The sequence below is a fragment of the Nocardia sp. NPDC058176 genome, assembly GCF_042883805.1.
Lineage (GTDB): Bacteria > Actinomycetota > Actinomycetes > Mycobacteriales > Mycobacteriaceae > Nocardia.
On record NZ_JBHVVA010000005.1, the window covers coordinates 112,730 to 170,156 of the forward strand.

Genomic DNA, 57,427 nt, shown 5'->3' on the forward strand with positions numbered 1-57,427 from the left:
GCGGCCCGCCGACAGGCGTACTTCGCGGGCCGGGCCGAGTGCTGAGCTGATTCCCATGGGGTCCTCCCCTGTTCGGATGTGGGCACCTTCACTGTTACATACATGCCGTATGTATGTCTATAGCCGAGAAAATCCACCCAGGGTATGTGGACGAGTGACCAGCTCCGCGTTACCGTCGAGCCAACCACCTGCAGAGACGGAGCTCACATGTCCGTGCCCGACCGCGTCGCGCCGACCTCCCCGGCCGACCTCGGCCTCACCGAACTGTCCACCGCGATCGCCGACGGCACCATCACCTCGGTCGCGGCGGTCACCGACGCGCTCGACCGGATCGAGGCTTCCCAGCCGACGCTCAACGCGTTCCGGGTCATCCGCCGCGAGGCCGCGCTCCGGGAAGCCGCCGACGCCGACGCGCGACGGGCCGCCGGCACGCGACTCCCGCTGCTCGGCGTGCCGATCGCGGTCAAGGACGACACCGACATCGCCGGGGAGATCACCGCTTTCGGCTGTGGCGGGGAATTCACGCCCAAGACCGAGGACGCCGAATCGGTGCGCAGGCTGCGCGCCGCCGGTGCGGTGATCGTGGGCAAGGCCAACACCTGCGAACTCGGGCAGCTGCCCTTCACCAATGGCGCGGCCTTCGGGCACTCCCGCAACCCCTGGGATCGCACTCGCACGCCCGGCGGTTCCTCGGGTGGTTCGGCGGCGGCGGTCGCGGCCGGATTGGTGCCTGCCGCACTGGGTTCCGACGGCGCGGGCTCGGTGCGCATCCCCGCATCCTGGAACAATCTCGTCGGGATCAAACCGCAGCGCGGGCGCATCTCCACCTGGCCGCACGCCGAGGCGTTCTACGGGCTCACCGTCAACGGGCCGCTCGCGCGCACCGTGCGCGACGCCGCCCTGCTGCTCGACCTCGCCGCCGGACCTCACAGCGGTGACCTGCACACCCCGGCGCCGATCGACGCGAGCGCCGCCGTCTGCCGCGATCCGGGCAAGCTCAGGATCGCGCTCTCCCTGCGCATTCCGTTCACCGCGACCAAGACCGCCCTCGACCCGGAGATCGCGGCGGCCGTCCACGGGCTGGCGACGACGCTGCGCGCGCTCGGCCACACCGTCACGGTGGCCGACCTGCACTACGGACTCATGATCGGCGCCTCGTTCCTGCCGCGCTCGATGGCGGGGATCCACCGGGTGCATCGCGCGATGCCGGAGGCGGTCGTCGACCCGCGCACCACGGCCAACTCCCGCCTCGGCCGGGTACTCGGCGGTCCCGCCCTCGCCGCAGCCCGGCGCGTGGAACCGTTGCTGCACCGGCGGATCGGCTCGTTCTTCGACGACTACGACCTCGTACTCGCCCCGACCACCGCCACTCCCCCGCCGATCGCCGAGGAGATCGACGGCATCGGCGTCGGCGCCACCAACAACCTGATCACCGGCGCCTGCCCCTACACCTGGCCGTGGAACGTACTCGGCTGGCCGAGCGTGAACGTGCCCGCCGGGTTCACCGAGACCGGCCTGCCGATCGGCGCCCAGCTGATGGGCACCGCCAACACCGAGCCGATGCTGATCGCCCTGGCCGCCCAGCTGGAATCGGAACGGCGCTGGGAGCGGGACCGGCCGACGCCGTGGTGGTGAGCCCACTCATCGACTCGGTTCGACCCAGCCTTCGATATCGCTCTTGGTGCCCGCCGGACACCCGTCCTGACCGGACTGGCGGGGGAACATCAGCAGGCAGCGTTGTGGGCCCGCGGAGCCGACGGCGGTGGTGACCAGTACCGCGATCGAGGAGCCGTCGGCGACGCGGCGGGTGGAGAAGCCGAGGGTGCCGGTGACGCCGCGATAGTCGCTCTCGCGCAATTGCACTGCGATCGCGGTTCGATTCGGGGGCAGGTCGCCGAGTACGCCGCGGCTGCTGCGCACGGCCTGGAGGAACAGGCCGCTCACGTCGAAGGCGAGGCCGGTGCGATCGCCGGCCCAGCTCGGGCGGTAGTCGGTGAGTTCGGGGTAGCCGCGCAGGTCCTCGATCAGCCCGGCCAGTTCGGCGCAGAGCTGTTCGTGTTCGAAGGGCACCGGCTGATCGCCGAGTTTGCCGACGCCGCGCACGCAGTCGGCGCCGCCGAGCATCACCGGGGCCGCCTTCGCGACGTAGCGCACGGTCAGGTTGGCGGGCAGCGCGGCGGTCGCGCGCTGGTCGGTGATCAGCCGGGTGACCGCGTCGTTGCCGAGGATCGCCGGACCCGCGCCGCTGAGGCAGCCGCGGCTGACCGACTTGGCGAAGGTCGGGAAGTCGTCGTTGCGGCCGGCGAAGAACAGCAGGGTGCGGCGGTCGAAGCCCTCGGTCTCGCACGGGGCGGGAAAACGGTAGAGCTCCTGCTGTTCGCGCCAGCTCCAACTCCGCTGGACGACACCGCGTTCGGTCAGCTCGGCCCGTAGATCCTCGACCAGGCTGGTCACATACAGGTCGTCCTCGGTCTCCGGGTGATAGATCACGACTTCGTCGTAGCGGGGCGCGCCGCCCGGTTCCCGCGCGCCCTGGACGTAGTCGGCGACCAGCCGGGCCTGCACCGTATTGCTGGGCGCCGCCTGGAAATACAGCGGTGAGGCCTGGTCGAGGCCGTCGGCGGACAGCGTCGTCGCCACCGCGGGCACACCGAGTTCGCCGAGCCGGGTGATCGCCTGGCGGGTCTGGTCGTTGCTGCGGTCGATGCCGACGACGCCGAGCACGCTGGGGTCCTCGGCCACCAGCTCGCGCAGCGGGTTGTCGACCACCCAGCGGGCGTGGCGCATGTCCGAGCCGCCGTTGGCCACGATGACGCGCAGCAACGGTTCCGACTCGTCGGAGGCAAACAGGGCCCGGCGCTGCTGGACCGCGAGCCCGGCCAGCTCCTCGACCTGGGCGTGCGGGTAGCGCACATTGGTGTCGACATAGCTCAGACCGGCGAAGTACACCAGCGAGACCAGCGGCCGGTTCGGGTTGTCCTCGCGTGCCCGCGCGGCGGCCGCGTTGAGCCGGAACACCTCTCGCTGCATGGTCGACAACTCGGGATCATCGGTGAAGGTCTGCCTGGCGTTGTCGCTGTAGCCGACGCATTCACCGTCGCGCTGACTCACCGAGACGCCGTCGGTCCACGGCCAGTGCGAACACGCGATGCCGCGTATCGGCGGGAAGTACACCAGCGTGGCGGCGGCGGCCAGCGCGATCGGGATCAGCACGCACAGGCCGACGAACCAGCTGCGCGCGGCCAGCGGCGGGGCGGGCGGCAGGGCCATCCCGCGGAACCGGGGGTCGCCGACGCCGGGCGGGGTGTCAGCGGGCAGCAGCGCGCGCAGGGGCAGGAACCAGGCGTCGGCCTGGCGGTGGGTGCGCCGGTTGTCGATCTCGCGCACCCAGGTCTGCAGTGGGTCGGGCGGTTGCTGGGTCGGCGCGTCGGCCAGGCTCTCCAGGGTGCGCAGCGGGCGCAGGTCGCTGATCTGGGAGAGCTCGCCGACCTCGCGATGCGGGCCCTGCTCACGGAAGGCCAGCACGACCAGCGGATCGAAAAGCCCCGTCTCGTTGCGGATCTCGTTGATCCAGGTGAGGATGCGCGCGCCGTCGCTGCCCTCGGCGAGCCCACCGAACAGCGCCACCGGGTAGGCGGTGCGCCGCCAGCTCGACGGTCGCCAGATCCTGCGCCGGTAGGCATCGCGCAGGTCTTCGAGGAACGCGTGCACCAGGAGTTTGGCAACCTGCTCCTCGTTCTCGTCGACGCGGTGCGAGGCGGTCAGCCGGGACGCGAAACCCAGGAAACTGCCCGACAATTCGGGCGCGAGATAGCGCTGGTGCAGGAACCACCTGGTCACCTTCGACATGCCGGGAATGCGCCCGGAGACCCACAGCCACAGTCGCAGCACCGGCCACAGCGCGAGGACACCGAACACGACCCGCGAGATCGTGTCGCCCGCAACGCCTTCGGCGGTGTCGGAGTGACTGGCGGGTGTGCCACTGCGCAGCAGCTTCGGCAACCGGCGGCGCAGTTCGTCGGGCGCCTCGGACTCGTCGCTGGTGACGCGCTGCCTGGTCAGCCAGTCGGCGGTGCGGTAGCGCGGGAACTTGATCGCGCCCATCGCGGTGTCGTCGGCGGCGAAACCGGCCACCAGGTGCTGGATGATCGGCAGACAGTGCCCAGGGATCTCCTGGTCGTTGGCGTGCGGTCCCGCGTTGAAGGCGTTGAGGTCAGGGGTGAGCGCGGTGGGCGGCAGATCCGGCGAACGCAGATCGACCTTGACGCGCGGGGTCGCCCGCCTGCCGCCGGATTCGCCCAGCCAGCTGTAGAGATCGGCGACCAGCGCGGGGTGCCCCTGCACACCGACGATCTCGACGATCGGCCGCGGCAGAGTGCGCCGCCGGCGCAGCAGCGCCCGCAGGACGCGTGGCTTGGTGTCGGGAATCTCCAGCGCCCGCAACAACTCCAGCAACTTGCCGACATCGTTGCTCTCGGACATGTCGACGGCCTCCCCCGGAAACGATCAGCGCGCGCACCGGCCGAGCCGGTGCGTTCGCCGAACGATACCCCGAAGGACCGACGCTCAAACGATCAAAAGCCCAGCTTCCCCAGCTGTTTCGGATCCCGCTGCCAGTCCTTGGCGACCTTCACGTGCAGGTTCAGGTAGATCCGGGTGCCGAGGATGTGCTCGATCTGCTTGCGGGCGTTGGTGCCGACCTCCTTGAGGCGGGCACCGCTCTTGCCGATGATGATCGCCTTCTGGCTGGGCCGCTCGACATAGAGCAGGGCATGCACCTCGAGCATGTCCTCGTTGGCCTCGTAGGGCTCGATCTCCTCGATGACCACGGCCAGCGAGTGCGGCAGCTCATCGCGCACGCCCTCGAGCGCGGCCTCGCGGATCAGCTCGGCCATCAGGGTTTCCTCGGGCTCGTCGGTGATCTCGCCGTCGGGATAGAACGCCGGGCCCTCGGGCATGAGCGAGGCGATCACGTCGACGAGCACCTCGACCTGTTCGCCCTTCACGGCCGAGACCGGAACGACCTCGGACTCCGGGCCGAGCAGCTTCGACAGCGCCATCAGCTGGTGGGCGATCTCGTCGCGGCCCACCTTGTCGATCTTGGTGACCACGCCGAGCACCTTCGTCTTGGGCGCCATCAGCTTGATCTGCTCGACGATCCAGCGGTCACCGGGGCCGATCTTCTCGTCGGCCGGGATGCACAGCGCGATCACGTCGACCTCGGAGTAGGTGTCGCGCACCAGGTCGTTGAGGCGCTGCCCGAGCAGGGTGCGCGGGCGGTGCAGGCCGGGGGTGTCGACCAGGATCAGCTGGGCGTGGTCGCGGTGCACGATGCCGCGGATGGTGTGGCGGGTGGTCTGCGGGCGCGAGGAGGTGATCGCGATCTTGGCGCCGACCAGGGCGTTGGTCAGCGTCGACTTGCCGGTGTTCGGGCGGCCGACGAAACAGACGAAGCCGGACCGGAATTCGGTGTCCTTGCCGGGCTCAGCCACCGTGCACCTCGTTCAGCACGGCGCCGGTGCGGTCGGTGCGGATCACCGCCGCCGAGGGCGAGACCTCGCGCACCGCCTCGATCCCGGCGTCGTCGGCGTCACCGCCGACGACGACCGCCGCCTCGAAACCCTCTGCCCCACTGGAGATCGCGGCGGCCACGGCGGCCTGCAGCGCGGTCAGCGACAACGCGGTGAGCGCGACCTCGCCCGCGGCGTAGGTGCGGCCGTCGGTGTCGCGCACCGCGGCGCCGCTCACGCCACCGGTGCGGCCCAGCGCGCCGCGCGCCAGCACCAGCAGTTTGTTGTCCTCGGCGTCCAGTTCACTCATCGGCTTCTCCGTTGTCGTCGGGACCGGTCGCAGCCACCAGATCGGCGTCGGTGCGCGACTGCTTGTCGGTCTTCTTCTTGTCCTTGTCGGCCGCCCGGCGCACCAGCACGGTGTTCACCCGCATGCGGCCACGCGCGTCGGCGCCGCCCTCACCACGCAGGACCAGCCCGTGCACGGTCACCTTCGAGCCGGGCAGCGGCACGCGGCCGAGTTCGTGGGCCAGCAGACCACCCACCGTGTCGACGTCCTCGTCCTCGATCTCGAGTCCGTACAGCTCGCCGAGATCCTCCACCGACACCCGCGACGAGACCCGGTAGCGGCCGTCGCCCAGGTCCTCCACCGGCGGGGTCTCGTCGGTGTCGTACTCGTCGGCGATCTCGCCGACGATCTCCTCCAGTACGTCCTCGATGGTCACCAGACCGGCGATGCCGCCGTACTCGTCGACCAGCAGTGCCATGTGGTTGCGGCGCCGCTGCATCTCGTCGAGCAGGGCGTCGAGCGGCTTGGAGTCGGGGATGAACACCGCGGGGCGCATCACCTCGCGCACCGACACCTTGCGGCTGCGATCGGCATAGGGCACCAGGTCTTTGAGGTAGACCACGCCGAGCACGTCATCGACGTTCTCGCCGATCACCGGGATCCGGGAGTGCCCGGAGCGCACCGCCAGCGACATCGCCTGGGCCGCGGTCTTGTCGTCCTCGATCCAGACCATCTCGGTGCGCGGCACCATCACCGCGCGGGCGGCGGTGTCACCGAGTTCGAACACGGACTGGATCATCCGGCGTTCGTCGTCGGCGACGACACCGCGCTCGCGGGCCATGTCGACCACCTCGCGCAGTTCGATCTCGGAGGCGAACGGGCCGTTGCGGAAACCGCGGCCGGGAGTGATGGCGTTGCCGAGCAGGATCAGCAACCTGCTCACCGGGCCGAGCACCGCGCCGATGAGCTGCACCGGCACAGCGGCGGCCAGCGCGATCGAGTAGGCGTGCTGGCGCCCGAGGGTGCGCGGGCCGACGCCGATCACGACGTAGGACACCACCACCATCAGCGCGGCCGTGACCACCAGGGCGGTGCGCTCGTTCCACAGGTCCAGGGTCGCGGCGGCCAACAGCACGGTCGCGGTGATCTCGCACAGAATGCGCAGCAGCACCATGAGATTCACGTACCGCGGGCGGTCGTCGATGATGGTGCGCAGCCGCGCGGCGCCGGAACGGTCCTCGCGGACCATGTCGTCCAGGCGGGCCCGCGAGACCGTGTTCAGCGCCGAGTCCACCCCGGCGAACACGCCGCCGATCCCGATCAACAGGATCGCGAGCACGATCAGGATCAGTGAGGTCACGCCGGGCCCAGTGCGTCACCCGGTGCGGTGAACCCCGCCTTGCCGAGCAGTCGCGCGTCGCGCTCGGCCAGTTCGACACGGCGCTGTTCCTCGCGCAGGCTCACGTACCACTCCTCGAGCAGCTGGGCCTGCAGCGCGAACATCTCCTTCTCCTCCTCCGGCTCGGCATGGTCGTAGCCGAGCAGATGGAGCACGCCGTGCACGGTCAGCAGGGCCAGCTCGTGGTCGAGCGAATGGTCGGCCTTCTGGGCCTGGCCCATCGCGAACTCCGGGCACAGCACGATGTCACCGAGCATCGAGGGACCGGGCTCGGGGCTGTCGGGGCGGCCGCCCGGCTCGAGCTCGTCCATCGGGAACGACATCACATCGGTGGGGCCGGGCAGATCCATCCAGCGCACGTGCAGGTCGGCCATGGTGTCGAGATCGACGAGCACCATCGACAGTTCGGCGGCCGGATGCACATCCATCCGGCCGATCACGAAACGTGCCACGCTGACCAGGTCTTCTTCGGGAACGTCCATGCCCGATTCGTTGGCGATCTCGATGCTCACCTGTTCAGGGTACGGGCCGCTCCGTGCCGGGCACGGAGCGGCATCGTTCCAGCGTGGCGCCGGTTACCGGCGCTCGGCGCGACCGGCCGCCCGGCGTTGGGCCCGGTTGCCCGGGTAGTGCGGGCCCGGCACCGGACGGGGCTCGGCCTCGAAGCGGTCGTAGGCGTCGACGATGTCGGAGACCAACCGGTGGCGCACCACATCGGCGCTGGTGAGCTCCGAGAAGTGGATGTCGTCGATATCGGTGAGGATCTCCGCGGCCGCGCGCAGACCCGAGCGCTGCCCGTGCGGCAGGTCGACCTGCGAGATGTCACCGGTGACCACCATCTTCGAGCCGAAGCCGAGGCGGGTCAGGAACATCTTCATCTGCTCGGCGGTGGTGTTCTGCGCCTCGTCGAGAATGATGAACGAGTCGTTGAGGCTGCGGCCACGCATGTACGCCAGCGGCGCGACCTCGATGACACCGGAAGCCAGCAGCTTGGGGATGGCCTCGGGGTCCATCATGTCGTGCAGCGCGTCGTAGAGCGGACGCAGGTACGGGTCGATCTTGTCGTTGAGCGTGCCGGGCAGGAAGCCGAGCCGCTCGCCCGCCTCGACCGCGGGCCTGGTCAGGATGATGCGGGTGACCTGCTTGGCCTGCAGGGCCTGCACCGCCTTGGCCATGGCCAGGTAGGTCTTGCCGGTGCCCGCGGGGCCGATGCCGAACACGATGGTGTTGACGTCGATCGCGTCGACATAGCGCTTCTGGTTCAGCGTCTTGGGCCGGATGGTCTTGCCGCGCCGCGACAGGATGTCCAGGCTCAGCACCTCGGCGGGCGATTCGGAGACGCCGTCGTCGGTGAGCATGGACACGGTGTGGCGCACCGCCTCGGGCGTGATCACCCGGTTGCGGCCGGTCAGCGCCACGAGCTGCTCGATGACGCGCTCGGCCAGCGCCACATCACCCGCCTTACCGGTGATGGTGACGGTGTTGCCGCGGACATGGATGTCGGCCGGGAGCAGTTTCTCCAGCTGACGAAGGTTCTGGTCGGCCGAGCCGAGGAAGGGGAAAACAGACTCCGGGGCGAGTTCGATGCTGGAACGCACTGTTCGCGCCGCGGGACCCGCATTGGTTCCGCCTGCGCCGATGCCTGATACGGGGTTGGTGGGGTCGCCGATCTCGCCTGGATTCTTCAAAAGTGGCTATGGCCTGCTTCCGGTCTCGACTGTGTGTTCGATGACCTCAGTTTAACGCGCGGCACCGACACGGCCCAGCGATATAACGGCGCCCGACAGCACGACCGTGCTCGCAGGTCAGGCGGATCGTGGCGGTGGCTACCAGCGGTCGGTGAGCGCGCCGAGCGCACCCAGCGCGACCGCGGCGGCGGTGGAGGTCCGCAGCACGGTCGGCCCGAGCAGCACGATGTGCGCGCCCGCCTCGGCCAGCGCGGCCACCTCGGTGTCGTCGAGACCGCCCTCCGGACCGACGATCAAGATCACCTCGGCGGCTTCGCCCACCGGCAGCTCGGTGAACTTGCCGGTGCCGGATTCGTGCAGCGCGGCGACGATCACGCCGTCGGCGGTGGCCTTGCGCACCAGGTCGAGCAGGTCGCGGGTGCGATGCAGCTCGGCGATCTCGGGAATGTAGGCGCGCCGGGACTGCCGGGCGGCCGCGCGCGCGGTGGCGCGCCACTTCTCGATGCCCTTGGCGGCCTTGGCTTCCCAGTTCGCGACACAGCGCGCGGCCTGCCACGGGACGATCAGATCGACGCCCGCCTCGGTCATCAGCTCGACGGCCAGCTCGGAACGGTCCGACTTGGGCAGTGCCTGCACCACGGTCACTGGCGGGAACACCGGCTCCTCGACGCGGCGGTCACCGACCGCCAGCTCGAGCCGGTCCTTCTGCGCCGCGACGACCTCCGAGTCGGCGAGCACACCGTGCCCGTCGGACAGGGTGATCGATTCACCGATCCGGATCCGGCGCACGGTCGCGGCATGGCGGCCCTCGGGACCGTCGAGCACGGCGACGGCGCCGGGTTCGGGCACCTCGTCCAGATAGAAGACTGTCGCGGCCACCTCAGCGGCCGCTGAAGGAGGCGCGCAGCCGGGCGAACAGGCCGCTGTTGTGCTCGGACTGCGCCGACATCACCTCGGCACGGTCCCGATCGCGCATGCCCTTGAACTTGCGCAGCAGATCGGTCTGCTTGCCGTCGAGCTTGGTCGGCACCACGATGTCGAGGTGGGCGAGCAGATCGCCGCGCGCACCCGAACGCAGCCGCGGCATGCCGTGTGCCCGCAGCTGGATGACCTCGCCGGGCTGGGTACCCGCAGCGATGGTGAGCTCGGTCGGGCCGTCGAGAATGGTGTCGACGACCACGGTGGTGCCGAGGATCGCGTCGACCATCGGGACCCGGACGGTGCAGTGCAGATCGTCGCCGTCGCGGACGAAGGTGTCGTGCGGCTGCTCGACGACCTCGACGTAGAGGTCACCGGCGTGCCCGCCGCCGGGGCCGACCTCGCCCTGGGCGGCCAGGCGCACCCGCATGCCGTTGGCGACACCGGCCGGGATGGGCGCGGCGATCTCGCGGCGCGCGCGCACGCGGCCGTCGCCACCGCACTTGTGGCAAGGATCGGGGATGGTCTCGCCGGCGCCGCGGCAGGTCGGGCAGGGGCGCGAGGTGAGCACCTGGCCGAGGAACGAGCGCTGTACCGACTGCACCTCGCCCGCGCCGTCACAGGTCTCACAGCGCACCGGCTTGGAATTGCCGTTGGTGCCCGAGCCCACGCAGATGTCGCAGAGGATCGCGGTGTCGACGGTGAGGTGCTTGGTGACCCCGACCGCGCATTCGGCCAGGCTCAGCCGGGTGCGGATCAGCGAGTCGGCGCCGGGCTGCACGCGACCGCGCGGCTTGCGCGCCCCACCGGGCTGGCCGCTCATGCCACCGAAGAACGCTTCGAACACATCGCCGAGGCCGCCGAAGCCCGCGCCGTTGAATCCGGCACCGCCACCGCCGTTTTCGAGCGGGTCACCACCGAGATCGACGATCCGGCGCTTCTCCGGGTCGGTCAGCACCTCGTAGGCGGTGGAGACTTCCTTGAACCTGGCCTGCGCCGCCTCGTCGGGGTTCACGTCGGGGTGCAGTTCGCGGGCCAGCTTGCGGTAAGCGCGCTTCAGCTCCTGGTCGGTGGCGTTCTTGCCGACGCCGAGCAGTCCGTAGTAATCCCGTGCCACTGTGAGTTCTCTAGTCCTTGGTCGCTGTGGTCCAGCAGAGCGCCGCGCGCCCTTAGTCGAATCCACTCAACTTTACCGGCCGAAGTATCGACCTTAACAGTGTGGGTGGGGTCGTTCCCGAGCTGGCGTCACCTTTCGGCGAGCACTTCGCCGATGTAGCGGGCCACGGTCGCCACCGACGCCATGGTTCCCGGATAGTCCATCCTGGTCGGCCCGAGCACGCCCATGCCGCCGAGCACCGCGCCCGCCGCGCCGTAGCCGGTGGACACCACCGAGGTGCCACGCATCTGCTCGACCTGGGTCTCCTCGCCGATCTGCACCATCACCTGGCCGGGCTGCTGCGCCGCGGCGAGCAGTTTCAGCACGATGACCTGTTCTTCGAGCGCTTCCAGCACCGTGCGCAGGGAGCCGGGGAACCCGAAGTCGGCGACATTGCGGGTGAGGTTGGCGGTGCCGCCGAGGACGAGGCGCTCCTCTGGATGCTCCACCAGCGTCTCGACCAGCACCGTCGAGACGCGGACCAGCACGTCGCGGATCTTGGCCGGTGCGCGTTCGGGCAGCCCCGCCACCGACGCGCTGGCCACCGAGAGCAGTTTGCCGTCCATCGCGCCGCCGAGCAGACCGCGCACGGCGGCGAGATCGTCGTCGGAGATCACCGCGCCCAGATCGACGATGCGCTGGTCGACCCGGCCGGTGTCGGTGATCACCACCAGCAGCAGGCGGGCCGGATTGAGCGCAACGACCTCGATGTGGCGCACGATCGAGGCCGACACCGTGGGGTACTGCACGACCGCGACCTGCCTGGTGAGCTGGGCCAGCAGGCGGACGCCGCGGCGCAGGACGTCGTCGAGGTCGACGCCGGATTCGAGGAACTCCATGATCGCGCGCCGCTCGGCGCCCGAGAGCGGCTTCACCTCGGCGATCCGGTCGACGAACTCGCGATAGCCCTTGTCGGTGGGGATGCGGCCCGAGCTCGTGTGCGGCTGGGTGATGTAGCCCTCGGCCTCGAGCACCGCCATGTCGTTGCGGATGGTGGCGCTGGAAACGCCGAGGTGGTGCCGTTCCACGAGCGACTTGGAGCCGATCGGTTCCTTGGTGGCGACGTAGTCCGCGACGATCGCTCGCAGGACCTCGAAACGCCGATCTTCGGTGCTCGACGCCATCGACCCCACCTCCTCGCTCGTGCCGGGTACGTCATCGGCCCGCGTGTGCCGCTGCCGCACAGACTCGCACGCGGACGCTCGGAGCGTCTCGTTGTCCAGTCTAATTGTCTGCTTCGGCATCGCCGGGCCACACGGGTGTCGCGAGCGGCGCGCGGTGCGAAGTTCTCCACAGGCCGGGGTTATCCACAGGCGGCTGATCGGGTCTTGTCGGCGGGTGGACACCGACGTAGCTTCGGTGCTGAATCAGGGGCATTACCAGCATTTTTCGATTGTCTTCGACGTGCGGGGAGGGATCTGTGGTGCGGCAGGGTGGGCTGAGTCATGGGCGGGACACAGGTACGGCGGTGGCGCTGAACCCGGTGGCGTTCGCCGCGATCGACCGCGCGTGTGGGGAATTCCTCGATGTGATCGCGCGGATCCGGGCGGCGGCGGGGGAAATCGGCGGGCAGGCCCACTGGGGGCTGGGTGAGGGCGATGCCCGGTTGATCTCCGGGTCCACACTGGTGTCGCGATTACGGGCCAAGGCGGCCGAGCCGGGGAACAGCGTCGACACGGTGATGGCGGCACACGCACGCGTCGTCGACGATGTTCGGCGGGCGCATCGGATCGCCCTGGATCAGTTGGTGCGCGCCGACGAGGAGTGGGCCGATCGACTCGGCTCGGCGGAATCCGCTGTGGGGCACCGTGATCTGCCGATCGGGTGGCAACGGTGATGGCCGTGCACGAGCCACCGGGCATTCCCGGCGGCGGTGAGAACACCTGGAATTGGCGGCACCGGGAGATCACGGCGGCGTTCGAGCCGCTCGAGGTGACCGATGCCCATGCGCAAGCGGACAAGTTCGCGCTGATCGCGCGGTGGTGGGCGGAGGGGATCGTGGCGTTCGAACGCGCGATGGGTGAATCGCTCGCCGCGGCGTGGTCGGGCGTGGGCGCTTCAGCATCGGCCGCGGCGGTCGATGTGTATCTCACGCAGGCGCGGGAACTGAGTGTGGCGCTCGATGAGCTGCCCGAGGTGGTCAGGGCGGCGGCGGAGGCGATCGTGGCCACCAAGTACGCGATTCCGGCGCAGGCCGTCACCGAAGGGGAGGCATCGATGTGGGCGATGCGCGGTGCGGCGGAGTACCGGGCCGATTCGGCGGCACAGGACTCGGCGCGATCGGCGATGTATGAGCGGTATGTCGTTCCGTTCGGCGAGTTGGACGGGCGCATTCCGGTGCTGCCGTTGCCGAGTTCACTGGCCGATTCGACCGTGGAGATGGGTGATCGCGGGTTGCTCGTCGGGTCCGCGGGGCGGCCGGATTTCGAGATCGATGTGGGAGCTCGGTCGTCGGCGAGCGACGAGGTCGTCGGGGGTGGTTCCGATGCGTCGGCCGTGGGCGTCGGCGAGACGTCGGCCCGAGGACAGCGAAGTCCGGGTGGCACCGAGGATCCCGACACATCTGCGGCGGATGCTTCGCGCCCGGCTGCGGCGGAGTTGGGTGCTGTGACAGGGCCGGAGGACGGCAGGGTGGTCACGTCGTCGACGGTGGTCACCAGCGCACCGGTCGCCATGCCGTCAGCGGGCGGCACAGGAATCGTCTCGGCGCCGCAGGGAACGATCGGGCAGGTCGACGGGGCGATGTCGCCGAGCCGGAGTCTGTCGGCCAACCCGTATTTCGGTGGCACACGCCCCGCGAGATCGGCGCAGGGCGCAGGTGATCGCGCGCCGACCGGTGGCCCGCGCTTCCAACAGCCGGCGCGTCATGCACCGCTCGGTCCGGGTTCCGGGCGCAGCCTGCCGGGCGCGGCGGGTCCGGTGATCGGCGCGGATCGGCCGTATGGGATCACCACGACCCGGACGTCCGAGCGCTTCTTCCCCTGCACAGGACCGGTGGCCCCGCTGTCGTCGAGCGAGGACACCGAGCGCAGGCTCCCGGACTACTTGATCACCGAGGCGAACACCGAGGCACTGCTCGGTGACCCGCGACCGGCGATCGCCGGCGGGGTGATCGGTGCGGAGGACGACTTCCTGTCCGGCGAGCAGCACTCACCGGCGACTCGACGGTGACGGCGATGTCAGCGAGTCGAGGAAACCGTCGGCACTGGCCGCCCCGGCGGGACGGCCGATGCCGAGTCAGCCCCTGGCGGCCGAATGGGCGGCGCCGACCTGTTTGCCCGCGAGGGCATCGAGGCCGAGCATCGCCAACAGCGATACGCAATCTTCCGCATCATTGGAATGGGACGCGACCGTCCGCGCGGCGACCGCGCACTGATGTGCGGTCGCTGCCTTCTCGGCGGAGCGCGCTTCCGCGAATTCGCTCTGCTCGTGGACGAGGGTGATGTGCCGTTCGGTGGACATTTAGCTCCCTAGGATCGTCTCGAAGCCTACGCCCCCAATCGTTATCTTCGGCCCCTAACCCGCCGAAAACCGCCTTCGGCCACCCTGCCGTGGACCCCGCCGCACCTGGTGTGCATCGCGACGGTTAGTGACGATGACCGGGTGATCACCGATCGGTCACGGGGCGATCGAGAAGCACGAATTCCGGTCACGACGAAGTCACCGACGCGCTGTCCGCACTACCTCGAAACCGGACGAACGAGACCGGATCAGTCCAGGAGATCGCGCACGATGCCGTCGGCCAGCAGGCGGCCGCGGTCGGTGAGGACGAGATTGCCGTCGCTGAGGTGGGCGAGGCCATCGGCGAGGACGCGGTCGAGGGCCGGACGGGCCGTCGGCGCCAGATCGGTGACCGGCAGGCCGGTGCGGAGGCGGACGGTGAGCATGAGGTGCTCGGTGTAGCGCTCGTCGTCGGTGAGGGCTTCCCAGCCCGCGGCGGGCAGGCCGCCGAGGGCGACGCGGTCGGCGTAGCGGGCGGGGTGCTTGACGTTCCACCAGCGGACACCACCGACGTGGCTGTGGGCGCCGGGGCCCGCGCCGAGCCAGTCGCCGCCGTCCCAGTAGCCGAGGTTGTGGCGGCAGCGGGCGTCCTCGTCGGCGGCCCAGTTGGAGACCTCGTACCAGGACAGACCCGCCTCGCCGAGGCGGGCATCGATGCGCTCGTAGCGGGCGGCGAGCACGTCGTCGTCGGGTGCGGGCAGTTCACCACGACGGACCTTGCGCGCCAGCGCTGTGCCGTCCTCGACGATCAGGGAGTAGGCGGAGACATGATCGACACCGGCGGCCAGCACCGCGTCCAGGCTCGTGTCCAGATCGGCATCGGTCTCACCGGGTGTGCCGTAGATGAGATCGAGGTTCACGTGCTCGAATCCGGCGGCCCTCGCCTCCTTCGCGGCGGCGACCGCGCGACCGGGGGTGTGTGTGCGGTCGAGCACCCGCAGCACGTGCTGCGCGGCGGACTGCATGCCCAGCGAGACCCGCGTGTACCCGGCCGAGCGGATCCGCTCGAAGAATTCCGGCGAGGTGGACTCCGGGTTGGACTCGGTGGTCACCTCGGCCCCGGCGGCCAGCGTGAAGTTCGCCCGCACCGCGTCGAGCACCGCGGCCAGGCCGTCCCCGCCGAGCAGCGAGGGCGTCCCGCCACCGACGAAGATCGTGGACACCGCCGGTGTCGCACTCGGCAGGGCACCGAACTCGACCGCGGCGGTCGCGAGCTCACCGCGCAGCGCCTCGAGCCAGGACTGCGGCGAGGCCGAGGTCCCCAGCTCGCCCGCCGTATAGGTGTTGAAATCGCAGTATCCGCAGCGCGTCGCGCAGAACGGCACGTGCACGTACACCCCGAACGCGCCGTCACCGAAATCGCGCAGCACCGGCCGATCGGCATCGGCCGGGATCGCGCGAGCAGCTCCGGAGGCAGCACTGAGAGTCACCACTCCAGTCTGCCGCGCCCCGTCGCCCGCTCCCGCGCGACCCCGGCCGACACCCACGGGTCGAGGTCAGCTGACGACAGGCGTGTTCTGATTGGCAGCCAGCAGCCAGCGGCCGTCCTCCTTGGTCATGACGTACAACGGTGCCCCCTCGCCGTCGAGCTCGTCGCCGAGCGGATAGTGGAGCTGGCGCACCTTGACCGCGGCGACGTCGGGGCGCAGGAACAGGACATGCTCGACTTCGTAGGCGACGCGACCGCTGGGCGAGCCGCCGGGCAGGACCTGCGCGGTGAACTCCCCGATCGCGTCGCGGCCGAAGAGCTTCCTGCCGTGGCCGGTCGTCCAGATCGCGTCCTCGCGGAAGATGCCGACGAACTCGTCGACGAGTTCGTTCGCCTGGGCGTGCGCGACCGTCGCGACGACCGCGTGAATGGCGGCGATCTCGGTCTCGAGGTCGGTGGGAGTGTGTCCTGCGATGGTGACTTCGTTGCTCATCTCACCACCGTGCAACCTCAACAGCAGTCGAGGTCAACCACCGAGTGCGCCACCGCACGACAAGGGAATTCGACGCATCATCGGATGCTTTCCCGGTGCCACTTATGACCCACATCACAGAACTGGACGAGCATCCAGGGAATTTCCCTCGAAAGTGCGGGAAATATCTCCCTGCGGTCGGAACGACCCGGCTGACATGGCACAATAGGCTCCATGCACGCAACCGGAGTACGACTCGTGGCCCGTCGCCACGTCGACTTCCTGCGCGTCTGCAGTGCCTGTTGTCGGCCCGGTTCCCACCGGTAGCGCAGCGGCTTCCACGCCCGGGTATCCCCCGGTGTCTTCGACTCTCATCGGCCCGCTGACCACCTGACGCGAGCCAGCCCCTCGCGCCTTCAGCACGGATGTACCACCACCCCCGCAGGAGCGACCCCCTATGACGTCGAGCACCGACGCCGGTTCGACCGACCAGTCGACGGCGCAGGCCCGTCCAGAGCGCCCGGCCACCGAGCGCCGCGTCCGGCCCGATCGGCCACGCACCGAAGCACCCGTCGCGCCGCGCGCGCGCACGGGCAAGCCGGTCCGCCGCCGGTCCGAAGGCCAGTGGGCGCTCGGCTACCGCGAGCCGCTCAACCCGAACGAGCAGTCCAAGAAGGACGACAACCCGCTCAACGTGCGGGCCAGGATCGAGAACATCTACGCCAAGGGCGGCTTCGACTCGATCGACAAGGCCGACCTGCGCGGCCGCTTCCGCTGGTGGGGTCTCTACACCCAGCGCGAAGAGGGCTACGACGGCACCTGGACCGATGACGACAACATCGATATCCTCGAGGCCAAGTACTTCATGATGCGGGTGCGCTGCGACGCGGGCGCGCTCAGCGCGGCCCAGCTGCGCACCATCGGTGGCATCTCCACCGAATTCGGCCGCGACACCGCCGACCTGTCCGACCGCGAGAACGTGCAGTACCACTGGATCGAGGTCGAGAACGTCCCCGAGATCTGGCGGCGACTGGAATCGGTGGGCCTGCACACCACCGAGGCCTGCGGCGACTGCCCCCGCGTGATCCTCGGCTCGCCGCTGGCCAGTGAGTCGCTCGACGAGATCATCGACCCGACTCCGGCGATCGACGAGATCGTCAAGCGCTACATCGGGAAGAAGGAGTACTCCAACCTTCCCCGCAAGTTCAAGACCGCGATCTCGGGCCAGCAGGACGTGGTGCACGAGATCAACGACATCGCCTTCGTCGGCGTGAACCACCCCGAGCACGGTCCCGGCCTCGACCTGTGGGTCGGTGGCGGCCTGTCGACCAACCCGATGCTGGCCAAGCGGGTCGGCGCGTGGGTGCCGCTCGACGAGGTGCCCGATGTGTGGGAGGCCGTGGTCTCGCTCTACCGCGACTACGGTTACCGTCGCCTGCGCACCAAGGCGCGCCTGAAGTTCCTGATCAAGGACTGGGGCATCGAGAAGTTCCGCCAGGTGCTCGAGGACGAGTACCTCAAGCGCAAGCTGATCGACGGTCCCGCGCCGGAGCAGCCCGCCAAGCCGATCGACCACGTCGGCGTGCAGAAGCTGCGCAACGGCCTCAACGCCGTCGGCTTCTCCCCCATCGCCGGTCGCGTCTCGGGCACCATCCTGAGCAAGGTCGCCGATGCCGCCGAGAAGTACGGTTCCGACCGGATCCGGTTCACCCCGTACCAGAAGCTGATCGTCCTCGACATCGCCGACGACCAGGTCGACGCGCTGATCGACGAGCTGGAACCGCTCGGCCTGCAGGCGCGTCCCTCGATCTGGCGCCGGAACCTGCTCGCCTGCAGCGGTATCGAGTTCTGCAAGCTCTCCTTCGTCGAGACCCGTAAGCGCTCGCAGGTGCTGGCGCCCGAGCTCGAGCAGCGGCTGGCCGACATCAACGCCGAGCTCGACGTGCCGATCACGATCAACATCAACGGCTGCCCGAACTCGTGCGGCCGGTCCCAGATCGCCGACATCGGCTTCAAGGGGCAGCTGGTCGACGACGGCTCCGGGAATCAGGTCGAGGGGTTCCAGGTTCACCTGGGCGGCAGCCTCGGCCTGGACAGCGGGTTCGGTCGCAAGCTGCGTCAGCACAAGGTCACCAGCGTCGAGCTCGGCGACTACATCGAGCGCGTGGTCCGCAACTTCGTCAAGAACCGGGAGTCCGGGGAACGCTTCGCGGTGTGGGCGGTTCGCGCCGACGAGGCCGACCTGCGATAAGTCGAAGAGGAGAACTCCACTGTGACAACGAATCTCGCGGCGAAGCTGGCCGAAGACGAACTGCGCGCACTGGCCGAGCAGGGCGCGGCCGACCTCGGCCCCGACGCCTCGGCGGCCGAGCTGATCGCCTGGACCGACCAGCACTTCGGCGGCAACTACATCGTGGCGTCGAACATGCAGGACGGCGTGCTGGTGCACCTGGCCGCGCAGACCCGGCCCGGTGTCGACGTGCTCTTCCTCGACACCGGCTACCACTTCGCCGAGACCATGGGCACCAGGGACGCGGTCGAGGCCGTGTACGGCGTGAACGTGGTGAACGTGCGCCCCGAGCACAGTGTCGCCGAGCAGGACGACCTGCTCGGCAAGGACCTGTTCGCCCGGGACGCCGCCGAGTGCTGCCGGTTGCGCAAGGTTGTTCCCCTCAAGACGTCGTTGTCCGGGTACAACGCGTGGATCACCGGCATCCGCCGGGTGGAGGCCCCCACCCGCGCCAACGCGCCGCTGATCTCGTTCGACGAAGCCTTCGGACTGGTGAAGATCAACCCGATCGCGCCGTGGTCCGACGACGAGATGGCGGCCTACATCGCGGCCAACGGCATTCTCGTCAATCCCCTGGTGGAGGAGGGTTACCCGTCCATCGGCTGCGCGCCGTGCACGCGCAAGCCCGAACCGGGGTCCGATCCGCGCAGCGGCCGCTGGGCCGGGCAGGCCAAGACCGAATGCGGATTGCACCAATCATGACCGTCACCACCACTGGGAGTGAGCCTGTGAGTACCCACACCACCGAACGCGAGCTCGGCCTGACCGAGTTCGACACCCTCGCGGCGCTGGAATCCGAGGCGATCCACATCTTCCGTGAGGTCGCGGGCGAGTTCGAGCGCCCGGTGATCCTGTTCTCCGGCGGCAAGGACTCCACCGTGCTGCTGCACTTGGCGCTCAAGGCCTTCTGGCCGGCGCCGCTGCCGTTCGCGCTGCTGCACGTCGACACCGGGCACAACCTCGACGAGGTGCTCGAGTTCCGCGACAAGGTGGTCGAGAAGTACGGCCTGCGCCTGCACGTCGCCTCGGTCGAGGAGTACCTGGCCGACGGCAGGCTCACCGAGCGTCCCGACGGCATCCGCAACCCGCTGCAGACCGTGCCGCTGCTCGACGCCATCACCGAGCACCGTTTCGACGCGGTGTTCGGCGGCGGCCGCCGCGACGAGGAGCGCTCGCGCGCCAAGGAGCGGATCTTCTCGCTGCGCAACGCCTTCGGCCAGTGGGACCCCAAGCGTCAGCGTCCCGAGCTGTGGAACCTCTACAACGGCAAGCACGCGCCGGGTGAGCACGTGCGGGTGTTCCCGCTGAGCAACTGGACCGAGCTCGACATCTGGCGCTACATCGCCCGCGAGGACATCGACCTGGCCAGCATCTACTACGCCCACGAGCGCCCGGTGTACCAGCGCGACGGCATGTGGATGACGCCCGGCGTGTGGGGCGGCCCCGCCGAGGGTGAAGCGCTCGAGACCCGGTCGGTGCGCTACCGCACCGTCGGCGACGGTTCCACCACCGGCGCCATCATCTCCGACGCCGCCGACAACGAGGCCATCCTGGCCGAGGTCGCCGCGTCCCGACTGACCGAACGCGGAGCGACCCGTGGCGACGACCGAGTGTCGGAAGCCGCGATGGAAGACCGCAAGCGAGAGGGTTATTTCTGATATGTCCGACCTATTGAGGCTGGCCACCGCCGGTTCTGTCGACGACGGCAAGTCCACCTTGGTCGGACGGCTGCTCTACGACACCAAGTCCGTGCTGGCCGATCAGATCGATGCCGTCACCCGCGCCTCGGTCGACAAGGGGCTGTCCACGCCGGACCTGTCGCTGCTGGTCGACGGTCTGCGCGCCGAGCGTGAGCAGGGCATCACCATCGACGTGGCCTACCGCTACTTCGCCACGCCGAAGCGGTCTTTCGTGCTCGCCGACACTCCGGGCCACGTGCAGTACACCCGCAACACCGTCTCCGGCGCGTCCACCGCGCAGCTGGTGATCCTGCTGGTCGACGCGCGCAAGGGCGTCATCGAGCAGACCCGTCGTCATGCCGCCGTGCTGGCGCTGCTCGGTGTGCCGAAGCTGGTGCTGGCTGTGAACAAGATCGACCTGGTCGAGGATCCGGCGACGGTGTTCGCCGAGATCTCCGCCGAGTTCAACACGCTCACCTCGACGCTGGGCTGGGCCGACGAGGACGTGCTGGAGATCCCGGTCTCCGCGCTGCACGGCGACAACATCGCCAGCCGCTCCGACAGCACCCCGTACTACGACGGGCCCTCGCTGATCGAGCACCTGGAATCGGTTCCGGTGGACGCGGATTCGACCGGCGAGCACGCGCTCGGCCTGCGCTTCCCCGTGCAGTACGTGATCCGCCCGCGCACCGCCGAGTACCCCGACTACCGCGGCTACGCGGGCCAGATCGCGGCCGGTTCGGTCTCCCCCGGCGACGAGATCGTGGTCCTGCCCTCGGGCAAGCGCACCACCGTCGAGCGCATCGACACCCCCGACGGTGAACTCGCGGTCGCCCAGGTGGGCCGCAGCGTGACGCTGATCCTCGCCGACGAGGTCGACATCTCGCGCGGTGACATCATCGCCTCGGTCGCCGACGCGCCCGAGCCGGTCGACACCTTCGACGCGACCGTCTGCTGGCTCGGCGACAAGGCGCTGCGCCCCGGCGCGCGGCTGCTGCTCAAGCACGGCGCCAAGACCACCCAGGCCATCGTCGGCGCGCTGGTCGAGCGCTTCGACGAGCAGGCGCTGGCCGCCGTGCCGAACCCGGAGTCGCTCGAGCTCAACGACATCGGGCGGGTCTCGCTGCGGCTGGCCGAGCCGATCCCGGCCGACGACTACCGCACCAACCGGCACACCGGTTCGTTCCTGCTGATCGACCCCGCGGGTGGCAACACCCTCGCGGCCGGTCTGGTCGGCGATGTGCTGACCTCGGTCGAGGTCGGTGCCGCGGTCTGATGACGCGTGTACTCGCCCCGCTGCGCGGTGCCGCCATGGCGCCGCGTGGCGGTGGCGGGCCCGCACTCCTCGCGGTGGCCCACGGCAGCCGCGACCCGCGCTCGGCCGCGACGATGGCGGCCGTGGTCGCCGAGGCGGCCGCCGCCCGCCCCGACCTCACGGTCCGGCTGGCCTTTCTCGACCTGAACGCGCCGTCGGTGGAGCAGGTCACCGATGATCTCGCCGCACAGGGGCACACCTCGGTGATCGTCGTTCCGCTGTTGCTCGGCAATGCCTTTCACGCCAGGGTCGATCTGCCCGCCCTGCTCGCCGAGGCGACGCGACGGCATCCGCGACTGCGGCTGACCCAGGCCGACGTGCTCGGCGCCGACCCGCGCCTGGTCGCGGCGCTGGCCGATCGGGTCGTCGCCGCGACGACCGGCGTTCTCGTTCGGCCCGATGCCGGTGGCGCACTGGAGGATCGAGAGCCGCACACCTCGCTGCCGCACTCCGGGATCGCAGCGCCCTCCTTCGCCGTCCCCCGTACCGGGACGCCGCCCCGGTTCGCCGGCCCCGCCGCATCGCTGGGCATCGCGGTCGCCGCGGTCGGTTCGCGGAACGCGGCAGCGAATCGCCGTACCGCGGTCGTCGCGCGACGACTGTCGGCGGCGACCGGCATTCGCACCGAAACCTGCTTCGCCACAGTCGAACCCGGGATCGAAGTGGCCATCGACCGACTCCGCGCACGGGGCGCCGAACACATCGTGGTCGCACCCTGGTTCCTCGCACCAGGTCTGCTCACCGATCGACTCCTCACGGCGGCACCCGACCTGGTCCACGCCGCCGTCATCGGCGCCCACCCCGCATTGACCGAGGTGATCTGGGCCCGCTACGACAGCACGATCGCGGCGGAACTCGAACTGTCCGCCTGAGATCGACGGTCTCCGTATCCCGCCACTGCGCCGCCCACGAGCCGGAATCCATCAGGTGGTGCCGAATGCCCCTCTCTCGCTGAACAGCGCGACACGGTCAGACCTCCATGCCCCCAGTGACTCAGTTCACACAATCAACCCCTTCTCGGCATACCCCCCAGGGGTATAGTTCGTGTCAACGCAAACGCACCGAGAGAGGCGAAACGATGACCACCAACGCCCACGCCGACCACGCCACCGCTGCACACGCCACGCCGCACCAGGCGAACGACGCCGATCACCATGCCGCACACCGGAATCACGGTGGTGACGCCGGACAAGGCGCACACCGCACTGCCGAGCACGCCGGGCATCACGCGGGTCACACTCCCGAGCACGACGGTGGCCACGCGGGCCACGATCCCCAGCACGACGGGCGGCACGCGAATCGCCGTACCGCCGACCCCACCGGGCGCCACCCAGGTGACGCTGCCGAACACGCCGGGCACAGCGGTGGTCATACCGGACATGACGCGGGTGGACCCGGTGGGCTGCTGATCACGCAGGACGGGTACACCCTGGATCTCGAGACGACGATCGCCGAGCCGGGCGGGATCGATTTCCAGTTCCGGATCCTCGGGCCGGACGGGGTTCCCGTGACCGAATTCGACCCGATTCACGATCGGGAGCTGCATCTGATCGTGGCGCGGCGGGAGCTGACCGGGTTCTGGCACGTACATCCGCGCCGCGAGGCGGACGGGACCTGGGTGATCCGGCTGGAACTGCCCGAAGCGGGCGCCTACCGGGTGTTCACCGATATCGCCCCGCGCGCCCTCGGCCGGACAATCACCCTGGGTGCCGATCTGGCCATCGCCGGACACTATGCGCCACAGCCGGTTCCGGCCGTCGGGCGGACCGCCGAGGTCGACGGCTACGAGGTCACCGTCGACGGCGAGCTACGCGCCGAGGGCGACCTGCTGACGCTGACCGTCCGCAAAGACGGTGCGCCGGTGACGGATCTGCAGCCCTACCTCGCCGCCTTCGGCCACCTGGTGATCCTGCGCGCGGGCGACCTCGCCTACGTGCACGTCCACCCCAACGGCGAACCCGGCGACGGCATCACCCCGGCCGGGCCCGAAATCACCTTCCACACCGCCGTGCCCGGCCCCGGCACCTACCGCCTGTTCCTCGACTTCCGCCACGAGGACACCGTCCGCACCGCGGCCTTCACCCTGACCGCCCCGCAGACCGTCGCCCACGCACACCACCACTGATCTCGACCCACGCACACGTCCCGAACGCGAGTCCGCAGATTCCACGTTCAGCACCGAAGAGCCGATCACGGAACCGCACGCATCCAGCCCAGAACGTCATCGAATCACGGCGTCGCCACCCATCACAGGTGACGACGCCGTGCGCATGTCCGGGCGAGCCCGCCTTCGAGAAGGTTCACTCGCCGGTGGCCGGCGCAGTGGACAGCAGTCGCGCGGCAATCATGCGCGCGGCATCCACGCGGGACGGATCACCGGTCTGGCGGGCGATATTGGCGGCGCTCACGATGGCGTCGAGTTCGAAGGCGAGCAGGTCGGGATCGACCCCGGACAGAGCGCCGAGTTCGCGGGCCTTGGTGAGCTCGGCGGCGAGAAAGCCGAGCCATTCGGCGTGGTCGGCGACGACGGCGTCGCGGACCGGGCCGGTCTTGCTGCTGAACTCGGTGAGGGTGGCCACCCGGAAGCAGCCGCCGGGGAAGGGTGGCTCGTCGATGTGGGCGAACCAGCGGTCGAGCAGGGTGCGGATCCGGTCGATGCCGCGCGGGACTGCCAGGCTCGGCGCGATCACCCGCTGCACGAAGATGTCGCGACCGGCCTGCACGGCGGCCAGCTGTAGGGCCTCCTTCGTGCCGAACAGGGTGGCGATGCCGCTCTTGCTCAGCCCGAGATCGGTGGCGAGGCGCCCGATGGAGAGCCCGTCGAGACCTTCGACGGAGGCGAGTTCGGCGGCGCGGCGGGCAATGGTCGCCCTGGCGCGGGCGCCCTTGGCCAGCCGTTGATCGGTCGGTTCCGTCAGCTGGGTCATGCGCACCATTCTTCCACTCCCCTCTTGCGCAGTCGAACGAACGGTCGTACTTTTATGCACGAACGATCGTACGTTCTTATTCTGAGCTCGAAGGACTCCGCATGACCGATGTCTCCGCTCGACCCGATGATTCGCTCGCCGAACCACCCACCGATTCCGGCGCCGCGGGCCGCACCCTCGCGGTCGCCGCGGGCGCGGCCTTCATCGCGTTCCTCGACCTCTCCGTCGTCAACATCGCGTTCCCGACGATCGCCCTGAGCTTTCCCGACACCGCCACCGCCACACTGACCTGGATCGTCAGCGGCTACGCGATCGCCTTCGCGGCCCTGCTCACCCCGGCCGGGCGCCTCGCCGATGTGCTCGGCCGCAAGCGCCTGTTCGCCCTGGCGCTGACCGGATTCGCCGTGACCTCGTTGCTGTGCGGGCTCGCGCCCAACGCGGAATGGCTCATCGCCGGACGGATCCTGCAGGGCATGACGGCGGCGTTCATGGTGCCCGCCGCACTCGGACTGCTCCTCGCGGTCACCCCGCGCGCGAAGATCGGCACCGCGATCGGCGCGTGGTCGGCGGCGGGCGGGTTCGCCGCGGTCGTCGGCCCGGCGGTGGGTGGTGCGCTCGTCGAGGGATTCGGTTGGCGGGCGGTCTTCCTGATCAATGTGCCGATCGCGCTCGCGCTGATCGTGCCGGGACTGCGGCTGCCGGACGCGGGCAACGGCGGTCGCGACACCGCGCTGCCCGATGCGCTCGGCACGGTCGCCATCGCGCTCGGACTCGGCGCACTCGTCGCCGCCGTCACCGAGGGGCAGTCGTGGGGCTGGACCGCACCCGGCACGCTCGCCCTGCTGCTCGGCGGTGTCGCGCTGACACTGTTCGCCCTGGTCCGTTCCGCGAGGCGACCGAATCCCGCGGTGCCGGTGGCGCTGTGGCGCGATCGCCGCTTCGCGCTCGCCAATGCGGGCGCGTTCCTGTTCGGCGCGACGATGTTCGCCTGGCTGCTCGCCGGACCGCTGTTCCTGCACACGATCTGGCAATACTCGGTACTCGCCTCGGCTGCGGCACTCACCGTCGGCGCGGTCGCGGCGATGGTCACTTCGATCGTCGCCGGGCGCATCACGTCCGCGCGCGGACAGCGCTGGATCGGCGTGTTCGGCGCGCTGATGTACACCGCGGCGCTGGTGTGGATGAGTACCGATGCCTTCGGCCACGAGCCCGCGCTCTGGTCGGCCTGGATTCCGGCCGGGATTCTCGGTGGCGGCGGCATCGGCTTCGTCATCACCGTGCTCGGCACCGCGGCCGCGAGTTCGGTGCCACCGCAACAGTTCGCGGCGGGAATCGGCATGAACGTCACCGTGCGACAGGTCGGTGGCGCGCTCGGCGTGGCGATACTCGCGGCGATCTTCGCCGCGACGGCCGAGGACGCACTGCGCGGCTTCCACACCCTGTTCGCCGTGTGCGCCGGAATCGGCGTCGCGGTGGCCCTGCTGCTCGCCCTGCCCACCCGTTCCACCGACTGACCCAGGAGACCGACATGTCTTCCACCACCCCGCTGTCCGCCGACGACCACCCCGCGGCGACCTACACCGAGTCCGACGACCCGCTGATCCTGACCGAGCGGCAGGCGCACGTCCTGCTCACCGGAGCACCGTGGCGGCGCTTCGCGGTGCTCGGCGACTCCATCGCCGCGGGCACCGGTGACCCGAGTCCCGGTTACGCACCCACCGGCTGGGCGGACCGGGTCGCGGCCGCGCTCACCGCGGTCGAACCCGCGATCACCTATCGCAACACCGGCCGGATCGGCGCGACCAGCACCCAGGTACTCGACCGGCAACTCCCCGAGATCCTGGAATTCGCACCGGATCTCGTGCACGTCAACTGCGGCGGCAACGATCTGTTCGAGCCGGGCGCCGACCTCGACCGGTTGTATGAGAACCTCTCGACGATCTGCGCGGCGCTGGCCGCCACTGGCGCGCAACTGTCCGTCTTCACCGTCGCCGATGTATGGGATGTCGAGCGGATGGCGCCGATGCGGCCCATGCGCCCGAAGATGGCCGCGCTCAACGACGTCGTCCGCGCGATCGCCACCGAGTACGACGCCGTGTTCACCGAATTCTGGGAGCATCCGGTGCGATCGCGGCCGGAGTTGATGAGCGCCGACCTCATCCACTTCACCACCAGCGGGCACGCGGTCGTGGCCAGTGAGGTGATCAAGTCGCTGGGCGCGCGCATCGCCGCGTCCTGATCGGCGCGGGGCGGGACTCGTGCACAGGCGCTCGGCAGCGGCCGCCGCCAACCGCTGCCGAACTCAGCTGTTGGCGCGCACCAGCTCGGTACCGAGCGCGACGAGTTCGGCCCTGACCTCGGCCGGTTCGACGACCTCGACATCCCCGGCCCAGCCCGCCAGTTGGCGCGCGAGCATCTTCGTCGTATCGGCGGTGATGCTCGCGCGCACCCGGCCGTCGTCGGCCGGGCCGAGCAGGGTGCAGTTGCGGCCCTGCTGGTCGTCCAGGATCGGGGCGAGCGCGGCGGAGACGAGGACGGTCGCGGCGACGGCGGCCCGGCGCTGCTCCATCCGGGTGACGATCTCGGCCCACTGCTGCTGGAGGTCGAGATCCTCGGGCCGGTCGGCGGTGTCGTCCAGCACCGCGACCTCGACGATCCGGTCGAGGCGGAAGGTGCGCCTGCCGCGATCGGTGCCCGCGATCAGGTACCAGACAGTCTCCTTCTCCACCAGCCCCCAGGGATCGACGGTCCGGGTGGTGCACTGACCCGACCGCAGATAGTCGATCCGCACCCGGCGACGATCCACCACCGCACGCTGCAGGATTTCGAGCGTCGCGGGCGGCTCGGGATCGGGCCGGCCCCACCGGGCCGGGTCGACGACCACGGCGTCGGCCGCGGCGGCCGCGTCCGCGCGGAAGGTCTGCGGCAGTGCCCGAACCAGCTTGCGCAGCGCGGATTTCAGCTCGGGAGCGGCCTGCGCCGCGGGCCCGGCCAGCAGGAACAGGGCCCTGGTCTCCCCCGCGGTGAGACCGGACAGGTCGGTGCGGGCGCCGCCGATCAGCGACCAGCCGCCACCCCGGCCCGCCTGCGGGTACACCGGGATGCCCGCCGCCGACAAGGCCTCCAGATCGCGGCGGGCCGTCGCCACCGACACCTCTAGTTCGGCGGCGACCTGCGCTGCCGTCACCCGGCCGCGCGCCTGCATCAACAGCAGGGTGGCCACCAATCTGTCCGCTCGCATACACGACGATTCTGCCGGAAAAAGTGCTCATTCGATGCGCACTTTGGCTGGCAAAGTCAGTGTCGACACCAGGAACGACACAGGGAGAAGCCCATGCTGAACGGAATGGCCACCACCACCTACTACGCCGACGACCTCACCGCCGCCAAGGACTGGTACACCGAATTCCTCGGCATCGCACCGTATTACGAGGTGCCGGGTGGCTACTACGAGTTCCGGGTCGGCCCGCTGCAAGCCGAGCTGGGCATCATCAACCGGGCCTATGCGCCCGCGGGCGCGCAGAACGCGCCGGGTGGTGGCGGAGTGGTGTTCTGGCAGGTCGACGACCTCGCGGCCACCCATGCCCGGCTGCTCGAGCTCGGCGCCACCGAGTACGAGCCGATCACCGAGCGCGGCGAGGGGGCGGGGTTCGCGACCGCGGCGGTGCTCGATCCGTTCGGCAATGTCCTCGGGATCATGACCAACCCGCACTTCGTCGCCATGACGGCGCCGCTCGCCGCGACGACCTGAGGGTCAGCCGGTGAACCAGCGTTCGAGGACGGTGGCCACCCCGTCCTCGGCGACATCGCCGGTCACCTCATCGGCGAGGGCGAGCACATCGGCGGGTGAGCTCGCCATCGCGACGGAATGCGCGGCCCAGCGCAGCATTTCGCGGTCGTTGAAGCCATCGCCGATGGCCAGCGTCTCCTCGGGCGCGACGCCGAGCACGCTCCGGAGGCGTTCGAGCGCCCAGCCTTTCGACACGCCGCGGCGGGAAACGGTGAGCCACGGCCCGTATTCACCGTGGACCCAGGATGCGTCGGGAACATCGAGCGAGGCGAGCAGGCTCAGCATCTCCTCGACGGTGCCGCTGGGCCACCAGCCGTTGAGCCGCGGCGTCGGCGCACTGCTCAGCACCCGGTGGTCGACGAGCTGGAAATCGCCGATCGAGTACTCCCCCGGACCGTGCCCGGTCGCCCAGGTGCCGACGCCGACCCGTTCGGCGGCGAAGACCATCTCCGGGAACAGCGCGCGCAGGGCGAGCACCGCGGGACCGGGATCGAAGGACTGCACGGCAACGGGTTCACCGCGGGCGACGTCGACGTGGACGGCTCCGTTGGAACACAACGCGTGCCCCTCGGTGAGCCCCAGTTCGCCGAGCACCGGCCGGGTGGTGAGCACCGTGCGCCCGGTGGTCACCACCACATGCGCCCCCGCCGCCACCGCCGCCCGCACCGCCGCGGTGACCCGCGCGCTGATCGCCGACCCCGTCGCCAACAGGGTCCCATCCACATCGAGCGCAATCAGTTTCGGCGCTCCCCCGAGTCCGGCCACCACCCCATTGTGCCCGCCCCCACCGACACCCACACCCCATTTCACCAGCCGTTCGACCCGCTCGGATACCCACGGGCCCACAACATCTCATCGTCCGGGTTCAGCCACAGGTGCTGGGCGCGGGGGCGCCGGCGAAGCGGTCGTGGATCCAGCCGAGCATGACACCGGGAAACGCGGCGAGCAGGTTCAGGCTGTGGCCGACGATCGCACCGGGCGCGATGGCCGGAATCCCGGTGCGATGCAACGCGACGGTCGTTCCGCGGGCGCACCAGCGGTCGGCCAGGTCGGCGACCGGTTCCGCGGGGACATCGTCGTTGTCTCCGGTGATCAACAGGATCGGCACTCGGGGAGCACGGTGTCCGAGCGACAGCCGATCGGCGACGTCGCGGGTCACCGGGTTCTCGTCGAGGTTTTGCCAGAGCGGCCGCCCATCGGCGGTCCACGCGGTGGAGTGCTGAAATCCGTAGCGGAGGATGGCTTCGGTGGCACATTGGCCGGCGGCGTCGTTCATCAGCGCACGTCCGGCGGGACTGAGCAGCTGGTCAACCGCCTGTGCCGCTTCAGGAGAGTAGGCGGACACAGTGTTGAGCACGTATCCGGCCACGGCGATCAGTGCCTCGCCCTCGGCGCGGGCGAGTACAACCCGCAGGTCGGTGGGCACCGAACCGGCGATGATCCCCAGGACGTCGAGTTCGGGCGCGTAGCCGGTGAGTTCCTCGGCGACGCCGCCTGCCGCGTTGCCGCCTTGCGAGTATCCGGTGAACACGACCGGGCCACCCGCCGGGATCGCGGGGTCGCCGAGGCGCTGGGCGGCACGGACCGCGTCCAGAGCCGTGCGGGCCTCGGCGATGGGGTTGAGTGCCGAGGGGGTGCCTTCGGTACCGAGGCCAGGGTAATCGGGCACGACGACGACATAGCCTTGCGCCAATAGCGCGTACAGGAACGGCAATTCGTACTCGGCCATGACACCCAGCGGCGGACTGTATCGGATCGACCCAGGGATGTGCAGTGACGGCGCGCAGTGCCGTCCCTGTCCGTGGACACCGTTGAGGTAGGCGACGAGCGGCTGCGGCCCGGGGCCCTGCCATGCCGCAGCCGGTTTCAGTACGAGCCCGGTCGACACCGCCTGGCTCCCGTGCGTGTCACTGGTGTGGAACATGATCCGGGTCGCGGTACCGGGCAGGGTACCGGTGGGGATCGGTACCGACAGGGTCAGTGGCGCCGGTTCGGTGCGGATCACGTCGCCGGGAGCACCCGGCGGCAGTGGCGCGGGCTGGTCATAGAACGCGGGGACCGGGTCGGCGGCGGCTGGCACCGTGAGTACGGCCGCGGGGAGGGCGATCATGATCGCGCACAGTGATCCGATGATGGTGCGGCGCAGAGTCATCGCTGCAGGTCGGCGGAGTCGCGGCGCACGCGGGCGTCGTAGGCGCTACGGGCGGTGTTGTCGAGGCTGTGCAACACCCGATCGCGGGTGAGGCCGCCACGCACCGCGGCGAGCACTCGATCGGGCAGCAGCGCGGCGACGATCTTGTAGCCGCGCATCCAGCCCGGGACGGCGACGAGGGTACGGCGATGTCGACAGGAAGCCACGACCGCGTCGGCGATGCGCTCGGGCTCGACGGTGGGCAGCACCCCGCCGAGCCGCACACCGGCGACCAGGTCGGTACGCACCGCCGACGGCAGCACCGCGGTCACGGTGACACCGGTCCCGTGCAATTCGTCGCGAAGCGATTCGCTGAAACCGATCACCGCGTGTTTGGAGGCGCAGTAGCCGGCCAGTCCGGCGGCCGGCACCTCACCGAGATAGGAGGCGACATTGACGATGTGCCCGTGCCCGCGGGCGAGCATGCCGCGCAGGGCGAGTTTGGCACCGATGAGCACACCCCTGACGTTGATGTCGAGGATCGCGTCGGTGATCAGGTCGTCCTCGTCGACGAAGCGACCCATCGGCATGATCCCGGCATTGTTGACCAGCACGTCCAGTGGGCCGTCGATCGCGGCGAGGAACGCGGCGAAGGACTCACGCGAACGGACGTCCACGGCGTAACCCTTCCCGCCGATCTCGGCCGCTGCCGCGTGCGCCGCGCCCTCGTCGATGTCGCCGACATGGACCGTGGCGCCCTGGGCGGCAAAGGCTCTCGCAGTGGCCAGGCCGATGCCTCTCGCGCCACCGGTGACGGCGACGTTCACTCCGGCGAGCCGCACGGGTTTCATCTCAGGCTCCCCGCACGATCTCGACGGTCTCGTACCAGTGCGCGATCAACGGATAGCCGCCCTTGCCGTTGTTCCAGGTCTTGCGGGCCAGGTGGACCCCGGGGACGATCTCCACGACCTCGTCGCGAATGTTGCGGCCCAGCTTGGGATTCGACTCGATCGGCGCGAAGTCCAGGATCAACGCGTCCGTGCCGGGCGAGGAATACGCGCCCTCCACGTAGGTGATCATCTCGAGGCCCTCGTAGACGTCGCCGACCTTCGTCAGCAAGCCGGGCAGGACGAACCGTGCGACGTTCGCGAACAGGGCCGTGAACTGGTTGGTGCTGTTGCCTTGCGGGTTGTACTTCTTCCCGAGCCAGAACCGGGACGAATCGAATCGCTCACAGACCGCCTTGATGGCGGTGAAGAGCACACGACCGGCGGGGTCGATGCCCGCCCAATCGCCCCAGCCGATCAGGTGACCGCGGGAGGGGCCCACCGGCCGCGGCGGTGTGCCGAGCGCGAACAGTTCTTCGATCTCGGCCGTGGTCCCCGGCTTGCCGAAGTCTCTGGTGAGGCGCGCGAACCAGCCCAGTGTGGCGTCCTGCGCGGCCTGGGCGTCGTTCGCGGCCAGCTCCCTCAGCCCGGCGACCCGAGCCGCGACCGTGGCAGAACCGGTGGTGATGTTGCGTGTCATGACCTCCATGAAACGCCAGAATGAACAATCAGTCAATAACTGACTGGATATTCATTTCATGACTTATGGGTCACCGAGGTGCGCTCGACTACGATCACCGGCATGGCTCAGCCCCTCTCACGCGTCGAACGACGCAAGCAGGAAACGCGACGGGAGATCCTCGACACCGCCCTGGCCTGCTTCGGAGAACGCGGGTACCACGCCACCGGCATCTCCGACATCGCCAAGCGGGTCGGCATCGCACAGGGCACCTTCTACCTGTACTTCCAGAGCAAGCACGACATCGCCGAACAGGTCCTCGACGACCTGATGGCCCGCCTGAGCGCCGCATTGACCGAACTCCCGCCGGAGGCCCCCGCGACCCTGTCGGACTACCGCGCGCAAGCCGGGCGAATCACCGACACACTGACCCGGGTGTTCAGTGACGACCCGCGCGCCGCACGGTTCCTGCTGCTCCAAGCCGCGGCCATCGATGACGAAATGGCCGAACGCGTCCTCGGCTTCTACGACTCCGCTGCCGCGCTCCAGAGCAGCTATCTCCAGCACGGCGTCGACGCGGGCTACTTCCGCGCCGATCTCGACGTGGAAGCCGCGGCCCGCGCCGTCAACGGCATGCTGCTCGCCGCCGCGATGTATCAGCTCCGCGACCCCGCACCCGACGCCTTCGAACGGCTCACTCGAACGGTGCGCGAGATCATCTACCACGGCCTCGCCGGCGAAACCTCCCGCCACGACGCACGAGACGGTGCCTGAACCGATGACCGAACCCGCCGGTCACCCCATGAGAGTCATCAGCGACCGGTAGGTCTGGCCGGGTGTTGTCGCGCAGCAGATTTCATCGCGATCGGTCGGCGGAGATCGCCAGGCCGCGGCGGCCTGCATGGCGACTCCGTCGCCGTAGGAGTGCTTTTCGGTCAGCGTCGGCCGCCGCCGCCTCCGCCCCCACCTCCGCCACCGCCGCCGCCTTTCGAGCCGCCGGAGGAGGAATCGCCGCCCGTGGACGAGCCGCCCTTCGAGGAGCCGCCCCTGCCGGAGCCGCCGGTCGAGGAGCCGCCCGAGCCGCCACCTGAGGTGCCGTTCGACGAGGAGCCACCGGTCGAGCCGCCGGAGGATGCGCCGCCGCCCGAAGAGTTACCGCCAGAGGAGTTTCCGCCGAATGCGCCGCCGCTGGAAGCACCGCCACCGGATGCGCCACCGCCAGAGGCACCACCGCCCGATGCACCGCCACCGGACGCACCGCCGCCGGACGCGCCGCCGCCCGACGCGCCACCGCCACCACCCGACGCACCGCCACCGCCGCCCGATGCACCGCCGCCACCACCGGAAGCACCTCCGCCGGACGAGCCGCCGTCGGATCCGCCGCCACCGGAGGCACCGCCACCCGACGCGCCGCCACCGCCAGAAGCACCACCGCCGGACGCACCACCATCGGATCCGCCACCCGACGCACCACCACCGGAAGCACCGCCACCCGACGCACCACCACCGGAAGCACCGCCACCCGACGCACCACCGCCGGAGGCACCACCGGATCCGTCCGTTCCGCCGGGCCCACCGGTCGAGCCACCACCCGATCCGCCGTCGGTGGCGCCACCGGTACCACCGCCCGGCGCTGTGCCACCGGACTCCGTGCCTCCGGAAGGCGCAGTGCCCGTGCCGGTTCCACCGGGCGCCGAGGCTCCGCTGTCGGCGGGTGTGCCGATACCGGGCACCGCGGTGCCGTCGGTCGGCGTGGACGGACCGGTCCCCGGAATCGTGGCGCCGGGCGTCTCCGTCCCGGGCGTCGACGGAAGACCGGGCACCGAGGGTCCACCGGGAGTCGACGGTTCGCCCGGAGTCGAGGGCGCGCCGGGATTCGTGCCGGGCGAAGTGATCGGGCCCGCGGAGGGCAGGTCCGGCGGCCCCGGGTTGGTCGCTCGGTTCGGCGGATGCACGGACTTCTCGAAGGGCAGGGGGTTGATGAAGCGGGCCGGATCGCCGTAGGTCGTGCGGGCCAGCGGCGAGCGGCATTCGTCGTCGGGAATGCCCTGGCGGCTGGAACCGCCGCGCTCGCCACCGGCGAAGGTCTTGGCGGAAGTGGGTGCGCGGTCCGGGGCGACGAACCGTTCGTAGGCCGTGCGAGCCGCGGCCGCGCCGGCGACCACGACCCGCCCGGTGACCGGGTCGATGCTGCCGAGCAGCCCGGCGGTCCGGGCGGCGACCAACTCGGCGCTCATGTCGTAGAGCAGCGCGTCGGCGGGCGCGCCCAGCGCGGGGAACCGGTCGAGCACCGGGGTGAGACCGGGATCGAAGGGACTGCCGAACACCGTCATCGCCGACATCGCCAGCGCGGAAACCACCGCCGCGCTGGAGAACACGGCGACGTGCGGACCCGCGCCGCCGCTCTGCTGCTCGGGGGCGAAGGTGCGCGCCGCCAGGCCCGCCGCGCCCGCGGCGACCACCTGGCCGGGATCGGCGACGGTGACCAGCGGGACGCCGAGTTCGGCGAGGGTCCGGGTGACCTCGGGCGCGCGCGTGGCGCCGCCGACGACCAGGATCCGCGACAGATCGGCCAGGCGCAGGCCCGCGGCGGCCACGCTGTTGCTGACCAGCGGGAAGGTGTCGCGGATGTGCTCGGCGCGCAGTGCGTCGATGTTCACCATCGAGGTGAGCGTCTGGGTCGCGCGCGCCGAGCGTGGTTCACCGGCGTAGCGGGCGACCATCTCCCCCAGCGGCTTGCCACCGAAATCGGTGGAGCGCACGGGTGTGCCGATCATCGGATGGTGCGGCCAGTCGGGGCCCACGCGCAGCACCGTGAGGTCGAGACTGTTGGCGCCCAGGTCGTAGACGAGCACGAAACCCGGTGCCAGCGGGCCCTGTTCGAGCTCGAGCCATTCCGCGGCGGCGACCGGCTCCGGCACCAGCAGCACCTGACCGGCGCCCGCCAGATGCAGCGCCTGCCCGAGCAGGGCGACCTGCTTGTCGGAATACACCGCCGGATAGGTCAATACGGCGCCTTCGGCCGGTTCGGCCAGCTCGATCAGCCCGGTGACCACCTCGGCGATCAGGTTGGTCGCCGAGTAGAACCTGCCGCCGATCACGATCGGCTCCGGTTCGCGGCTCAGGTCCGCGAAATCGGTGATGGCGGAGGCGAATTCGTTGATCGCCCCGATGCGGGGCCGACCCGCCTCGTCGAATGTGAGTGCGGTGCGTCGTGTGCGCACCGCCGGTTTGGCCGGATCCTCGGCGACGACCGCCGAAATCGCATTGACCGTACCGATACTCAAGCCCAGACCTCTGGTCATGTTTTTTGCTATCCCGTCAACGCACCGTGACCACGTCCAGCACGCGAGCGCACCATGTGGCCGCGGTCGTCTTCCAAACAGCTCGCACAGATTAACTGCCTCATCAACGAATTGCTGCCTGATTGATACGAAACACGTGACCTTTGGCCCTTGTTAGCGGATACACGCAGGTAACGAGGCATACGGACAATCGTCCAGTCCCCTGAACGATGCCGGGTCGACCTGCAGACTCCGAGAGTCAGCTACTAGCGAGTAATCGTCCTGAGCCACCGATAAATACATTCTTGCGGTTTGTTATTGGCCATAATCAGCGCACTTACCGACCGGTAATCAATTCATTTACCGCTGATCAGATTTCACTTTCGCCGAAATACATTGCCGCCGATCGGTGCTCGCACCGCGAAAGATGATGCGTCAATGCAACGACCGATACCCGCCAGCGCAGACCGGCCGGCGACGGTTGACTCGAAGCACGGAGAGACGCCAGGTGGGTCTCCGAACATCAAGGGACAGAAGGGAATACACATGTCCACTCGTTTCGCCGACCAGGTCGTCCTCATCACCGGTGCCGGTTCTGGCATCGGCAAGGCGGTGGCGCTGCGGGTCGCGGCCGAGGGCGGGGCCGTCGTGCTCGGCTCGCGGGGCAAGGATCAGGGTGAGCAGGTCGCCGAGCAGATCCGCGCCGCGGGCGGGCGCGCGCTGTTCATCCCCACCGACGTCACCGTCGAGGACGACGTCGAACGCCTCACCCAGGGCGCGCTCACCACGTTCGGCCGGCTCGACGCGGCCTTCAACAACGCGGGTGCGATCAACGCCTTCGGCCCGGTCGCCGAGATGGACACCGCCGCATGGCATGCCGATCTCGCCCTGAACCTGACCGGGGTCTTCCACGGCCTGCGGCACCAGGTGCCCGCGATCACCGCCTCCGGCGGCGGCGCGATCCTCAACAACGCCTCCAACCTCGGCGTGGTCGGAATGGCCTCGGTCGCGGGGTATGTGGCGGCCAAGCACGGTGTCGTCGGGCTCACCAAGTCGGTGGCGCTCGAGACCGCGGCGGCGGGGGTGCGGGTCAACGCGCTGCTCTCCGGCGCGGTCGAGACCCCGGCGTTCCGCGCGTCGATGGGCGCGACACCCGAGGGCGAGGCGGCGATCGCGGCACTGCACCCGATCGGGCGGATCGCCCAGCCCGAGGAGATCGCGGCGCTGTGCGCGTTCCTGCTCAGCACCGAGGCCTCGTTCGTCACCGGTGCCGCGGTCTCGGTGGACGGCGGCTTCACCGCGCAGTGACCGCAATGCCGAAGGCCCGCCACATCATCGGATGCGGCGGGCCTTCGGGTGTTCGTCGATTCAGCTGCGCGCGAGCAGCCGCCGCAGCGGACGCACCTGCGGTGCCGCCGCACCACCGGCGCGGGCTTGCGGGCGGCGAGCGCGCACCAGACGATCGAACGCCTGCGCGTCGCGCACGGGCTCACGCAGCTTGCCAGTGTTGAAATCCTCGGCGAGCTGCTCCACCGTCTCCTGCGCACAGGACTTGTTGGTGCCGATGAACCCGCTCGGACCACGCTTGATCCACCCGGTCACATAGGTACCGGGCACGATCTCGCCGCCGGGGGCGGTGAGCACGCGGCCCCGCTCGTTCGGGATCACACCGCGCGCGTCGTCGAAGGGCAGGCCCTCGGTAGGCACACCGCGGTAGCCGACGGAGGTCAGCACGACGCCTGCCTCCAACAGCTCGATGTCCCCGGTCGCCACCGCACCGACGCGACCGTCGGCATCGGCGACCAGCTCGTTGCGCTCGACCCGCACGCCGGTCACCGTCTCGGTGCCGACGATCTCCACCGGCGAGGACAGGTAGCGGAACACGATCCGCCTGCGCTCACCGAAGGGCCGGGTCGCGACGCTGTGCAGCAGGCGCAGCTTCTGCTCGACCTTGTAGGACAGCTCCGGGGTGATCTCGGGCAGTTCGCCGTCGATCGCGATGTCGATGTCGGCGGCCAGCAGGCCGACGAACTCGGGCACCGTGAACGCCGACTCGGCCGGACCGCGACGGCCCAGGATCACGACCTCTTCGATCTTGCTCTCGCGCAGGGCCTTCAGCGCGTACGGCGCGATGTCGGTACCGGCCAGCGTCGCCGGATCGACGGTCAGGATGCGGGCCACATCGAGGGCGACGTTGCCGTTGCCGACGATCACCACCCGCTTCTGGTCCAGATCGAAGGTGTCCTCGGCGTGCTCGGGATGACCGTTGTACCAGGCCACGAAGTCGGTGGCCGAGACATTGCCCGGCAGACCCTCGCCCGGGATGTTCAGCTTGCGATCCGAGGACGCGCCGACGGCGTAGACCACGCCGTGGAAGTGCTCGAGCAGATCGGCGTGGCTGATGTGCTTGCCGATCTCGACATCGAGGTAGGTACCGAAGTCGTCCTGCTTGGACATCACGTCGAACAGGTCGGCGACCTTGCGCGTGCGCTTGTGATCGGGCGCGACGCCGAGCCGGGCCAGCCCGTAGGCCTGCGGCAGCCGGTCGAACATCGTGACCGAGACACCGGGCTGGGTCAGCAGCTCGTCGGCGGCGTACATCGCCGACGGGCCCGACCCGACGATCGCGACCCGCAGCGGCGAGCGCTTGGTGTCGATCGCCGGGGGCATCACCGGGCGGGCCAGCGTCGGCCGGTCCCGCTGGACCCGGTAGAAATCGGCGTTGATCTCGATGAAGGGCTTCTGCTCGTGGGTCAGCTTCTTCGACGAGGTGATCGCGTCGACCGGGCAGGCCGTGGCGCAGGCGCCACAGTCCACACAGGCCGCCGGATCCACGTAGAGCATCTCCGCGGTGAGGAAGTCCGGCTCATCCGGGGTCGGATGAATACAGTTCACCGGGCACGCGTAGACGCACGAGGCGTCACTACAGCATGACTGGGTAACGACGTAGGGCATGGAAGACTACCGCCGACTCAGGCGACTGCGTGCTTGACGGAGCGCTTGGGCTCCGAGCGGTAGCGGCTGGACGGGCCGTCGATACCGAGCAGCTTCCAGACCCGCTTGGACACCGAGTTCATCAGACCGATCTCCTCGGCGAGCGCGCGCACGTCGATGAAGTAGTCGGCGAAGACCTGCTTGGCCTCCTTGGAGCCGTAGAACAGCTCCTTGCGCACTTCCTTCGGCATGTCGAACTGCTTGAAGAAGGTCTTCGGCGGGGTCGCGATCGCCCGGCCGAGGATGAACATGATGACCGGCATCGCGATCGAGAGCACGAACTTGTTGAGCGGCCGCTGGGCGGGCACGTTCTTCTTCAGGAACTCGTGGGCGAAGGAGATGTGGCGAGCTTCCTCGGCCACGTGGATCGCCATCACGCCGCGCATGATCGGGTGGATGTCGTCACCCGAGCGCAGGATGTCCTTCTGGATGTGGTCGATCGGCTCCTCGCCGGCGAGCACGGCCATGAAGAAGAAGTTCGGGAACAGCGCACCGCCGGGCGAGGCCAGGTGGCGCAGCTGACGCACGAGCGGGTTCATACCCGGCACGTCGGCGACGCGGTTGACCATCTCCTGGAACATCAGAGTGTGGTTGTGCTCTTCGATCATCTCGTGCGAGCAGTACCGGAACTCCGGGTCGTTGTTCTTCAGGTTGAAGATGTGCTGCATCATCCCGATGATCAGGATGGCCTCGAACTGCAGGCCGACCTTTGCCACATTGGCCTGGCGGACCTTGCCGATCTCGATCTTCACGTCCTGCGGCAGGGACTGGTACCAGGGGTGGCGACCGATCGGGTCGGCCGAGGTGACCAGGATCCAGCGCTCCGGCTTGCAGTTCGGGTCGAAGTCCGGGTTGTCCCAGTCGATGTCTTCGAACGGGTCGAAGTGGCGGTCGACCGACGCTTCGGAAAGCATCAGCAACTTCTCGGCGTACGCCTGAGCCTCGGCGACTACAGGATCGACGTCAGGGGTGGTGGGCGCAGACATCGTCGTCACTGCCTCTCCTCAAGGGACGTTTACTGTTTCCAATAGTTACACCTATGAGGGGGCGCGTCAACTCCGGGAACCGCGCGGATTCGCGTGTTCGGCGCGTCGAAAAGCCGAGAAGAAAAGCTACTCACCAGTAGAAACGCTTCTACCTGTGACGCTGGGTCATACACAGTCACCGGTGGCTCGTGGCGAGTCGGGAAAAATAGATTCGCGCCGAGCGCGTCGTGTCGCTTTTCGGACCGCCGGTACCGGTTACCCTGCGCCGATGCCGCACACCGGGTCGGCGCGCGGACGTCCAGCGAACAGCACGACAACACCGACAGGGCCCCGCGACACCGTGTCGCGGGGCCCTGTCGTGGCGGTCGAATCAGCTCGTCGGCAGATCCGGGATGCGGGTGGCGCGCGCGTAGACCGTCTCGCCCTCGGTCAGCCGCAACGCCGCGGCATCGCCCCGGGTCACCTGCGCGGCGAACTGGTCACCGGTGGCGGCATTGCGCAACTCGAGGCGCACCTCGAAGCCCAGGCGCACGATGCGCTCCACGGTCGCCCTGGTGACACCGGCCGAATCCGCGGTGCCCTCGTGCTCGGCCAGCGCCATGCTCGGATCACGGCCGACGCGGATGTCGTGCGGACGGACCAGATGGCCGTTGAGCCGGGCCACCGCGCCGAGGAACGACATCACGAAGTCGTTGGCCGGGCGATCGTAGACATCCTCGGGCGTACCGACCTGCTCGATGCGGCCCTTGTTCATCACCGCGATCCGGTCGGCGACGTCGAGCGCCTCCTCCTGGTCGTGGGTGACCAGCACGGTGGTCACGTGAACCTCGTCGTGCAGCCTGCGCAGCCACTTGCGCAGATCGGTGCGCACCTTGGCGTCGAGCGCGCCGAACGGCTCGTCGAGCAGCAGCACCTGCGGATCCACCGCCAGCGCGCGGGCCAGCGCCATGCGCTGGCGCTGACCACCCGAGAGCTGCGCCGGGTAGCGGTGCTGGAAGCCGTCGAGGCCGACGATGCCGAGCAGTTCGTCGACGCGCTTGGCGATCTCGGCCTTGGGACGCTTGCGGATCTTCAGGCCGAAGGCGACGTTGTCGCGCACGGTCATGTGCTTGAACGCGGCGTAGTGCTGGAACACGAAGCCGATGTCGCGCTTCTGCGGCGCCACGTGCGTCACGTCGTTGCCCGCGATCCGCACGATGCCCGAATCCAGCGACTCGAGGCCGGCGATCGCGCGCAGCAGGGTCGACTTGCCCGAGCCGGACGGACCGAGCAGCGCGGTCAGCTCACCGGAGGGGATGTCCAGGCTCACGTCGTCCAGGGCGGCGAAGGTGCCGTAGTTCTTGTTCGCACCGGTCACGGTGATCATTGGTCGCCCCGCTTGCGTTCGAAGAGAGTCATCAACAGAAGGGTCAGGATGGCGATGCCCATCAGCAACGTCGCGGCGCTGTAGGCGCCGAAGGTGTTGTGGTCATCGATGTAGCGGCTGTGCACCAGCAGCGTCAGCGTCTGGGAGACGCCCGCGAAGCCCGACGACACCATGATGACCGCGCCGAACTCGCCGAGCGAGCGGGCGACGGTGAGCACGATGCCGTAGCCGAGGCCCCACCGGATGGCGGGCAGGGTGATGCGCACGAAGGTCTGCCAGCCGGACGCGCCGAGGGTGGCGGCCGCCTGTTCCTGCTCGGTGCCGATCTCGTGCAGCACCGGCTCCACCTCGCGCACCACGAACGGCAGCGTCACGAAGATGGTGGCGATCACCATGCCCGGCAGGCCGAAGATCACCTTGAAGCCGAGGTTCTCGATGCCGCCGAACCAGCCGTTGGCACCCCACAGCATGATCAGCGCGACGCCGACCACGACCGGGGACACCGCGAACGGCAGGTCGACGATGCCCTGCACGAAATTGCGCCCGGGGAAATTCCCGCGGACCAGGGCGAGCGCGGTGATCACGCCGAACACCACATTGATCGGGACCACGATCGCGACGATGATCAGCGACAGCTGGAACGCCGACTGCGCCGCGGGCGTGGTGATCGAGGCGATGAACGCGCCGATCCCGTTCTCGAAGGTGCGCCACAGGATGATGAACAGCGGCAGCACCACCAGGATGAACAGGTAGCCCAGCGCGATGGTGCGCAACGAGATGCGCGTCACGGCTGTCGGTTTCATCGGGTACCCACCCTCGCTTCGGCGCGCGGTCCGCGCGCCACACCGTTGTCGGTCATCAGCTGTCCTGATCCTTGCGCGCGCTGCGTTCGGCCAGGACCCGCAGCGTGAACAGCACCAGGAACGAGATCGCCAGCAGTGCCACCGACACCGCGGCGGCGTTGAGCGGGCGGTCGATCTCGATCTGCTGCTGGATGTACTGGGAGGCCACCTGGGTGTCGCGCGGGATGTTGCCGCCGATCAGCACCACGGAACCGAACTCGCCGATGGCGCGGGCGAAGGCCAGGCCACCGCCGCTGAGGATCGCGGGCGTCAGCGCGGGCAGCACGATGAGCCGGAACGTGGTCCAGTTGCTCGCGCCCAGTGACAGCGAGGCCTGCTCGACCTCGCGGTCGAGCTCGATCAGCACCGGCTGCACCGAGCGCACCACGAACGGCAGCGTCACGAACGCCAGCGCCACCACCAGACCCGCCTTGGTGGCGTTGAGGTGGATGTCGATCGGGCTCTGCGGGCCGTAGAGCGAGAGCAGCACGATGCTGGCCACGATGGTCGGCAGCGCGAACGGCAGGTCGATGAGCGCGTTCACCACGCCCTTGCCGGGGAAGTCGTCGCGGACCAGCACCCAGGCGATGAGCGTGCCCATCACCACGTTGATCAGCGCGACGACCACCGAGACCAGGATGGTCACCTTCAGCGAGGCCAGCGCGACCGGCGCGGTCACCGCGTTCCAGAACCCGCTGATGCCCTGTTCGAAGGACGCCACGGTGAGCGCGGCCAGCGGCAGCAACACGATGACGCTGAGCCACAGCACCGCCACCGCGATGCCGAGGTTGCCCGACGATCCGGTGACGCGCGACCACAGCGGGCTCGAGCGCCACGCCGGTGCTTTCTTCTCTTCCGCACCGCCGGGACCGGGGGTGACCCCGGTCCCGGCGGCACTGGCAGTATTACTGTCAGTCACAGTTCGAGTATCCCGTGTGCCCGAAGGCGACGACTCACTTGGTCGCCGCGTCGTAGATCACAGCCACCGAACCGGTGTCCGGGGTGAACAGCTCCTTGTCGACGGTCTTCCAGCCACCGAGGTCATCGATGGTCCAGACCTTGGCCGGGGTCGGGAAGTCGTCGGCGAAGTCGGCGGCCACCTTCGGGTCGACCGGACGGAAACCGGCCTCGGCCCAGGCGCGCTGGCCCTCGGGGGTGAACAGGAAGTCGCGGAACGCGGTGGCCTTCTCGAGGTTCTTGCTGTTCTTCAGGACCGCGACCGGGTTCTCGATCTTGAACGTGGTGGACGGCACGACGAAATCGACCTTGCTGCCCTCGCGCTGGATGAACAGCGCCTCGTTCTCGTAGCTCAGCAGCACGTCACCGGTGCCCTGCAGGAAGGTCTCGGTGGCCTCGCGACCGGACTTCGGTTGCACCTTGATGTGCTCGGGGGTGACCAGCTGGCTCAGGTAGTCGATACCGGCCTGCGGGTTCTTGCCGCCCTCGGACTTCTCGGCGTAGGGGGCCAGCAGGTTCCACTTGGCCGCGCCGGAGCTGAACGGGTTGGGGGTCACCACCTCGACACCGGGCTTGAGCAGGTCGTCCCAGCTCTGGATGTTCTTGGGGTTGCCCTCGCGGGTCACCAGCACCACGACCGAGCCGAACGGCAGGCCCTTGTCGGCGCCCTGGTTCCAGCTCTCGTCGACGAGTCCGGCATCGACGAGGCGGGTGACGTCGGGCTCCACCGAGAAGTTCACGATGTCGGCGTCGGCGCCGTCGCGCACCTTGCGGGACTGATCGCCCGAGGCACCGTAGGACTGCTGGATCTGCACTCCCTTGCCTGCCTCGGTCTTGTTGAACTCGGGGATGACCTTGTCGAACCCGGGCTTGGGCACGGCGTAGGCGTACAGGTTCAGCGTGCCCCCGCTGCCGTCGGCCACGGAATCGCCGTCGGTCGAATCGCTGGCGCCACCGCCGCAGGCGGTCAGGGCGACCGCGGCGACAGCAGTGAGAGCGATGGCGGCGGCGCGACGGCGCGAGCCGATCCAGGTGGTGCGTGACATCGGGGTGTACCTTTCGGGAAAGGACCTATCGCACAACATTTTTCGATGCGGTAGGGATCATGCTTGTCGATCGGTAGACCTGCCGTGCGATGGCTGCACGACAGTCGGCGCGACTCGGGCCCGAACGGCCCCCGGAGTGACGGACTACTACTGCGAGAGGAAAAGCGCGCGCCAGTCTACTTGGCAGGAATGCGCAGACGAGTCCGGTGGCCGATCATCGACAGAGGATGTCCGCGACGGCGAGGTTGCCGACAGCGATCAACGCCAATTCATGGCGGATCTGCGGGGCGACACTCGACGACACAGGCAGACTGTAGCAGATTGCGACATGATGATTCGAATCGACGAGAACTCCATATCGAGGGGGGATTTCATCCTATGACCACGGCACCTGATCGCGTCCGCACTCGTTTGCCGGAAATCAGCACGCGCGCCTGGGAGCACCCGGCCGACCGCACCGCGCTGGTGACCCTGCGCTCGCTCAGCGGCTTCGACACCGTGCTGCGCGCACTGTCGGGACTGCTGCGCGAGCGCCAGCACCGGCTGCTCTATCTGGCGACCGCGGTGCGCGTCGACGAACGACAGTTCCGCACTCTGCACGAGCTGCGCGCGGATTGTGTCGGCGTGCTCGACGCCAAGAGCACCCCGGAGATGTTCGTTCTGCAGGACCCGTCGGTGAACGCCTTCACCATCGGTATGGACAAGCCGTTCATCGTGCTCACCACCGGCCTGCTCGAACTGCTGGACACCGAGGAACTGCGCTTCGTGGTCGGCCACGAGCTCGGCCACGCCCTGTCCGGGCACGCGGTGTACCGCACGATGCTCATGCACCTGATGCGGCTGTCGGCCTCGGTCGGCTGGATGCCGGTCGGCGGCTGGGCGCTGCGCGCGATCGTGGCCGCGCTGATGGAGTGGAGCCGCAAGTCCGAACTGTCCGGCGACCGGGCGGGCCTGCTGTGCTGCCAGGACGTCGAGGCCTCGGTGCGCGTGCACATGAAGACCGCGGGCGGGGCCTGGCTGCACGAGATGAACCATGGCGCCTTCCTCGACCAGGCCGACGACTACCTGCGCTCGGGCGACCTGCGCGACGGCGTCCTCAAACTGCTCAACCTGGAACTGCAGTCGCACCCGTTCTCGGTGCTGCGCGCCGCCGAACTGCGCCGCTGGATCCAGTCCGGTGAGTACGACCGGATCCTCGGCGGCAACTACCCCCGCCGCGACTCCGACCGCAACGCCCGCATCAGCGACGAGGTCAAGGAAGCCGCCCGCACCTACCGCGAATCCTTCGACCAGTCCGACGACATGTTCGTCCGCACCGTCCGCGACCTGGGCCGCGACGTGGGATCAGCCGTCAACACCGTCGGCCATGAAGTGGGCCGCACAGTGTCGGACCTGGGCAAACGTTTCGACGACTGGCGCAAGAACTAGGCGGGACGCCGGTGCGGGTCAGCCGCACCGGTCTTCCTGGCTCATCTCGTGAAGAACCACGCGATGACGACGAGGACGAGCAGAGCGACAAGAGCGAGCTGAACGCGCGAACGTGGCATCAGCGGGCACCGCTGCCCACGGTCGGCCGCACGGGCGCGGCGACGGGGGCGGGCACGGTCGCGGCGATCGGCGCCACGGCAGGCAGGTCGGCGTGATCGTCACGCCCCAGCGCGCGGAAGATCGCGCGCAGGGTGCGGTCGAGCAGGTACGCGATGGCGAAGCTGATCGGAACCATGCCGACCAGCACCACGAGGAACTGGGGGATGAAGGGCAGTCCGGCCACCCAGAGTTCGAAGCCGTCCCACCAACCTGCGATGCGTTCCACGTCGACCAGACTAGTCGGTCGCCGTGAACGCCCCGCTCCGGCCGATGCCGAGCCGTGTCGCGGCGCCACGACCAGCGGATCGGCCGACTGCGCTGGACGCCGGCTCGCCCCGCCCTGATGATGGGGTATGGAGCCTTCCAGCGCGGACAGCCTGCCGATTCTGAGCCCGGTGTCCTCCAGCGGCCATCGCGGCGCCTTCCCGCCGATCGACGACTACGCGTTCCTGTCCGACTGCGAGACCAGCTGCCTGATCGCCAGCAGCGGCGCGGTCGAGTGGATGTGTGTGCCCCGCCCCGACTCCCCCAGCGTGTTCGGCGCGATTCTCGACCGCAGCGCCGGGCATTTCCGGATCGGGCCGTACGGCACGCAGGTGCCCGCCGCGCGGCGGTACCTGCCCGGCGGGATGATCCTGGAGACCACCTGGCAGACCGCGACCGGCTGGCTGATCGTGCGCGACGCGCTCGTGCTCGGTCCGTGGCACAACAACATCGCCCGCTCCAAGACCCACCGGCGCACGCCGATGGACTGGGATGCCGAGCACTGCCTGTTGCGGACGGTGAAATGTGTTAGCGGCACAGTCGAATTGGAGATGAGCTGCGAGCCCTCCTTCGACTATCACCGCGGCGGCGCGCACTGGGAGTACACCGGCAAGGTCTACGAGCAGGCGACCGCGATCAGCACCGACGACGTCGAGTCGGGGCCGTCGCTGGTGCTCACCACCGACCTGCGTCTGGGCCTGGAGGGGCGCGAGGCGCGGGCGCGGACCAGGATGAGCGAGGGCGATTCGGTGTTCGTCGCGCTGACCTGGTCGGAGTTGCCCGCACCGGCCACCTTCGACGAGGCGGCGGGGAAGATGTGGGCGACCGCGGAATGCTGGCGGCGCTGGATCACCCTGGGCGACTTCCCCGATCATCCGTGGCGCAACTACCTGCAGCGCAGTGCGCTCACCCTGAAGGGCCTCACCTACGCCCCGACCGGCGCGCTGCTGGCCGCCGCGACCACCTCGCTGCCGGAAACACCTGGCGGGGAACGCAACTGGGACTACCGCTACACCTGGGTGCGGGATTCCAGCTTCGCGCTGTGGGGCCTGTACACCCTCGGCCTCGACCGCGAGGCCGACGACTTCTTCAACTTCCTCAACGACGCGACCACCGGCGACAACGGTGACGCCGTCCCCCTGCAGGTGCTCTACGGCATCGGCGGCGAACGCCGAATCACCGAGGAGACCCTGCCCAATCTGTCCGGCTACGACGACTCACGACCGGTGCGCATCGGCAACGCCGCCTACAACCAGGACCAGCACGACATCTGGGGCACCATGCTCGACGCGATGTACCTGCACATGAAGTCCCGGCAGCAGGTGCCGGAATCGCTGTGGCCGATGCTCGAGCGCACCGTGCACGCCGCGATCGAGCACTGGCGCGAACCCGATCGCGGCATCTGGGAGGTCCGCGGCGAACCGCAGCAGTTCACCTCGTCGAAGGTGATGTGCTGGGTGGCGCTGGATCGCGGCGCCCGGCTGGCACAACTGCACGGCCGCGACGAGCGCTCGGCGCGGTGGTTCGAGATCGCCGAGGAGATCCGCGCCGACGTCCTGGCCAACGGGGTCGACGCCGACGGCGTGTTCACCCAGACCTACGGCGGCCGCACCCTCGACGCCTCGCTGCTGCTGGTGGTGCTGACCCGGTTCCTGCCGCCGGACGATCCGCGCGTGCGCGCGACCGTGCTGGCCATCGCCGACCGCCTCACCGTGCACGGGCTGGTGCTGCGCTACGACACCGACACCACCGACGACGGGCTGGCCGGCGAGGAGGGCACCTTCACGATCTGCTCGTTCTGGCTGGTGTCGGCGCTGGTGGAGATCGGCGAGCTGGAACGGGCCACCCACCTGTGCGAGCGGCTGCTCGGCCTGGCCTCTCCGCTGCGCCTCTACGCCGAGGAGATCGATCCGCGCACCGGCAGGCACCTGGGCAACTTCCCGCAGGCGTTCACCCATCTGGCGCTGATCAACGCGGTCACCCACGTGATCAGGGCCGAGGATTCCCGCGAGGTCGGCCAGTTCCAGCCCGCGCACACGCCGTCGCACCGGCCGAGCTGAGCGCGCTCAGTAGGTGAGCCGCTGGGCCCGTTCCCGCAGGTCGGCCAGGGTGCGCAGGCCCGCGTCGATCTCGGTGATGCGCAGTTCGCGCTGGCCGCCGTAGCGCAGGCCGGTCTCCTCGGCGGCGCGCAGTGCCTCGTCGGCGGTGCGCGAGACCTCGGCCGCGATCTCGGTGTAGTGATCGCGCAGCACGCGCTGCAGGGTGCGCAGGCGGTTGCGGGATTCCTTGCTCACCTGGAAGATCACGTCGTCGGCCAGCCGCGCGACGGCGACCTTGGCCTCGGCCTGCCTGCGCTGTTTACGGCTGCGGCGGTCGTCCCACAGGGCGTTGAGGCCCAGCAGCACGCCCGCGCCGATGGAGTACATGTTGACCAGCGGCATCTTGAGCAGGCTGGTGGCCAGACCCACCATCAGGATGCCGCCGTAGGACCCGCGCAGCGCCGAGAGGGCCTGCTGGCCGATGCTGGCCTTGGCGCTCTCCAGCGCCTCCAGCGACTGCACCGGCTCGAGCACCTCACCGGGGTTGGTCAGCCGCAGTTCGGGCAGCGGCGGCGTCCGGTTCTGCGGCGGGAACTTCGCGGCGACCTGTTCGGACAGCTCGACGGCACGGTAGTGCGCCATCACGAAGTTCTCCTCGACCACCTCGCAGATCCGGGCGTCGAGTTCGGTACCGAATTCGGTCCACTTGCGCGTGGGATCGGTGCGCGTGATCTCGGTCTCGGCCTCGCGGACCAGACTGCGCAGCCGATGCCGCAGATCGTGTTCGATGTCGGCGTTGAGCTCGGCGCCACCGTCGACCAGGGTGACCTGCCAGGTGGCGGTGCGCTGGCGTAGTTGATCGGCCTCGGCGCGAGCGGCGGCCAGGCGCTGGGTGATCTCGGCGCGCCGGCGCGGATCGCGCAGGGTGTCGGCCTCGGCGCGCAAGGTGGTGGTGAGCTGGTCGGTGACCAGGGCGATGTCGCGCACCGCGGCCGCGATCGCGACCGAGTCGGCCTGGGCGACCACGTACTCCTGCAGGTGATCGATGAGCTGGGGTACCCCGGACTCGATGTCGCGCTGCTGATCGCCGGTCCGGTCGGCCTGGTGGTGCAGCAGGGCCGAGACCGGGGCGACCGCGAAGTTCAGCCCGGCGCCGTCGAGCAGGGCGCGGTTGCGCCGCTGGGTCAGCGACCAGTGCGGGTTGCGGTCGATCTTGGTGAGCACGCAGACCACCGCGGGACACACCTGCTCGACGCGACGCAGATAGTCCAGCTGGGTCTCGGTCAGTTCGGCGGCGGCGTCGGTGGCGTAGAGGACGACGTCGGCGGCCGCGATCATCGACCAGGCCACGCCCTCGTGTGTGGTGGGGCCCGGCGCGTCCATCACCACGAGACCGTCGGCCAGCAAGGGGCTTGGCTCGGCGAATTCGGCGCGCAGCACACCGAGGGCGGTCAGCGCCGGTCCCGGGTTGAGCGGGTCGACGGGCACCCGTTCAACCCGGCCGTGGGCGGATTTCACCAGCGTCGCGCTCGGCGCGGCACCGTATTCGACGATCACGGGGACGCTGGGCTTGCCGTCGGTCGCGCTGACCGGGCTGCCGACCATGCTGTTGACCAGCGTGCTCATCCCGGCCTGGGGTTCACCGACGACGACCATGCGCACGCGGGAGTCGCTGAGCCGGGCTCGCACCATGCCGAGCCGGGCATCGAGGTCGTCGCGGCCGCCCGAGCGAACCAGTTCCCGCAGTTCGTCGACGAGCGACACGACCGGGGCCATCACATCCGGATGCTTCACCGTCGCGGCCTGCAGTCCGGCTGCGGCAGACAAACCTGTCCTCACTCTCCTTGCATGTACCCGGCCGAGACGCAGGGACTAGACGAAGTCGTACCCAGGATGCTCGGCGGGAAACAAAGCGCTTCCCGGATCGACGCCACCGAGCCCCGAATCGAACAGTCCGGCCGACACGCCATGGTAGACGCCGTGGTGCTGGTCGAACTCGGCGGCGATCGGCTTGGTCTCGATGACCGGCGGTTTCACCGGGGCCTGGGTGGTCGGCACGGTGACCGCCGGCGGCGGGGTGACGACGGTGGGCGCGTCGACGGACGGGACCGTGGGCTGCTGGGTGGGGACCGAGGCGGTCGGCTGCATCGTCACCGTCGGCTGGGGTGCCACGGTGGCGGTCGGCTGGGGTGCCGTCGCGGTCGGGACGTCGACGGTGGGGGTGCTCGGCGCGGTCGGCTGGGTCGTGCCGCCGCCGGTGCCGCCCGGGGTGGTGATGTCGGTGCCGGTACCGGGCGTGCTGCCACCGGTGCTCGGCGTCGTGCCGCCGGTACCCGGCGTGGTGCCGGGGGTGGACGGCGTGGTGATGACCGTCGGCGGCACCGTGAGCTCCGGCCTGGTCGCGTCCGGCGTCGACGGCATGGTCACCGTCGGCATGCCGGGCATGGTCGCCGTGGGCGGGGTGGTGATGTCGACGGTGGGTGCCGTGGACGGGACGGTGACCGGCAGGGTCGACGGGGTGGTCGAGCCGTCGGAAAGGTCGGGCAGCACAACGGGTTCCGTCGGCGTGGCCGGTGCGAACAGCCCGGGCACCGCGGCGGCGGGCGCGGTCAGCGGGGAGACACCGGTGGTGCCGAGCACATTGGCGATCGGCGTCGTCGCGGCGTCGGGCTGGATGGTGGTCTGCATCGGGGTGGCGGCGACCACGGGCGGGGCGACGGCGACCGGGACAGGTGCCACCGGTGCGGGCGCGGGCGCGATCGGGGCGGGCGCGACCGGAGCCGGAGCAGGGGCGGGCGCCGGGGCCGGAGCCGGGGCGATCGGGGCGGGCGCGGCGATCGCGGGGGCGGGCGCGGTCGCACCGGGCAGGCTGGGGGCGGACGAACCGGGCAAGCTCGGACCCGGGGCGGACGAACCGGGCAGGCTCGGGGCGCTCGGCGACGAGGAACCCGGCAGGCCAGGGGCACCCGAGGAGGACGAACCGGGCAGGCCAGGGGCACCCGAGGTCGAGCCCGGCAGACTCGGACCATCCGCGGGAGAACCGGCGCCGGGCAGGCCCGGACCGGTGGACGAGGGCGTGCCGAGACCGGAGTCGGTGGGCGCGGAGGCGCCGGGACCCGCGGTCTCCAGGCCGGTGCCGGTGCTGCCGGGGACACGCAGGCCCTCGCCGAGCCACTTGCCGTAGTCGTCGAGCTGATCGCCGACCTGGCCGACCTGGACGTCGACCTTCATCTGCGAGGTGAACCACACACCGTCGAGGCCGGCGTGCACGTCGACCTGCCAGTCGGTGGTCACCATGGCGCCGAAGCCGTCGAAGAATCCGCCGACGTCACCGATGCCGTTGAACAGGCCGTCGGGGGCGTTGGGTCCGGCCAGATCACCGGGGTTGGTGGCGCCGGGCAGACCGATGCCGTCGAAGCCGGGAATGCCCATGCCCTGACCGGGCAGCCCACCGAAACCGGGAATGCCGACACCCTGGCCGGGCAGACCGTCGAAACCGGGGATCTCCATGCCGTTCCCGGGCGAGCCGTCGAAACCGGGGATGCCGATCCCGCCGTGGCCGCCACCCGGCAGGCCGATGCCGCCGTCCTGGTCGCCGGGCCTGCCGAACGAGTCGTCGAAGCCGAGACCCGGCGGCTGCGGGTAGGAGGGGATGCCGATGCCCGTCGAGTCGTCGCCGCTGCCGGGGATCCGGAAGTCGCGCTCACCGTCGGAGCCGGGGATCTCCGGACGCCACTCGGATTCGGCGGAGCGCCCGACCATGGCCAGGTCGTCCTCGATGCCGGGATGGGCGCCGAAGGGGGTGTGCGGCTGCACCGGGAACGGCTCGGGTTCGTGGGCGAGGTCGGGGAAGGTGACGACCGGGCTCGGCGCGTCCGGGCTCGGATCGGCGGGCACCGTCTGCGACGACCAGCCCGCGTAGCGGCTGTCGGCATTGCTGGTGCCCTGTTCGCGGTCGGGTGCGGTGCCGTTGGCGGCGACGAGTGCGCCGCCGGTCACATAGGCGCCTGCCCTGGCCACCCTGGCGACACCGTTGGCGACCTTGTAGGCCGTGTCGGGACCTTCTGCGCGTGCGGCACCGTCATCGAAAGGCAGATCACGCGTCATCCAGGCTCCAACACTCGCATCGCTGTGGGACCCCACCACGATCGAGGCGGAAGTGAGGCTCATCCAACACTATTTCCGGAACACCGAACTGTCATTTCGATCAGAACGGTTGGTACTCACCTTATGGCGAACAACACCTTTCGGCGAGCCGGTGGAATCAGGGGGGCCGGATCCCAAGAGAACTCTAACGATTGCTCAACGGAGCGTGAAGATCGGCTGCTTAGCGTCGGTTTCGCCGACCGAGCGGGTCGGCGGACACGATTTCCGAGGAGACATCACATGACCGTATTCGCCAACCACCGTGCCCGCGCCGTGGCTCTGCTCGGCGGGGTCGCCGTGATCACCGGCACTGTCGCCGGTACCGCGGCGGCCACGCCGACCGTCACCTCCGTCGAGGGCGGCCACGACCGCACGATCATCGTCTGCGCCGCGCCCGGGGGTGACGCACCGCCGCCGCAGGTCCGCCTCCAGCGCACCGTGCCCGCCGCACCCGGCGCGCAGTTCCGGCCCGCGCAACCCATCGAGCAGGGCGTCCAGGTCCTCCCCGCGGTGCCGGGTTCGCCGCTCGACGACGCCGAGTGCACCCGGCTCGATCCGGCCGACGTGGTCCCGGCCCAGCCCGTGGCGCCGGGCGCCCCGGCGCCGGTGTTCCCGCCGCACACGCGCTGAGCAGCGCAGACGATGGATCGCACTAGGGTGAGCAGATGACCGGACAGCAGATCTTGGTCGTCGACGACGAGGTCCGCGTGCTGGCGTCACTGCGTCGCGGCCTGGAACTCTCCGGCTTCGACGTCATCACCGCCGGTGACGGCGCCCGAGCCCTCGCCCTGGTGCGTTCCGCGGCCCCCGACGCCATGGTGCTCGATGTGAACATGCCCGAGCTCGACGGCGTCGGCGTGGTCACCGCCCTGCGGGCGATGGACAACGACATCCCCATCTGCGTGCTCAGCGCCCGCAGCGCGGTGACCGACCGGATCGCGGCCCTGGAACGCGGCGCCGACGACTACCTCACCAAACCGTTCGACCTGGGCGAGCTCGTCGCCCGGCTGCACGCGCTGCTGCGGCGTCGGCCGGTGACCGCCGCCCCGCCGGGCCGGACGGTGCAGGTGGGCGAGGTGGTGATCGATCTCACCGGCCATCGGGTGCGTTCGGGCGGGCGAGCGGTCGAGCTCACCAAGCGGGAGTTCGAACTCCTGGCGATGCTGGCCGGCAACGTGGGCATCGTGCTCGGCCGCGAGCAGATCCTGTCGGCGGTCTGGGGCTACGACTTCGCCACCGACACCAACGTGGTCGACGTGTTCGTCTCGTATCTGCGCCGCAAGCTCGAGGCCGATGGCGTCGCGCGGGTCGTGCACACGGTACGCGGGGTCGGTTTCGTGCTGCGGGACCAGCCGTGAGCGCGCGTGGTTCGTGGTCGCTGCGCATGCGGGTCGCCGTGGTGTCGGCGGTGGTGGCCGCGCTGGTGGCGATCACCCTCGGGCTCACCTATGCCGCGCTGCTGAAGGTGGCCGGTTCGCGCCAGTTCGACCAGACGGTGTCGACGATGCGGGTGCAGGTGGCCGAGCGCACCGATGACGTTCCCGCCGTGCCGCTTTCGGTACCACCGGCCCCGGCGATCCGGGACCCGGCGCGCACCATCCTGGTTCCCGGGCAGCCGGTCGACACCGCGCTCGCGCCGGTGCAGGGCGCGCCGGGCCTGGTGGTCCGGCTCGATCCCGATCGCGATCTGGTCGAGGCCGCGATCACCCGCAGCCAGCTGATCGGTCTCGGTATCGGCGTCGGCGGGGTGCTCGTCGCGGCCGGATTGGGTTGGGTGCTGGCCGGATTCGCCGCGCGCCCGCTGCGCAGGCTGGCCAACGCCACCCACGAGATCGACACCCTCGACGAGTTGCCGCCGCTGTCCGGGCGCGGCGCGCGCGAAGCCGAGGAACTGTCCGACGCGATCAACCGGATGCTGGCGCGCCTGGACACCGCGCACGGTGAGACCAGGCAGGCGCTGGCCGGTGCCCGCGATTTCGCCGCCGTCTGCGCGCACGAACTCCGCACCCCGCTCACCGCCATGCGCACCGACCTCCAGGTGCTCGCCGGGACCGACCTGCCCACCGAGCAGCGCGGCGCGGTGCTGGCCGACGTGCTCGCCGCCGAACGCCAGATCGAGCGCACCCTCACCGATCTCGAGCGACTCGCGGTGGGCGAACTCACCGATCAGGGCGCCTTCGAGCCGTTCGAGTTGTCCGAGACCCTCGATCGCGCGGTGCAGAACGCGCGCCGCGCCCATCCCGAGGTCGCGGTCACGTTGAGCGCGAGCGAACCGATCCCGATGCACGGCCTGCCCGGCGGGATCATGCTGATCGTCACCAACGCCGTGGCCAACGCCGTGCTCCACGGGCACGCCACCGAGGTCGCGGTCACCGCGCTCGCCACCGGGGACGCGGTCGAGATCACCATCGACGACAACGGCACCGGCATACCGGATTCCCTGTCCCCCACCGCTTTCGAACGCTTCGCCAAACGACCCGGCTCCCCCGGTTCGGGACTGGGCCTGGCCCTGGTGCGTCAGCAGGCCGAATTGCATTCCGGCACCGCCGAACTCGACCGCAGCCCGCTCGGTGGCGTTCGGCTGCGGGTACACCTGACTCAGGCGCCGGTGGGTACCGGCGCATGAGCTGGTCGAGCTACTTCTTGGGCTTGTCCGAATCCGAGGACAGCGCCGCCACGAAGGCTTCCTGGGGCACTTCCACGCGACCGATGGTCTTCATGCGCTTCTTGCCCTCCTTCTGCTTCTCCAGCAGCTTGCGCTTACGGCTGATGTCGCCGCCGTAGCACTTGGCGAGCACGTCCTTGCGGATGGCGCGGATGTTCTCGCGCGCGATGATCTTCGAGCCGATCGCCGCCTGGATGGGCACCTCGAACTGCTGACGCGGGATGAGCTCGCGCAGCTTGGTCGTCATCTTGTGGCCGTAGGCCTGGGCCGCGTCCTTGTGCACGATGGCGCTGAACGCGTCGACGGCCTCACCCTGCAGCAGGATGTCGACCTTCACCAGCGCGGCTTCCTGCTCGCCCGCCTCCTCGTAATCGAGCGAGGCGTAGCCGCGGGTGCGCGACTTGAGCGAGTCGAAGAAGTCGAAGATGATCTCGGCCATCGGCAGGGTGTAGCGCATCTCGACGCGGGTCTCGGACAGGTAGTCCATGCCGAGCAGCTCACCGCGCCTGCTCTGGCACAGCTCCATGATCGTGCCGACGAACTCGCTCGGCGCGATCACCGTGCACTTGGTGACCGGCTCGTAGATCTCGCGCGCCTTGCCCTCCGGCCAGTAGGACGGATTGGTGACGATGTGCTCGCTGCCGTCCTCCATCACCACGCGGTAGATCACGTTGGGGGCGGTCGAGATCAGGTCGAGGCCGAACTCGCGTTGCAGCCGCTCGCGGGTGATCTCCATGTGCAGCAGGCCCAGGAAGCCGCAGCGGAAGCCGAAGCCCAGCGCCACCGAGGTCTCCGGCACATAGGTCAGGGCCGCGTCGTTGAGCTGCAGCTTGTCCAGTGCGTCGCGCAGGTCGGGATAGTCGGAGCCGTCGACGGGGTACAGGCCGGAGTAGACCATCGGCCGCGGCTCCTGGTACCCGGCCAGCGCGGTCGTCGCGCCGTCGCGGGCGGAGGTGACGGTGTCACCGACCTTGGACTGCCGCACGTCCTTCACACCGGTGATCAGGTAGCCCACCTCGCCGACGCCGAGACCCTGGGTGGGCTTGGGCTCGGGCGAGACGATGCCGATCTCGAGCAGTTCGTGCTGCGCGCCGGTGGACATCATCTTGATCTTCTGGCGCGGGGTGAGCTTGCCGTCGATCACACGCACGTAGGTGACCACGCCGCGGTAGGTGTCATAGACCGAGTCGAAGATCAACGCCCTGGCCGGGGCATCGGAGTCACCGACCGGCGGCGGGACCTCGGCGATCACCTTGTGCAGCAGCTCGGCCACGCCGACGCCGGTCTTGCCGGACACGCGCAGCACCTCGTCGGGCTCGCACCCGACGATGTGGGAGATCTCGGCGGCGTAGCGGTCCGGGTCGGCGGCGGGCAGGTCGATCTTGTTGAGGACCGGGATGATCACCAGGTCGCGTTCCATCGCCAGGTACAGGTTGGCCAGCGTCTGCGCCTCGATGCCCTGGGCGGCGTCGACCAGCAGGATCGCGCCCTCACACGCCTCGAGCGCCCGCGAGACCTCGTAGGTGAAGTCGACGTGGCCCGGAGTGTCGATCATGTGCAGGACGTAGTCCTCGCCGCCGCTGTTCCACGGCAACCGCACGTTCTGCGCCTTGATCGTGATGCCGCGCTCACGTTCGATGTCCATCCGGTCCAGGTACTGGGCGCGCATGGCCCGCTCCTCGACCACACCGGTCAGCTGCAACATCCGATCGGCCAGGGTCGACTTGCCATGGTCGATGTGGGCGATGATGCAGAAGTTCCGGATCCGGGACGGATCGGTGAACGTCGTATCGGCAAAACTGGAAGCCACTCCACTCCTCGAGGGGTATCGGCGAACTGGGTCCATCGTCCCATGCGCCGATCCGCCGCCCTGTCACCGGTGCGCCGAAGCGCGAGTCACCGTTATATTTCAAGGATGGCCAGCAGTTGGAACACACTCGGCAAGCAGCTCGGCGTGATCGCCAAGGAGCAGGGCCCGAAGATCGTGCGCAAGCAGGGACCGCGGCTGCTGGAGAAGCTGGTGGGGGCACTGGCGACCAAGCCCGGACCGGCCGTCGCCGTGCGCCCGACCGCGTCCACGCCCGTCCCCACCGCCCACCGTGCCCGGCAGATCGTCTACTGCCCGCAACTGGACGGGCGCGCCGATCCCGGGGAGATCGTGTGGACCTGGGTGCCCTTCGAGGAGGACCCGACCAACGGCAAGGACCGGCCGGTCCTGGTGGTCGGGCGCGACCGCAAGACCCTGCTGGGCCTGATGCTGTCGTCGAAACCCGAACGCGCGCACGACCGTAACTGGGTCGGCATCGGCTCGGGCCCGTGGGACAACGCGGGCCGGGCCAGCTGGGTGCGGCTGGACCGGGTGCTCGACGTGCCCGAGGACGGCATCCGGCGCGAGGGCGCGATCGTCGAGCGCAAGACCTTCGACCTGGTCGCGCACCGGTTGGTCGCCGAATACAGCTGGAGCTGACCGGAGTACGGCCTAGCTGTGCGGGTCGCGCGAGCGCCCGAAGACCAGGCCGTACACCAGCGCTCCCAATGCGCCACCGATCAGCGGGAACACGACGAACGCCCACACCTGCGCCATCGCGCCGTCCTGGTACGGCGCGACCGCGAGGCTGCGCGCCGGGTTGACCGAGGTGTTGTCGATCGGCAGCGAGACCAGGTAGATCACCGTGAGCGTGACACCGATCGAGAGCCCCGCCAGCGGCACGTCGGAGATCTGGTCGGTGGAGGCCAGCACCACGAACACCAGCAGCGCGGTCAGCATCACCTCGATGATGATGGTGGCCGCCAGGCCGTACCCGTTCTGAAGAACCACCTCGCCCAGCGGGCCGGTCAGCGCCGAGGGGCTGTGCGCGCCCCAGCCGTTGGCGCCGAGCCCGTCGACGGCCCGGTCGTAGGAGGGCAGGTTCTTGGCGAGCGCGAACAGCACGAGTCCCGCCAGGAAGGCGCCGATCAGCTGGGCGATCACGTACCCGGCCGCGCCGACCGCGCTGATCCGGCCGAGCAGTAACTGGCCGAGGGTGACCGCCGGGTTCACGTGGCAGCCCGAGATCGGCCCGATCGCGTACACCAGGAACAGCAGCGTGAGCCCGAACGCGAAGGCGACGCCCAACGCGCCGACCCGATCACCGGCGAGCACCAGCGTGCCGAGACCACAGATCACGAGGATGAAGGTGCCGAGCGCTTCGGCGGCCCACTTCTTCGGCTCGGAGACGGCATCGGGTTCGACGAGTTCCTGCGCAGTGGGC

53 protein-coding genes (2 of these 53 cut by a window edge) are annotated in these 57,427 nt (G+C 69.5%); 20 read left to right on the plus strand and 33 right to left on the minus strand.

Annotated elements, in window-relative coordinates; genetic code table 11:
- On the minus strand, positions 1-57 hold the 5' end (the start) of the coding sequence (locus ACFVVM_RS24860) for an alpha/beta fold hydrolase (RefSeq protein WP_387622663.1). It extends 810 nt beyond the left edge of the window; the window shows 57 of its 867 coding nt (coding positions 1-57); its start codon is at positions 55-57; the stop codon falls past the left edge of the window.
- Between the two features lie 150 nt (positions 58-207).
- Between ACFVVM_RS24860 and ACFVVM_RS24865 the strand changes: the two genes are divergently transcribed.
- Complete coding sequence (locus ACFVVM_RS24865; protein ID WP_387622666.1) at positions 208-1,635, plus strand: amidase; 1,428 nt, start codon at positions 208-210, stop codon at positions 1,633-1,635.
- 6 nt (positions 1,636-1,641) lie between these two features.
- On the opposite strand, the gene ACFVVM_RS24870 is transcribed toward ACFVVM_RS24865, so the two are convergent.
- From ACFVVM_RS24870 to hrcA, 9 genes are all read right to left on the minus strand, one after another.
- Positions 1,642-4,482, minus strand: coding sequence for an ABC transporter substrate-binding protein (locus ACFVVM_RS24870; RefSeq protein WP_387622669.1), 2,841 nt, complete (start codon positions 4,480-4,482; stop codon positions 1,642-1,644).
- A 92-nt stretch (positions 4,483-4,574) separates the two neighbouring features.
- Positions 4,575-5,492 (minus strand): GTPase Era, encoded by a 918-nt coding sequence (gene era, locus ACFVVM_RS24875; protein ID WP_387622672.1) that lies wholly within the window; start codon positions 5,490-5,492, stop codon positions 4,575-4,577.
- Complete coding sequence (locus ACFVVM_RS24880; RefSeq protein ID WP_387622674.1) at positions 5,485-5,820, minus strand: cytidine deaminase; 336 nt, start codon at positions 5,818-5,820, stop codon at positions 5,485-5,487. The genes era and ACFVVM_RS24880 overlap by 8 nt, the downstream gene beginning before the upstream one ends.
- Positions 5,813-7,159 carry a hemolysin family protein gene (locus ACFVVM_RS24885; protein WP_387622676.1) on the minus strand — a complete coding sequence of 449 codons (1,347 nt, stop codon included), beginning with the start codon at positions 7,157-7,159 and terminating at the stop codon, positions 5,813-5,815. The genes ACFVVM_RS24880 and ACFVVM_RS24885 overlap by 8 nt, the downstream gene beginning before the upstream one ends.
- Entirely contained in the window at positions 7,156-7,710 is a 555-nt protein-coding gene (ybeY, locus tag ACFVVM_RS24890; protein WP_387622678.1) for an rRNA maturation RNase YbeY, read from the minus strand. Before ybeY ends, ACFVVM_RS24885 begins: the two co-directional genes overlap by 4 nt.
- A 63-nt stretch (positions 7,711-7,773) precedes the next feature.
- Positions 7,774-8,838, minus strand: a complete 1,065-nt coding sequence (locus tag ACFVVM_RS24895; RefSeq protein ID WP_387623477.1) for a PhoH family protein — start codon at positions 8,836-8,838, stop codon at positions 7,774-7,776.
- A gap of 186 nt (positions 8,839-9,024) precedes the next feature.
- Positions 9,025-9,765: a 16S rRNA (uracil(1498)-N(3))-methyltransferase gene (locus tag ACFVVM_RS24900; RefSeq protein WP_387622680.1), complete on the minus strand. Its 741-nt coding sequence runs from the start codon at positions 9,763-9,765 to the stop codon at positions 9,025-9,027.
- Between the two features lies 1 nt (position 9,766).
- A complete protein-coding gene (dnaJ, locus tag ACFVVM_RS24905; RefSeq protein WP_387622683.1) occupies positions 9,767-10,921 on the minus strand; it encodes a molecular chaperone DnaJ in 1,155 nt (384 codons plus the stop codon).
- Positions 10,922-11,049: 128 nt separating this feature from the next.
- On the minus strand, positions 11,050-12,084 hold the full coding sequence (gene hrcA / locus ACFVVM_RS24910; protein WP_387622685.1) for a heat-inducible transcriptional repressor HrcA: 1,035 nt from the start codon (positions 12,082-12,084) through the stop codon (positions 11,050-11,052).
- A 344-nt stretch (positions 12,085-12,428) separates the two neighbouring features.
- Between hrcA and ACFVVM_RS24915 the strand changes: the two genes are divergently transcribed.
- Both ACFVVM_RS24915 and ACFVVM_RS24920 read left to right on the plus strand, forming a co-directional pair.
- Entirely contained in the window at positions 12,429-12,797 is a 369-nt protein-coding gene (locus tag ACFVVM_RS24915) for a hypothetical protein (RefSeq protein ID WP_387622688.1), read from the plus strand.
- Positions 12,798-12,802: 5 nt separating this feature from the next.
- A complete protein-coding gene (locus ACFVVM_RS24920; RefSeq protein ID WP_387622691.1) occupies positions 12,803-14,131 on the plus strand; it encodes a hypothetical protein in 1,329 nt (442 codons plus the stop codon).
- Between the two features lie 66 nt (positions 14,132-14,197).
- Here ACFVVM_RS24920 and ACFVVM_RS24925 read toward each other — a convergent pair whose 3' ends face one another.
- The 3 genes from ACFVVM_RS24925 to ACFVVM_RS24935 all read right to left on the minus strand — a co-directional run bounded on the left by ACFVVM_RS24925 (position 14,198) and on the right by ACFVVM_RS24935 (position 16,383).
- Entirely contained in the window at positions 14,198-14,422 is a 225-nt protein-coding gene (locus ACFVVM_RS24925; RefSeq protein ID WP_387622694.1) for a hypothetical protein, read from the minus strand.
- Between the two features lie 248 nt (positions 14,423-14,670).
- Positions 14,671-15,891 (minus strand): radical SAM family heme chaperone HemW, encoded by a 1,221-nt coding sequence (hemW, locus tag ACFVVM_RS24930; protein ID WP_387622697.1) that lies wholly within the window; start codon positions 15,889-15,891, stop codon positions 14,671-14,673.
- Between the two features lie 66 nt (positions 15,892-15,957).
- A complete protein-coding gene (locus tag ACFVVM_RS24935) occupies positions 15,958-16,383 on the minus strand; it encodes an SgcJ/EcaC family oxidoreductase (protein WP_387622700.1) in 426 nt (141 codons plus the stop codon).
- 436 nt (positions 16,384-16,819) lie between these two features.
- On the opposite strand from ACFVVM_RS24935, the gene ACFVVM_RS24940 reads away from it, so the two are divergent.
- The 5 genes from ACFVVM_RS24940 to ACFVVM_RS24960 are packed head-to-tail and all read left to right on the plus strand — an operon-like array spanning position 16,820 to position 22,518.
- Positions 16,820-18,613 carry a nitrite/sulfite reductase gene (locus ACFVVM_RS24940; RefSeq protein ID WP_387622703.1) on the plus strand — a complete coding sequence of 598 codons (1,794 nt, stop codon included), beginning with the start codon at positions 16,820-16,822 and terminating at the stop codon, positions 18,611-18,613.
- A 21-nt stretch (positions 18,614-18,634) separates the two neighbouring features.
- Complete coding sequence (locus ACFVVM_RS24945; RefSeq protein WP_387622705.1) at positions 18,635-19,354, plus strand: phosphoadenylyl-sulfate reductase; 720 nt, start codon at positions 18,635-18,637, stop codon at positions 19,352-19,354.
- On the plus strand, positions 19,351-20,310 hold the full coding sequence (gene cysD / locus ACFVVM_RS24950) for a sulfate adenylyltransferase subunit CysD (protein ID WP_387622708.1): 960 nt from the start codon (positions 19,351-19,353) through the stop codon (positions 20,308-20,310). Before ACFVVM_RS24945 ends, cysD begins: the two co-directional genes overlap by 4 nt.
- A 1-nt stretch (position 20,311) precedes the next feature.
- Positions 20,312-21,607 (plus strand): sulfate adenylyltransferase subunit 1, encoded by a 1,296-nt coding sequence (locus tag ACFVVM_RS24955; protein WP_387622711.1) that lies wholly within the window; start codon positions 20,312-20,314, stop codon positions 21,605-21,607.
- 35 nt (positions 21,608-21,642) lie between these two features.
- Complete coding sequence (locus ACFVVM_RS24960; protein WP_387623480.1) at positions 21,643-22,518, plus strand: sirohydrochlorin chelatase; 876 nt, start codon at positions 21,643-21,645, stop codon at positions 22,516-22,518.
- 134 nt (positions 22,519-22,652) lie between these two features.
- Here ACFVVM_RS24960 and ACFVVM_RS24965 read toward each other — a convergent pair whose 3' ends face one another.
- Positions 22,653-23,177, minus strand: a complete 525-nt coding sequence (locus tag ACFVVM_RS24965) for a hypothetical protein (RefSeq protein WP_387622714.1) — start codon at positions 23,175-23,177, stop codon at positions 22,653-22,655.
- On the opposite strand from ACFVVM_RS24965, the gene ACFVVM_RS24970 reads away from it, so the two are divergent.
- Positions 23,154-23,771: a hypothetical protein gene (locus tag ACFVVM_RS24970; RefSeq protein ID WP_387622717.1), complete on the plus strand. Its 618-nt coding sequence runs from the start codon at positions 23,154-23,156 to the stop codon at positions 23,769-23,771. The two genes, ACFVVM_RS24965 and ACFVVM_RS24970, sit on opposite strands and share 24 nt — an antisense overlap.
- Before the next feature lie 175 nt (positions 23,772-23,946).
- On the opposite strand, the gene ACFVVM_RS24975 is transcribed toward ACFVVM_RS24970, so the two are convergent.
- Positions 23,947-24,573, minus strand: a complete 627-nt coding sequence (locus ACFVVM_RS24975; protein WP_387622720.1) for a TetR/AcrR family transcriptional regulator — start codon at positions 24,571-24,573, stop codon at positions 23,947-23,949.
- Between the two features lie 101 nt (positions 24,574-24,674).
- Here ACFVVM_RS24975 and ACFVVM_RS24980 point away from each other — a divergent pair, with 101 nt between their 5' ends.
- Together ACFVVM_RS24980 and ACFVVM_RS24985 are read left to right on the plus strand one after the other, a co-directional pair.
- Positions 24,675-26,087, plus strand: a complete 1,413-nt coding sequence (locus tag ACFVVM_RS24980) for an MFS transporter (RefSeq protein ID WP_387622723.1) — start codon at positions 24,675-24,677, stop codon at positions 26,085-26,087.
- A 14-nt stretch (positions 26,088-26,101) separates the two neighbouring features.
- Complete coding sequence (locus tag ACFVVM_RS24985) at positions 26,102-26,812, plus strand: SGNH/GDSL hydrolase family protein (RefSeq protein WP_387622726.1); 711 nt, start codon at positions 26,102-26,104, stop codon at positions 26,810-26,812.
- Between the two features lie 63 nt (positions 26,813-26,875).
- Here the strand turns inward: ACFVVM_RS24985 and ACFVVM_RS24990 are convergent, their stop codons facing one another.
- Positions 26,876-27,814: a helix-turn-helix transcriptional regulator gene (locus ACFVVM_RS24990; RefSeq protein ID WP_387622728.1), complete on the minus strand. Its 939-nt coding sequence runs from the start codon at positions 27,812-27,814 to the stop codon at positions 26,876-26,878.
- A 93-nt stretch (positions 27,815-27,907) separates the two neighbouring features.
- On the opposite strand from ACFVVM_RS24990, the gene ACFVVM_RS24995 reads away from it, so the two are divergent.
- Positions 27,908-28,324 (plus strand): VOC family protein, encoded by a 417-nt coding sequence (locus ACFVVM_RS24995; RefSeq protein ID WP_387622731.1) that lies wholly within the window; start codon positions 27,908-27,910, stop codon positions 28,322-28,324.
- A gap of 3 nt (positions 28,325-28,327) precedes the next feature.
- Here ACFVVM_RS24995 and ACFVVM_RS25000 read toward each other — a convergent pair whose 3' ends face one another.
- The 4 genes from ACFVVM_RS25000 to ACFVVM_RS25015 are packed head-to-tail and all read right to left on the minus strand — an operon-like array spanning position 28,328 to position 32,021.
- Positions 28,328-29,209 (minus strand): HAD family hydrolase, encoded by an 882-nt coding sequence (locus ACFVVM_RS25000; RefSeq protein WP_387622734.1) that lies wholly within the window; start codon positions 29,207-29,209, stop codon positions 28,328-28,330.
- A gap of 19 nt (positions 29,210-29,228) precedes the next feature.
- Positions 29,229-30,515 (minus strand): alpha/beta fold hydrolase, encoded by a 1,287-nt coding sequence (locus ACFVVM_RS25005; RefSeq protein ID WP_387622736.1) that lies wholly within the window; start codon positions 30,513-30,515, stop codon positions 29,229-29,231.
- A complete protein-coding gene (locus ACFVVM_RS25010) occupies positions 30,512-31,345 on the minus strand; it encodes an SDR family oxidoreductase (RefSeq protein ID WP_387622739.1) in 834 nt (277 codons plus the stop codon). Before ACFVVM_RS25010 ends, ACFVVM_RS25005 begins: the two co-directional genes overlap by 4 nt.
- Position 31,346: 1 nt before the next feature.
- Complete coding sequence (locus tag ACFVVM_RS25015; protein WP_387622741.1) at positions 31,347-32,021, minus strand: hypothetical protein; 675 nt, start codon at positions 32,019-32,021, stop codon at positions 31,347-31,349.
- 102 nt (positions 32,022-32,123) lie between these two features.
- Between ACFVVM_RS25015 and ACFVVM_RS25020 the strand changes: the two genes are divergently transcribed.
- Complete coding sequence (locus tag ACFVVM_RS25020; protein WP_387622744.1) at positions 32,124-32,774, plus strand: TetR/AcrR family transcriptional regulator; 651 nt, start codon at positions 32,124-32,126, stop codon at positions 32,772-32,774.
- Between the two features lie 161 nt (positions 32,775-32,935).
- Here ACFVVM_RS25020 and ACFVVM_RS25025 read toward each other — a convergent pair whose 3' ends face one another.
- Positions 32,936-35,287, minus strand: a complete 2,352-nt coding sequence (locus ACFVVM_RS25025; protein WP_387622746.1) for an Hsp70 family protein — start codon at positions 35,285-35,287, stop codon at positions 32,936-32,938.
- A gap of 543 nt (positions 35,288-35,830) precedes the next feature.
- Here ACFVVM_RS25025 and ACFVVM_RS25030 point away from each other — a divergent pair.
- On the plus strand, positions 35,831-36,592 hold the full coding sequence (locus ACFVVM_RS25030; RefSeq protein WP_387622749.1) for an SDR family NAD(P)-dependent oxidoreductase: 762 nt from the start codon (positions 35,831-35,833) through the stop codon (positions 36,590-36,592).
- Between the two features lie 60 nt (positions 36,593-36,652).
- Here ACFVVM_RS25030 and ACFVVM_RS25035 read toward each other — a convergent pair whose 3' ends face one another.
- The 7 genes from ACFVVM_RS25035 to ACFVVM_RS25065 all read right to left on the minus strand — a co-directional run bounded on the left by ACFVVM_RS25035 (position 36,653) and on the right by ACFVVM_RS25065 (position 43,779).
- Positions 36,653-38,239, minus strand: coding sequence for an FAD-dependent oxidoreductase (locus ACFVVM_RS25035; protein ID WP_387622751.1), 1,587 nt, complete (start codon positions 38,237-38,239; stop codon positions 36,653-36,655).
- 17 nt (positions 38,240-38,256) lie between these two features.
- Positions 38,257-39,264 (minus strand): diiron oxygenase, encoded by a 1,008-nt coding sequence (locus ACFVVM_RS25040; protein WP_387623482.1) that lies wholly within the window; start codon positions 39,262-39,264, stop codon positions 38,257-38,259.
- Between the two features lie 370 nt (positions 39,265-39,634).
- Positions 39,635-40,630, minus strand: a complete 996-nt coding sequence (locus tag ACFVVM_RS25045; protein ID WP_387622753.1) for a sulfate/molybdate ABC transporter ATP-binding protein — start codon at positions 40,628-40,630, stop codon at positions 39,635-39,637.
- The gene (gene cysW / locus ACFVVM_RS25050) at positions 40,627-41,433 is read right to left on the minus strand and encodes a sulfate ABC transporter permease subunit CysW (RefSeq protein ID WP_387622755.1); all 807 of its coding nucleotides are present in this window, start codon (positions 41,431-41,433) and stop codon (positions 40,627-40,629) included. The genes ACFVVM_RS25045 and cysW overlap by 4 nt, the downstream gene beginning before the upstream one ends.
- Positions 41,434-41,488: 55 nt before the next feature.
- Positions 41,489-42,391 (minus strand): sulfate ABC transporter permease subunit CysT, encoded by a 903-nt coding sequence (gene cysT, locus ACFVVM_RS25055; RefSeq protein ID WP_387622758.1) that lies wholly within the window; start codon positions 42,389-42,391, stop codon positions 41,489-41,491.
- Between the two features lie 34 nt (positions 42,392-42,425).
- Positions 42,426-43,475 (minus strand): sulfate ABC transporter substrate-binding protein, encoded by a 1,050-nt coding sequence (locus tag ACFVVM_RS25060; protein ID WP_387622761.1) that lies wholly within the window; start codon positions 43,473-43,475, stop codon positions 42,426-42,428.
- A gap of 214 nt (positions 43,476-43,689) precedes the next feature.
- The gene (locus ACFVVM_RS25065) at positions 43,690-43,779 is read right to left on the minus strand and encodes an Ms4533A family Cys-rich leader peptide (RefSeq protein ID WP_019045829.1); all 90 of its coding nucleotides are present in this window, start codon (positions 43,777-43,779) and stop codon (positions 43,690-43,692) included.
- A gap of 74 nt (positions 43,780-43,853) precedes the next feature.
- Between ACFVVM_RS25065 and ACFVVM_RS25070 the strand changes: the two genes are divergently transcribed.
- Positions 43,854-44,903, plus strand: a complete 1,050-nt coding sequence (locus ACFVVM_RS25070) for a M48 family metallopeptidase (RefSeq protein ID WP_387622764.1) — start codon at positions 43,854-43,856, stop codon at positions 44,901-44,903.
- A gap of 118 nt (positions 44,904-45,021) precedes the next feature.
- Here the strand turns inward: ACFVVM_RS25070 and ACFVVM_RS25075 are convergent, their stop codons facing one another.
- Positions 45,022-45,288, minus strand: a complete 267-nt coding sequence (locus ACFVVM_RS25075) for a hypothetical protein (RefSeq protein WP_387622766.1) — start codon at positions 45,286-45,288, stop codon at positions 45,022-45,024.
- A gap of 127 nt (positions 45,289-45,415) precedes the next feature.
- On the opposite strand from ACFVVM_RS25075, the gene ACFVVM_RS25080 reads away from it, so the two are divergent.
- The gene (locus ACFVVM_RS25080; protein ID WP_387622769.1) at positions 45,416-47,386 is read left to right on the plus strand and encodes a glycoside hydrolase family 15 protein; all 1,971 of its coding nucleotides are present in this window, start codon (positions 45,416-45,418) and stop codon (positions 47,384-47,386) included.
- Between the two features lie 6 nt (positions 47,387-47,392).
- Here the strand turns inward: ACFVVM_RS25080 and ACFVVM_RS25085 are convergent, their stop codons facing one another.
- Complete coding sequence (locus ACFVVM_RS25085) at positions 47,393-49,192, minus strand: hypothetical protein (RefSeq protein ID WP_387622772.1); 1,800 nt, start codon at positions 49,190-49,192, stop codon at positions 47,393-47,395.
- Positions 49,193-49,237: 45 nt separating this feature from the next.
- On the minus strand, positions 49,238-51,472 hold the full coding sequence (locus ACFVVM_RS25090) for a hypothetical protein (protein WP_387622775.1): 2,235 nt from the start codon (positions 51,470-51,472) through the stop codon (positions 49,238-49,240).
- A 279-nt stretch (positions 51,473-51,751) separates the two neighbouring features.
- Between ACFVVM_RS25090 and ACFVVM_RS25095 the strand changes: the two genes are divergently transcribed.
- From ACFVVM_RS25095 to ACFVVM_RS25105, 3 genes are read left to right on the plus strand one after another with little or no spacing between them, the layout of a single operon-like run.
- Entirely contained in the window at positions 51,752-52,141 is a 390-nt protein-coding gene (locus ACFVVM_RS25095) for a hypothetical protein (RefSeq protein ID WP_387622777.1), read from the plus strand.
- Between the two features lie 35 nt (positions 52,142-52,176).
- Complete coding sequence (locus ACFVVM_RS25100; protein ID WP_387622779.1) at positions 52,177-52,869, plus strand: response regulator transcription factor; 693 nt, start codon at positions 52,177-52,179, stop codon at positions 52,867-52,869.
- Entirely contained in the window at positions 52,866-54,137 is a 1,272-nt protein-coding gene (locus ACFVVM_RS25105) for an ATP-binding protein (RefSeq protein ID WP_387622782.1), read from the plus strand. Before ACFVVM_RS25100 ends, ACFVVM_RS25105 begins: the two co-directional genes overlap by 4 nt.
- Before the next feature lie 10 nt (positions 54,138-54,147).
- Here ACFVVM_RS25105 and lepA read toward each other — a convergent pair whose 3' ends face one another.
- Positions 54,148-55,986, minus strand: coding sequence for a translation elongation factor 4 (gene lepA, locus ACFVVM_RS25110; protein ID WP_387622785.1), 1,839 nt, complete (start codon positions 55,984-55,986; stop codon positions 54,148-54,150).
- A gap of 105 nt (positions 55,987-56,091) precedes the next feature.
- Here lepA and ACFVVM_RS25115 point away from each other — a divergent pair, with 105 nt between their 5' ends.
- On the plus strand, positions 56,092-56,643 hold the full coding sequence (locus tag ACFVVM_RS25115) for a type II toxin-antitoxin system PemK/MazF family toxin (protein WP_387622788.1): 552 nt from the start codon (positions 56,092-56,094) through the stop codon (positions 56,641-56,643).
- A gap of 12 nt (positions 56,644-56,655) precedes the next feature.
- On the opposite strand, the gene ACFVVM_RS25120 is transcribed toward ACFVVM_RS25115, so the two are convergent.
- A protein-coding gene (locus tag ACFVVM_RS25120; protein ID WP_387622790.1) for an aquaporin crosses the window boundary here: on the minus strand, positions 56,656-57,427 show its 3' portion. It continues 2 nt past the right edge of the window; 772 of the gene's 774 nt are visible here — the last part of the coding sequence; only part of the start codon is in view: it crosses the right edge, with 1 base visible at position 57,427; the stop codon is at positions 56,656-56,658.

Excerpts from the sequence above, each read along its gene's own strand:
- ACFVVM_RS24865 (WP_387622666.1), top strand. The coding sequence starts at position 208 with ATGTCCGTGCCCGACCGCGTCGCGCCGACCTCCCCGGCCGACCTCGGC.
- ACFVVM_RS24870 (WP_387622669.1), bottom strand. The coding sequence starts at position 4,482 with ATGTCCGAGAGCAACGATGTCGGCAAGTTGCTGGAGTTGTTGCGGGCG.
- ACFVVM_RS24880 (WP_387622674.1), bottom strand. The coding sequence starts at position 5,820 with ATGAGTGAACTGGACGCCGAGGACAACAAACTGCTGGTGCTGGCGCGC.
- hrcA (WP_387622685.1), bottom strand. The coding sequence starts at position 12,084 with ATGGCGTCGAGCACCGAAGATCGGCGTTTCGAGGTCCTGCGAGCGATC.
- ACFVVM_RS24925 (WP_387622694.1), bottom strand. The coding sequence starts at position 14,422 with ATGTCCACCGAACGGCACATCACCCTCGTCCACGAGCAGAGCGAATTC.
- ACFVVM_RS24935 (WP_387622700.1), bottom strand. The coding sequence starts at position 16,383 with ATGAGCAACGAAGTCACCATCGCAGGACACACTCCCACCGACCTCGAG.
- ACFVVM_RS24940 (WP_387622703.1), top strand. The coding sequence starts at position 16,820 with ATGACGTCGAGCACCGACGCCGGTTCGACCGACCAGTCGACGGCGCAG.
- cysD (WP_387622708.1), top strand. The coding sequence starts at position 19,351 with ATGACCGTCACCACCACTGGGAGTGAGCCTGTGAGTACCCACACCACC.
- ACFVVM_RS24955 (WP_387622711.1), top strand. The coding sequence starts at position 20,312 with ATGTCCGACCTATTGAGGCTGGCCACCGCCGGTTCTGTCGACGACGGC.
- ACFVVM_RS24960 (WP_387623480.1), top strand. The coding sequence starts at position 21,643 with ATGGCGCCGCGTGGCGGTGGCGGGCCCGCACTCCTCGCGGTGGCCCAC.
- ACFVVM_RS24975 (WP_387622720.1), bottom strand. The coding sequence starts at position 24,573 with ATGACCCAGCTGACGGAACCGACCGATCAACGGCTGGCCAAGGGCGCC.
- ACFVVM_RS24980 (WP_387622723.1), top strand. The coding sequence starts at position 24,675 with ATGACCGATGTCTCCGCTCGACCCGATGATTCGCTCGCCGAACCACCC.
- ACFVVM_RS24985 (WP_387622726.1), top strand. The coding sequence starts at position 26,102 with ATGTCTTCCACCACCCCGCTGTCCGCCGACGACCACCCCGCGGCGACC.
- ACFVVM_RS24990 (WP_387622728.1), bottom strand. The coding sequence starts at position 27,814 with ATGCGAGCGGACAGATTGGTGGCCACCCTGCTGTTGATGCAGGCGCGC.
- ACFVVM_RS24995 (WP_387622731.1), top strand. The coding sequence starts at position 27,908 with ATGCTGAACGGAATGGCCACCACCACCTACTACGCCGACGACCTCACC.
- ACFVVM_RS25005 (WP_387622736.1), bottom strand. The coding sequence starts at position 30,515 with ATGACTCTGCGCCGCACCATCATCGGATCACTGTGCGCGATCATGATC.
- ACFVVM_RS25010 (WP_387622739.1), bottom strand. The coding sequence starts at position 31,345 with ATGAAACCCGTGCGGCTCGCCGGAGTGAACGTCGCCGTCACCGGTGGC.
- ACFVVM_RS25015 (WP_387622741.1), bottom strand. The coding sequence starts at position 32,021 with ATGACACGCAACATCACCACCGGTTCTGCCACGGTCGCGGCTCGGGTC.
- ACFVVM_RS25020 (WP_387622744.1), top strand. The coding sequence starts at position 32,124 with ATGGCTCAGCCCCTCTCACGCGTCGAACGACGCAAGCAGGAAACGCGA.
- ACFVVM_RS25030 (WP_387622749.1), top strand. The coding sequence starts at position 35,831 with ATGTCCACTCGTTTCGCCGACCAGGTCGTCCTCATCACCGGTGCCGGT.
- ACFVVM_RS25035 (WP_387622751.1), bottom strand. The coding sequence starts at position 38,239 with ATGCCCTACGTCGTTACCCAGTCATGCTGTAGTGACGCCTCGTGCGTC.
- ACFVVM_RS25040 (WP_387623482.1), bottom strand. The coding sequence starts at position 39,264 with ATGTCTGCGCCCACCACCCCTGACGTCGATCCTGTAGTCGCCGAGGCT.
- ACFVVM_RS25045 (WP_387622753.1), bottom strand. The coding sequence starts at position 40,630 with ATGATCACCGTGACCGGTGCGAACAAGAACTACGGCACCTTCGCCGCC.
- cysW (WP_387622755.1), bottom strand. The coding sequence starts at position 41,433 with ATGAAACCGACAGCCGTGACGCGCATCTCGTTGCGCACCATCGCGCTG.
- ACFVVM_RS25060 (WP_387622761.1), bottom strand. The coding sequence starts at position 43,475 with ATGTCACGCACCACCTGGATCGGCTCGCGCCGTCGCGCCGCCGCCATC.
- ACFVVM_RS25070 (WP_387622764.1), top strand. The coding sequence starts at position 43,854 with ATGACCACGGCACCTGATCGCGTCCGCACTCGTTTGCCGGAAATCAGC.
- ACFVVM_RS25080 (WP_387622769.1), top strand. The coding sequence starts at position 45,416 with ATGGAGCCTTCCAGCGCGGACAGCCTGCCGATTCTGAGCCCGGTGTCC.
- ACFVVM_RS25090 (WP_387622775.1), bottom strand. The coding sequence starts at position 51,472 with ATGACGCGTGATCTGCCTTTCGATGACGGTGCCGCACGCGCAGAAGGT.
- ACFVVM_RS25095 (WP_387622777.1), top strand. The coding sequence starts at position 51,752 with ATGACCGTATTCGCCAACCACCGTGCCCGCGCCGTGGCTCTGCTCGGC.
- ACFVVM_RS25100 (WP_387622779.1), top strand. The coding sequence starts at position 52,177 with ATGACCGGACAGCAGATCTTGGTCGTCGACGACGAGGTCCGCGTGCTG.
- ACFVVM_RS25115 (WP_387622788.1), top strand. The coding sequence starts at position 56,092 with ATGGCCAGCAGTTGGAACACACTCGGCAAGCAGCTCGGCGTGATCGCC.